Source organism: Bordetella genomosp. 5, from assembly GCF_002261315.1.
Classification (GTDB): domain Bacteria; phylum Pseudomonadota; class Gammaproteobacteria; order Burkholderiales; family Burkholderiaceae_B; genus Bordetella.
On record NZ_NEVP01000006.1, the window covers coordinates 279,040 to 336,710 of the forward strand.

45 protein-coding genes (2 of these 45 only partly in view) are annotated in these 57,671 nt (G+C 68.6%); 22 read left to right on the forward strand and 23 right to left on the reverse strand.

Features of this window, described 5'->3' with window-relative positions:
* Together CAL25_RS10125 and CAL25_RS10130 are read right to left on the reverse strand one after the other, a co-directional pair.
* Positions 1-313, reverse strand: partial view of an extracellular catalytic domain type 1 short-chain-length polyhydroxyalkanoate depolymerase gene (locus tag CAL25_RS10125; RefSeq protein WP_094799838.1) — the start only. 827 nt of this gene lie to the left of the window's left edge; the window shows 313 of its 1,140 coding nt (coding positions 1-313); its start codon is at positions 311-313; its stop codon lies off the left edge, out of view.
* Positions 314-339: 26 nt separating this feature from the next.
* Positions 340-762: a CopG family transcriptional regulator gene (locus tag CAL25_RS10130; RefSeq protein WP_094799839.1), complete on the reverse strand. Its 423-nt coding sequence runs from the start codon at positions 760-762 to the stop codon at positions 340-342.
* A gap of 258 nt (positions 763-1,020) precedes the next feature.
* On the opposite strand from CAL25_RS10130, the gene CAL25_RS10135 reads away from it, so the two are divergent.
* Complete coding sequence (locus CAL25_RS10135; protein WP_094799840.1) at positions 1,021-2,001, forward strand: Bug family tripartite tricarboxylate transporter substrate binding protein; 981 nt, start codon at positions 1,021-1,023, stop codon at positions 1,999-2,001.
* 23 nt (positions 2,002-2,024) lie between these two features.
* Positions 2,025-3,215 (forward strand): M24 family metallopeptidase, encoded by a 1,191-nt coding sequence (locus CAL25_RS10140; protein WP_094799841.1) that lies wholly within the window; start codon positions 2,025-2,027, stop codon positions 3,213-3,215.
* On the opposite strand, the gene CAL25_RS10145 is transcribed toward CAL25_RS10140, so the two are convergent.
* Positions 3,208-4,173, reverse strand: coding sequence for a LysR substrate-binding domain-containing protein (locus CAL25_RS10145; RefSeq protein ID WP_094799842.1), 966 nt, complete (start codon positions 4,171-4,173; stop codon positions 3,208-3,210). The genes CAL25_RS10140 and CAL25_RS10145 overlap by 8 nt on opposite strands.
* A 112-nt stretch (positions 4,174-4,285) precedes the next feature.
* Between CAL25_RS10145 and CAL25_RS10150 the strand changes: the two genes are divergently transcribed.
* The 4 genes from CAL25_RS10150 (at position 4,286) to CAL25_RS10165 (ending at position 7,023) form a co-directional block, all read left to right on the forward strand.
* The gene (locus CAL25_RS10150; RefSeq protein WP_170948457.1) at positions 4,286-4,801 is read left to right on the forward strand and encodes a GAF domain-containing protein; all 516 of its coding nucleotides are present in this window, start codon (positions 4,286-4,288) and stop codon (positions 4,799-4,801) included.
* Positions 4,798-5,766 carry a Bug family tripartite tricarboxylate transporter substrate binding protein gene (locus CAL25_RS10155; RefSeq protein WP_094799843.1) on the forward strand — a complete coding sequence of 323 codons (969 nt, stop codon included), beginning with the start codon at positions 4,798-4,800 and terminating at the stop codon, positions 5,764-5,766. The genes CAL25_RS10150 and CAL25_RS10155 overlap by 4 nt, the downstream gene beginning before the upstream one ends.
* 76 nt (positions 5,767-5,842) lie before the next feature.
* Complete coding sequence (locus CAL25_RS10160; protein ID WP_094799844.1) at positions 5,843-6,454, forward strand: GNAT family N-acetyltransferase; 612 nt, start codon at positions 5,843-5,845, stop codon at positions 6,452-6,454.
* Positions 6,451-7,023: a M23 family metallopeptidase gene (locus tag CAL25_RS10165; protein ID WP_094799845.1), complete on the forward strand. Its 573-nt coding sequence runs from the start codon at positions 6,451-6,453 to the stop codon at positions 7,021-7,023. The genes CAL25_RS10160 and CAL25_RS10165 overlap by 4 nt, the downstream gene beginning before the upstream one ends.
* 104 nt (positions 7,024-7,127) lie before the next feature.
* Here the strand turns inward: CAL25_RS10165 and CAL25_RS10170 are convergent, their stop codons facing one another.
* A complete protein-coding gene (locus CAL25_RS10170; protein WP_094799846.1) occupies positions 7,128-7,676 on the reverse strand; it encodes a hypothetical protein in 549 nt (182 codons plus the stop codon).
* Positions 7,677-8,050: 374 nt separating this feature from the next.
* Here CAL25_RS10170 and CAL25_RS10175 point away from each other — a divergent pair, with 374 nt between their 5' ends.
* Both CAL25_RS10175 and CAL25_RS10180 read left to right on the forward strand, forming a co-directional pair.
* Complete coding sequence (locus CAL25_RS10175) at positions 8,051-8,899, forward strand: hypothetical protein (protein WP_212590891.1); 849 nt, start codon at positions 8,051-8,053, stop codon at positions 8,897-8,899.
* Between the two features lie 209 nt (positions 8,900-9,108).
* Positions 9,109-10,287 (forward strand): AI-2E family transporter, encoded by a 1,179-nt coding sequence (locus tag CAL25_RS10180; protein ID WP_094799848.1) that lies wholly within the window; start codon positions 9,109-9,111, stop codon positions 10,285-10,287.
* A gap of 19 nt (positions 10,288-10,306) precedes the next feature.
* Here the strand turns inward: CAL25_RS10180 and CAL25_RS24205 are convergent, their stop codons facing one another.
* The 4 genes from CAL25_RS24205 to CAL25_RS10200 all read right to left on the reverse strand — a co-directional run bounded on the left by CAL25_RS24205 (position 10,307) and on the right by CAL25_RS10200 (position 13,732).
* Positions 10,307-10,462 carry a hypothetical protein gene (locus CAL25_RS24205; protein WP_170948443.1) on the reverse strand — a complete coding sequence of 52 codons (156 nt, stop codon included), beginning with the start codon at positions 10,460-10,462 and terminating at the stop codon, positions 10,307-10,309.
* Positions 10,463-10,589: 127 nt separating this feature from the next.
* Complete coding sequence (gene tam, locus CAL25_RS10190) at positions 10,590-11,360, reverse strand: trans-aconitate 2-methyltransferase (RefSeq protein WP_094799850.1); 771 nt, start codon at positions 11,358-11,360, stop codon at positions 10,590-10,592.
* Positions 11,361-11,437: 77 nt separating this feature from the next.
* A complete protein-coding gene (locus CAL25_RS10195; RefSeq protein ID WP_094799851.1) occupies positions 11,438-12,793 on the reverse strand; it encodes an NTP/NDP exchange transporter in 1,356 nt (451 codons plus the stop codon).
* A gap of 9 nt (positions 12,794-12,802) precedes the next feature.
* Positions 12,803-13,732, reverse strand: coding sequence for an aldo/keto reductase (locus CAL25_RS10200; RefSeq protein ID WP_094799852.1), 930 nt, complete (start codon positions 13,730-13,732; stop codon positions 12,803-12,805).
* A 274-nt stretch (positions 13,733-14,006) separates the two neighbouring features.
* Here CAL25_RS10200 and CAL25_RS10205 point away from each other — a divergent pair, with 274 nt between their 5' ends.
* The 8 genes from CAL25_RS10205 to CAL25_RS10240 all read left to right on the forward strand — a co-directional run bounded on the left by CAL25_RS10205 (position 14,007) and on the right by CAL25_RS10240 (position 25,133).
* Positions 14,007-16,055: a TonB-dependent receptor gene (locus tag CAL25_RS10205; protein ID WP_170948458.1), complete on the forward strand. Its 2,049-nt coding sequence runs from the start codon at positions 14,007-14,009 to the stop codon at positions 16,053-16,055.
* Complete coding sequence (locus tag CAL25_RS10210; RefSeq protein WP_094799854.1) at positions 16,055-16,618, forward strand: MotA/TolQ/ExbB proton channel family protein; 564 nt, start codon at positions 16,055-16,057, stop codon at positions 16,616-16,618. The genes CAL25_RS10205 and CAL25_RS10210 overlap by 1 nt, the downstream gene beginning before the upstream one ends.
* 38 nt (positions 16,619-16,656) lie before the next feature.
* A complete protein-coding gene (locus CAL25_RS10215; protein WP_249279016.1) occupies positions 16,657-16,971 on the forward strand; it encodes a DUF2149 domain-containing protein in 315 nt (104 codons plus the stop codon).
* Positions 16,971-20,999 (forward strand): cobaltochelatase subunit CobN, encoded by a 4,029-nt coding sequence (locus CAL25_RS10220; protein ID WP_141217912.1) that lies wholly within the window; start codon positions 16,971-16,973, stop codon positions 20,997-20,999. The genes CAL25_RS10215 and CAL25_RS10220 overlap by 1 nt, the downstream gene beginning before the upstream one ends.
* 111 nt (positions 21,000-21,110) lie before the next feature.
* On the forward strand, positions 21,111-21,290 hold the full coding sequence (locus CAL25_RS10225; RefSeq protein WP_094799857.1) for a hypothetical protein: 180 nt from the start codon (positions 21,111-21,113) through the stop codon (positions 21,288-21,290).
* A gap of 134 nt (positions 21,291-21,424) precedes the next feature.
* Positions 21,425-22,036, forward strand: coding sequence for a glutathione S-transferase family protein (locus tag CAL25_RS10230; protein ID WP_094799858.1), 612 nt, complete (start codon positions 21,425-21,427; stop codon positions 22,034-22,036).
* Between the two features lie 65 nt (positions 22,037-22,101).
* Complete coding sequence (locus CAL25_RS10235) at positions 22,102-24,168, forward strand: pyridoxamine 5'-phosphate oxidase family protein (protein ID WP_094800225.1); 2,067 nt, start codon at positions 22,102-22,104, stop codon at positions 24,166-24,168.
* A gap of 89 nt (positions 24,169-24,257) precedes the next feature.
* Positions 24,258-25,133, forward strand: coding sequence for a LysR family transcriptional regulator (locus CAL25_RS10240; RefSeq protein ID WP_349290546.1), 876 nt, complete (start codon positions 24,258-24,260; stop codon positions 25,131-25,133).
* A gap of 13 nt (positions 25,134-25,146) precedes the next feature.
* Here CAL25_RS10240 and CAL25_RS10245 read toward each other — a convergent pair whose 3' ends face one another.
* The 5 genes from CAL25_RS10245 to CAL25_RS10265 all read right to left on the reverse strand — a co-directional run bounded on the left by CAL25_RS10245 (position 25,147) and on the right by CAL25_RS10265 (position 36,023).
* Positions 25,147-28,287: an efflux RND transporter permease subunit gene (locus CAL25_RS10245; RefSeq protein ID WP_094799860.1), complete on the reverse strand. Its 3,141-nt coding sequence runs from the start codon at positions 28,285-28,287 to the stop codon at positions 25,147-25,149.
* The gene (locus CAL25_RS10250) at positions 28,284-31,361 is read right to left on the reverse strand and encodes an efflux RND transporter permease subunit (RefSeq protein WP_094799861.1); all 3,078 of its coding nucleotides are present in this window, start codon (positions 31,359-31,361) and stop codon (positions 28,284-28,286) included. Before CAL25_RS10250 ends, CAL25_RS10245 begins: the two co-directional genes overlap by 4 nt.
* Before the next feature lie 5 nt (positions 31,362-31,366).
* Entirely contained in the window at positions 31,367-32,524 is a 1,158-nt protein-coding gene (locus CAL25_RS10255) for an efflux RND transporter periplasmic adaptor subunit (protein WP_094799862.1), read from the reverse strand.
* Positions 32,525-32,649: 125 nt separating this feature from the next.
* The gene (locus tag CAL25_RS10260; protein ID WP_094799863.1) at positions 32,650-33,861 is read right to left on the reverse strand and encodes a PepSY-associated TM helix domain-containing protein; all 1,212 of its coding nucleotides are present in this window, start codon (positions 33,859-33,861) and stop codon (positions 32,650-32,652) included.
* A complete protein-coding gene (locus CAL25_RS10265) occupies positions 33,861-36,023 on the reverse strand; it encodes a TonB-dependent receptor (RefSeq protein WP_094799864.1) in 2,163 nt (720 codons plus the stop codon). Before CAL25_RS10265 ends, CAL25_RS10260 begins: the two co-directional genes overlap by 1 nt.
* Positions 36,024-36,552: 529 nt before the next feature.
* Here CAL25_RS10265 and CAL25_RS10270 point away from each other — a divergent pair.
* From CAL25_RS10270 to CAL25_RS10280, 3 genes are all read left to right on the forward strand, one after another.
* A complete protein-coding gene (locus tag CAL25_RS10270; protein WP_212590892.1) occupies positions 36,553-38,916 on the forward strand; it encodes a penicillin acylase family protein in 2,364 nt (787 codons plus the stop codon).
* A 109-nt stretch (positions 38,917-39,025) separates the two neighbouring features.
* Positions 39,026-40,414, forward strand: coding sequence for an ATP-dependent RNA helicase DbpA (gene dbpA, locus CAL25_RS10275; protein ID WP_094799865.1), 1,389 nt, complete (start codon positions 39,026-39,028; stop codon positions 40,412-40,414).
* A 14-nt stretch (positions 40,415-40,428) separates the two neighbouring features.
* A complete protein-coding gene (locus tag CAL25_RS10280; protein ID WP_094799866.1) occupies positions 40,429-41,244 on the forward strand; it encodes a hypothetical protein in 816 nt (271 codons plus the stop codon).
* A gap of 8 nt (positions 41,245-41,252) precedes the next feature.
* Here the strand turns inward: CAL25_RS10280 and CAL25_RS10285 are convergent, their stop codons facing one another.
* The 7 genes from CAL25_RS10285 to CAL25_RS10315 form a co-directional block, all read right to left on the reverse strand.
* Positions 41,253-41,585 (reverse strand): hypothetical protein, encoded by a 333-nt coding sequence (locus CAL25_RS10285; RefSeq protein ID WP_094799867.1) that lies wholly within the window; start codon positions 41,583-41,585, stop codon positions 41,253-41,255.
* Between the two features lie 164 nt (positions 41,586-41,749).
* Complete coding sequence (locus CAL25_RS10290) at positions 41,750-42,715, reverse strand: ABC transporter substrate-binding protein (RefSeq protein ID WP_094799868.1); 966 nt, start codon at positions 42,713-42,715, stop codon at positions 41,750-41,752.
* 8 nt (positions 42,716-42,723) lie between these two features.
* On the reverse strand, positions 42,724-43,575 hold the full coding sequence (locus tag CAL25_RS10295) for an ABC transporter permease (protein WP_094799869.1): 852 nt from the start codon (positions 43,573-43,575) through the stop codon (positions 42,724-42,726).
* On the reverse strand, positions 43,572-44,360 hold the full coding sequence (locus CAL25_RS10300; protein ID WP_094799870.1) for an ABC transporter ATP-binding protein: 789 nt from the start codon (positions 44,358-44,360) through the stop codon (positions 43,572-43,574). Before CAL25_RS10300 ends, CAL25_RS10295 begins: the two co-directional genes overlap by 4 nt.
* Positions 44,361-44,370: 10 nt before the next feature.
* Positions 44,371-44,928: a carboxymuconolactone decarboxylase family protein gene (locus tag CAL25_RS10305; RefSeq protein WP_094799871.1), complete on the reverse strand. Its 558-nt coding sequence runs from the start codon at positions 44,926-44,928 to the stop codon at positions 44,371-44,373.
* Between the two features lie 125 nt (positions 44,929-45,053).
* Positions 45,054-46,091, reverse strand: coding sequence for a Bug family tripartite tricarboxylate transporter substrate binding protein (locus CAL25_RS10310; protein WP_094799872.1), 1,038 nt, complete (start codon positions 46,089-46,091; stop codon positions 45,054-45,056).
* Between the two features lie 114 nt (positions 46,092-46,205).
* Positions 46,206-47,303, reverse strand: a complete 1,098-nt coding sequence (locus CAL25_RS10315; RefSeq protein WP_094799873.1) for a mandelate racemase/muconate lactonizing enzyme family protein — start codon at positions 47,301-47,303, stop codon at positions 46,206-46,208.
* A gap of 94 nt (positions 47,304-47,397) precedes the next feature.
* Between CAL25_RS10315 and CAL25_RS10320 the strand changes: the two genes are divergently transcribed.
* Positions 47,398-48,291, forward strand: coding sequence for a LysR family transcriptional regulator (locus CAL25_RS10320; protein WP_094799874.1), 894 nt, complete (start codon positions 47,398-47,400; stop codon positions 48,289-48,291).
* A 75-nt stretch (positions 48,292-48,366) separates the two neighbouring features.
* Here the strand turns inward: CAL25_RS10320 and CAL25_RS10325 are convergent, their stop codons facing one another.
* Positions 48,367-48,564 (reverse strand): hypothetical protein, encoded by a 198-nt coding sequence (locus tag CAL25_RS10325; RefSeq protein WP_094799875.1) that lies wholly within the window; start codon positions 48,562-48,564, stop codon positions 48,367-48,369.
* An 87-nt stretch (positions 48,565-48,651) separates the two neighbouring features.
* On the opposite strand from CAL25_RS10325, the gene CAL25_RS10330 reads away from it, so the two are divergent.
* Positions 48,652-49,740: a Ku protein gene (locus CAL25_RS10330; RefSeq protein ID WP_094799876.1), complete on the forward strand. Its 1,089-nt coding sequence runs from the start codon at positions 48,652-48,654 to the stop codon at positions 49,738-49,740.
* A gap of 2 nt (positions 49,741-49,742) precedes the next feature.
* A complete protein-coding gene (gene ligD, locus CAL25_RS10335) occupies positions 49,743-52,547 on the forward strand; it encodes a DNA ligase D (RefSeq protein WP_094799877.1) in 2,805 nt (934 codons plus the stop codon).
* A 104-nt stretch (positions 52,548-52,651) separates the two neighbouring features.
* Here ligD and CAL25_RS10340 read toward each other — a convergent pair whose 3' ends face one another.
* Together CAL25_RS10340 and CAL25_RS10345 are read right to left on the reverse strand one after the other, a co-directional pair.
* Positions 52,652-57,427, reverse strand: a complete 4,776-nt coding sequence (locus tag CAL25_RS10340) for a response regulator (RefSeq protein ID WP_249279017.1) — start codon at positions 57,425-57,427, stop codon at positions 52,652-52,654.
* A 137-nt stretch (positions 57,428-57,564) separates the two neighbouring features.
* Positions 57,565-57,671, reverse strand: the 3' end of a protein-coding gene (locus CAL25_RS10345) for a c-type cytochrome (RefSeq protein ID WP_094799879.1). Its footprint extends 733 nt past the window's final position; the window shows 107 of its 840 coding nt (coding positions 734-840); the start codon falls outside the window, past its right edge; its stop codon occupies positions 57,565-57,567.

Sequence of the window (57,671 nt, forward strand, 5' to 3'; positions counted from 1 at the left end):
AGGTGCCGGTGATCACGGTGTCTGCCGCGGTGGCCTGATCTCGGGCTGCGGCTGCGTTGGCGGCGGCGGGCGCGGCCGCCTGGGTGGCGCGCGCGCCGCTGCGCGCGCCGCTGCGCGCGCCGCTGTCCGGCACTTCGCGCGCCTCGACTTCGATGACATCGCCATCCGCCGGACGCACGGATGCGGCGGCCATCGGCGCTTGTGCGCCGACACCGCGCAGCGCCGACTGGATCGCGGCGGTGGCCGCGCCCAGATCGCCGGCCTGGGTGAGGCGGGTGGCGTGATTCATGAACTGCAGGAACTCGGGGTGCATGGCATTCCCTTTACGGCAAGAAGGCGTCAGCCGATACGCTGACGCAAGGCGGTTTTGACGGCGGGGCTCGCATGTAGCGCGCCCAGGACGGTCAAGGATTCGATGGTGGCGAGGGCCAGCTCGGGCGTCACGTCGGGCGCGATCGTGGCCAGGCCCAGCACGCGGATCTGCAACATCTCGCCGGCGGCCTGCACCGCGAGGAGGTCCTGCGCGGTGTAGTGCTGGATACCGAGCACGAGCGTCTTGCGGGTGACGACCTGGCGCACCGCTTCGCTGTGCAGCGCCAGCTGATTGCGGATGGCCGTACGTATCAAATCAGTGCGGTTGGCATAGAAGCCCTCCTGGACGAGCAGATCGATCTGACCGAGGTCGACATAACCCAGGTTGATCGTGACCTTCTCATCGGGAGGCTTGGGTGCGGCGGCGAGGGCGGGGGTGCGGGGAGGCATGTGCGCATATTAGTACCATCCAAGTGGATGGTCTATGGCTGTTTCATTTGCGCACGCCGTGGTGTAACGCGGCGCCGGCGGGTGCGCGCCTGACAGGGGGCGTGCTCGTTCCTGGCGGCACATAACCATGCAGAAACGCTAATGGCTCCCTCAGCTTTATTCATTGGTCGCTCATGCCCCGTCTCCCCATAATCCTCGGACAGCCATACAGGCGCCGCCGTCGGCCGACGGCGTATTCGACGATTCAAGGGGAACGACATGCTGAAGACGCTATCGCTGCGCGCGGGCCGTGCCGCGGGACTCGCATTGCTCATTCTGGGCGGACCCGCCGGCGCGGCGGGCTACCCGGACAAGCCCATCAAACTGGTCGTGCCGCAGGCGGCGGGCGGCGGCACCGATGTGATCGGGCGGTTGTGGGCGGACTATCTGTCGCGCCAGCTCAAGACGCCGGTGGTCGTCGAGAACCGGCCCGGCGCGAACGGCATCCTGGCCTCGAGCTACGTGGCCAAGCAGCCGGCCGATGGCTACACGGTGCTGGTGAGCGGCATCTCGTATCTGGCCTTCAATCCGCACATGTACAAGGACCTGGCCTATCGGCCGTCGCGCGATTTCGACGGGGTCAGCCTGCTGGTCAACACGCCGTTCCTGCTGATCACCAGCACCAACACCGGCATCCGCAATCTCGATGAGCTCGTCGCCCGCGCCCAGGCGCAGCCGGAGTCGCTGAACTTCGCCTCGGCGGGCAAGGGCAACTCCACGCATCTGGTGGTGGAGATGCTGGCGCAGCGCAAGAACATGAAGCTCACCCATGTGCCGTACAACGGCGCGGCGGCGGGCCTGACCAGCGTGGTCGCGGGGCAGACCGAGGTGATGGCCGACGTGCTGAACACCGCCGCGGCGCAGGCCCGGGCCGGCAAGGTCGTGCCGCTGGCCGTGGTGGGCACGCAGCGCGCGGCGAGCGTGCCGGATGTGCCCACGCTGGCCGAGCTGGGCCTGAAGGATTTTCCGTTGCCGGGCTGGTATGCGCTGGTGGCGCCCAAGGGCACGCCGCGCGTGGCGATCGACCGGCTCAACGCCGAGACGCGCCGCTTCTTCGACGACCCCGCGATCAAGGCCCGCCTGCAGGAGCTGCAGCTCGAGCCGCTGCCGTCCGCACCCGAGGCCGTGGCCGAGTGGACCGAACGCGACAGCGCGACCTGGGGCCCGCTCATTCGCCAACTCGGCCTGAGCAACGACTGACCTCCCACCTACAAGGATATGTAATGCCCAAACTCACCAAGGCCGTCTGGCAGTATCGATTCGACAAGATGACCGCGATGATGGACGAGCTGGCCGTCGATGCGATCATCTTCACGTCGGCCGATTTCTTCCAGTTCGCGACCAACTTCCATACCGACGTGCTGCCCTGGGAGCGGCCCATCTTCGCAGTGGTGCCGCGCAACGGCACGCCGTTCCTGGTGATGAACGAGCTCTCCACGCACCATATGCGGTTCTCGCAGGAGCAGGGCAAGGTCTGGATCACCGACATCAGCTACTACGCCGAACATCCGCGCGTGACGAATCGTCTGCCCCTGATCACGCAGTTGCCGGAGGTGCTGGCGGCCCGGCTGAAGTCGGCCGGCCTGGCGCGGTCGCGCGTCGCGGTCGAAGGCGGCAGCCCGGTGCTGGCGCAGGTGGGCCGGCTCCTGCCCGAGCTCGTGTTGCGCAGCGCCACGCCGGAGTGCCGTTCGCTGCGTTGGCAGAAGCACGAGGAAGAGCTGGGCGTGATGGCGGCGGTGGCCTCGATCTCCGACTGGATTCAGGATCGCTATCGCGAGAACATCCGTCCGGGCCGCCTGGTGCAGGAGCTGGACTTCGCGATGGCCTCGCTCTTCGTGCAGGAGGCCGCGGAGCGCTTTCCCGGCGAGCACTTCGAGGTGATCCGCTGCTGGACGCTGAGCGGGCCGGCGTCGGCGTCGCCGCACGGCGATGGCGCCTCCTGCGGCGCGCGCATCAAGGAAGGCGACGTGCTGGTCAACATCGTGATCCCCCGCTTGAACGGGCTCACGATCGAGAACGAACGCACGTGGTTCTGCGGCACGCCGTCGGCCGAGCAGACGCGGCTGTGGTCGGCGGCCAAGGCCGCCAACGAGGCCGCCATCGCCGCGGCGCGCACGGGCAACCCGGTCTGCGCGATCGACGCGGCGGCCCAGGCCGAAATCGAAAAGGCCGGCTACGCCGACTTCATCCGCCATCGCACCGGACACGCGGTCGGCATCATCCACCACGAGTATCCGGAAGACATGGCCTTCAGCCAGCGGCCGTTGCTCGACAACGAGGTGTACTCGGCCGAGCCCGGCATCTATGCCTACGGCATCGGCGGCTTCCGTCTCGATGACACGGTGGTCGTGGGCGACACCCCGCGCGTGCTGACGAACACGCCCAAGACGCTCGAGTACGCGACCGTCAAGTAGAAGAGGGATCGGCCATGCCGGGCGCGAAGAGGCTGCGTGCCTCTTCGCGCAGGGTCTCGCGCAGGGCCGGCAACACGATGCTGGGCGAGTCGGCCGCCCACAGCATGCCGATCGGGCCGAACTCCAGCCTCGACGGCACGCGCACGATGCGGATCAGATTGAGCTGCTCGTACATGTGCGCGACCGAGCTCGCGAGCGTGGCGATGTAGTCGCGATCCTGCAGCATCGACAGCAGCGCCACCAGCGAACTGGTTTCGACGGCGGGCTTGGGCGGCGGCATGCCCGCATCCACGATGGCCTGGTCGAGCCGCACGCGCGACAGCGTGCCCGGCGGCGGCAGAATCCACGGATAGCCCTGCGAATCTTCCCAGCGCGGCGCGGCGAGCTCGGCCAGCGGATGGCCGCGCCGCGCCACCACGCTGAAGGTGTCCGTCATCAGCCACTCGGTGCACAGCCCGGAGCGGCTGGCGCGCACGTCGAGCGGGCCGATGATCAGGTCGATCTCGCGCCGCTCCACGCGCTCGATGAGCGCATCGAGCAGACCCTCGACCAGCTCGATCTGCACATTGGGCGAGCGCTGATGCAGCGCGGCAATGGCACGCGGCAAGAGCACGGGCGCGGCCGACAGAATGGTGCCGATGTGCAGATGACCCGCCACGCCGCCTTTGACCGCCTCGATCTCTTCGCCGGTGCGCGCCGTGTCGCCGAGCACGCGGCACGCGTAGCGCCACAGAGCGCGGCCCGCCTCGGTGAGCTCGAGCGTGCGGCCGCGCACGAACAGCGGCGTGCCGACCAGGTCTTCCATGTCGCTCAGCCAATGCGATAGCGCGGGCTGCGTCATGTGCATGCCCTTGGCCGCGGCCGTCACGCTGCCCGCGCTTTCGAGGGCAGTGAGCACCTGCAGATGGCGCAGCTTGAGGCGGCGGGTCCAGGCCAGATCGGTGGGGGCGGCATCCATGCAGAAATGGTAATGGATATCTCAGGTTTATTCATTAGCGCCTATGGGGCTTGCCGGTCAGAATGCGTTTCGACCAGAACGAGGACAGGCCGTGACGCATACAGGTGAGGGGATGCCGCAGACGCTGCTGTTGAGCGACGTCGCGCAGGCGCTGGCACGGGGCGATCAGCCCGAACACGGCCTGCGCGCGGTGGCCGCCGCGCTGTCGGCGCGCATCGGTTACCGCCTCTTTACGGTGCTGGTGCTCGACCGCGAAGCGGGTCTCAGCCGGCGCTATTTTTCGAGCCAGCCCGAGGCCTATCCCACCGGGGGCGCCAAGCCGATCGACACGGGCAGCGCGTTTTACGCGAGCGTCGTCGAGCGCGGCGAGGCCCGGATCTGCGCGGATCGCGCCGCCTGCGAGCGTGCCTTCTTCGATCACGCGCTCATCACGTCGCTGGGTTGCGAGAGCGCGGTCAACGTACCGGTGCGCTGGGACGGCCAGACCATCGCGTCGCTCAATCTGTTGCACCAGGCGGGCTGGTATCGGGACGAGATGTTGCCCGAGTTGAGCTGGTACGCCGCGCTCTGCATTCCGGTCATTCAAAAAATCATTCACAACAGCCGTACACAGGGGGAACCATCATGAATCGCATCCATACCGGCGTGCTTGCGCTGGGCATCTGGGCGGCGTGCGCGCCGGCCCACGCCGCCGACGCGTATCCGTCCAAGGCCATCACCATCGTGTATCCGTATGCGCCGGGTTCGGCTTCGGACACCTTGACCCGCCTGCTCGCGGACGCGATGTCCAAGCGTCTGGGACAAGCCGTGATCGTGGACAGCAAGCCGGGCGCGGGCGGGTCGATCGCCACCGAACACGTCGTGCGCGCCGCGCCCGATGGCTACACGCTGCTGCTCAGCGCGAGCGGTACCATCGCGGTCAATCCGCACATTTACAAGCTGCGCTACAACCCGGTCGAAGACCTCGCGCAGGTCTCGATCGCGGTGGAGGTGCCGTTTGTCTTCGTGGTGGGCAAGGACTACCCCGCGCAGGACTACGCCGCCTTCAAGGCGCGCAGCGCCAGGACGCCCGGCGGCCTGAGCTCGGCGAACGCGGGGCTGGGCACGCAGGCACACCTGACGCAGGCGGCGTTCGCCAAGGCGGCCGATGTGAACCTGAGCATCGTGGGCTACAAGGGCGCCGCGCCCGCGGTCAACGATATCCTGGGCGGTCACGTGGATTCGATGATGGACAACGCCGCGTCGCAGATTCCGTACGTGACCACCGGCAAGACCACGGCCCTGTTCGTGACCAGCGACTATCGTTTCGAGGGCTATCCGCAGGTGCCGACCGCCAGAGAGCTCGGCATCGAAGGGCTGGTGCCGGCCGGCTGGTTCGGCCTGGCCGCGCCCAAGGGCACGCCGCCCGCCGTGGTCGACAAGGTGCAGGCCGCGCTGGCGGCCAGCCTGAAAGAGCCGGACACGCAGCGCAAGCTCAAGGAGCTGGGCTGGGTGATCGTGGGCAACACGCCGGCCGAGGCGCTCGAGCGTGCGCGCACCGACTACGCGCGGCTGGGTCAGGTGGTGAGCGCGATCGGGCTCAAGCCGAACTGAGGGCAGGGCGGCGAGACGCGGCGCGGCGATGGTGGCATAGTGCTACCCGTCGCCGTCCCCGCACCGCTCCCGCACCATGACAGAAGGCCCGATCTCCATTCCGCTTGGCTACACCGACGTCCCGCGTGGCCATATCGCCAGCATCGTCACCGACCTCGAAATGCGTACGCCGCCGCCCGCGGGCGACACGGCGTTGCCCGCCGGTTATCGCCTCGCGCCGGTGGAGCAGCTCGGGATCGACGCTTACCGGGCCTTGTTCCGCAAGGTCGGCGCCGACTGGTTGTGGTTTTCGCGGCTCTTCATGAGCGATGCGGTGCTGGCGGGCATTCTGGCCCATCCCGATGTGCAGATTCACATCGTGCGCGCGGCCGACGAGGATGTCGGCATCCTCGAACTCGACTTCCGCCAGGCCGGCGAATGCGAGCTGACGTTTCTCGGGCTGACGCCGTCGTGCACCGGCCTGGGCCTGGGGCGTGCGCTGATGCAGCGTGCCATCGCGCTGGCGTGGGCGCGGCCCATCGAGCGCATGTGGGTGCACACCTGCACCTACGACCATCCTTCGGCCCTGCGTTTCTACACGAAGGCCGGCTTCACGCCGTATGCCACGCGCATCGAGCTGCAGGTCGATCCGCGCCTGACCGGACATCTGCCGCGCCACGCGGCCGCCCATGTGCCGATCATCGAATGACGACCTCATCGCGTGACCGACTGCTGCGCGTATTGCCCTGGCTGCGCCGGCTGGCCGGCCCGGTGCTGTTCATCGCCATCGCGCTATGGATGGGCCAGAAGGCGTTTTTCGTGCTCGAAGGTCCGGTCAAGCGTCAGAGCCTGCGGGCGGACGCGACGCCGGATTCGCTGCCGATGCCGGTCGAAGGCGTGGGCATGCGGCGCGTGATCGTGGCAAAGGATTCCGGCAACCCCGCCGACCGGAGCGCGCACGGGGTCAACATCTATGCGGGCCGCGGCGCGCCGGTGCGGGCGGTGACCGATGGCGTGCTGAGTTTCGTGATGTTCAACGAGAAGCTCGGCAATGCGCTGATGCTCAGCGGGCCGGGCGGCATGTCGATTCACTACTCGCGCATGGACGGCTTCGCCGACATCCGCAACAACCAGGTGGTCAAGGCCGGCGACCTGCTCGGTTATGTCGGCAATACCGGTCTCAACGCCGGCGACGACGAGCCGCACCTGCATCTGCAGGTCTACGTGGACGCGCAGCCCGTCGATCCCTATCCGCTGCTGCGCAGCGGCGGCGGCTGACGCGCGCGTCGTCGCAAGCCTGCGGGCGGCATGCGGCGCTGAGCGCAGCGCAGGCGCTGATCGGCCGCCAGGCCGCGGCCGCGCGTGGCGGTATCCCGCCCGCGCTACTTGCGCGCGCGCTTTTCCTGCAGGGCTTTCATGTCGGCAAGGCGCTCGAGCAGGGCGTTGATCTCGCGCTGATACAGCGCGCGGAACGAGGGCGCCTCGTCCGGCTCGAGGTCGTAGCCGTCGAAGACGGCGAGCGTCTGGTCGGGCCGGTAGCCATACAGACTGGAATCGCCCTCGACCTTCAGCACCGGCGCGAAATCGGGGATGTCCTGTTCGCGCACCTGGTCGAGCATCACCTCGAGATCGAGCCACTCGGGGACGTCCGGCGCGAGTCCGAACACCATCACGCCGCGCCAGAAAGTCCAGGCCGGGCCGACGTCATACAGCTTGGCCTCGGGCCAGAGCTCGTCGCGCGCGGTCACGTAGACGCCGCCAAGCTTGGACAGCGACAAGGCACGAAACTCGTCGGGCAGCGCGAAGCCGACGCGGGCTTCGTAGGCGTCGAAGCGGTCGGCCTCGGCCGCGCCGGCGACGACTTCGAACTCCTTGATATCGACCGGTCCCAGGATGGACCACATGGCTTCGAGGATGGGCGTATCGGACATGGAGACAGTAAAAGAGAAGCCGACCGCTCGCGCAGATCGCAGGACGCGCGCGGCGGGCGCGTTATCGGGGACGCAAGCTTACCGCAGGCCGGGCGTGCGGCGCGGTTCGCCGGATGTTCGTTCGAACGCGTCTGCAACGCAACGCAAAACCGGGCGTCGCCGCGCATGAACTGGGCTGCACAGGTCTTAAGCAATGCCGCGTGTCACGCGCGTTCGCGCATGCCCGTAACAACTGCTCCCGGTGCGCAACAATCCCTCACGCTTGATCTGTCCCTTCGTATTGTCAGCCCCGGTGGGGCTGGCCTATTCTCGCGGCACCCTGGTACACGGCCCGGGCCGACAGGCTTCGACGGGCACACTTGATGACACTCACCATGAAAGCCGCTACGCGCGCATCGACGCGCTGGTCCCAATCGTTAGCCGGCTGGGCACTGGCCGCCGCCGCGCTCGCTCCCGGATTCGCGCCGCTCGCCGCGCAGGCTCAGAAGCTGCCGCCGGGCGCGATCTTCACCGCCATCCACAACATTCCCGAAAAGAACGTCGACGCGGACTCGGTCGAGCTCGAGAACGGCGTCATCTCCACCTATTGGTACGGTCACGAGTTCGACGTGGCGGGCCGGCATTTCTTCACGGGCTTCGTGTGGAACACGCGAGACGCCGAAGCGCGCAAGGGCGAGGATGTCGCCGCGCCGGATGTGCAGGTCAAGATCGCCCAGGCCACCTTCGAGCGTACCCATCCGGGCAAGACGCCTGCCTATTCGTTCTATGCCGTGGAGCGCAAGACCGGTCAGTTCGGCGGGCGCGAAAAGCCGCCGGAAGTCGACCCCTCGCGCAAGCCGCTGGAGTTTCATACCCAGGACAACCGCATGGTGCTGGCGGTGCCGACGCGCACGTTCGATAACGGCGTCGCCCTCGACGGTTATGCCACCTTCCTGTTCACGCTGAAGAAGGAATTCGAGCTGCACGAATGGCTCTGGGCCTACACCGGCTCCGTCCAGACGGGCGAGGACAACGCCGCGGCCTGCGACGGCGGGGCCGTCATGCCGTGCGCCAGCAGCACGGGCACACTGAGCTTCGTGGCCGGCGCCGGCGGCCTGCCGCAGATCCGCGTGGTACCGGCTGGCACGACCATCGCCGGTCCGGGCAAGACCCGCGCGCTCGGGGCGGCCGACGCGCAGACGTACCGCTTCGACGAAAAGACGAGGAAGTATGTGAGCGAGTGAGGGCGGGGCGGGACGGTTGCGCCATTGTCCGTGCCTCGGGCACGCCGGTTGCTCATGGCATCCCCAGCAATCAAAGGGGAGACATGAACATCGCGACGAAAACGGCTGTCCCGCGGGGCCGGCGAGCGGCGGCGGGAGCGGCCAGGGGTCATTTCAGTGGACGTATTGCCGGGGCAGCCCGGTCAGCGGCCGTCGTGCCGTAGCCAGCCATGCATACCACCTTGGATACCGAAAAGCCCGGCCCGAAGTCCACGCCGGAAGACGAAGAAGATAAGAAGGTAACGGTGCAGGAGGCGGGGCTCATCCCGGAGCCCGAACCGCCCGTGCCGCACGTCTGGGCGCGCGGCGCCTGTCTGACCACGCTGACCGTGCTCGCGGTGCTGTTCAGCCTCAAGGCGGCACAGGAGTTCATCGTGCCGGTCGTGATGGCGATCGTGATCGCCTACGCGCTGGACCCCGCGGTGACTTTGCTCGTGCGGGCACGCATGACCCGGGTGCTCGCGGTGGTTCTGGTCATGACGGCCATCACGATGGCGCTGATCGGCGTGATCTACGCCACCAGCGACCAGGTCGCCGACATCGTGCATGCGCTGCCCGAGATATCGCGCAAGATCTCCCGCACCTTCGGCAGCTTCGCCAGCGGCGAAGGCTCGGTGTTCGAACGCCTCAAAACGGCCTTGAGCCTGCTCGAGGATACCGGCGGGGGCGGAGGCAAGCCGGTGGTCGTTGCCAAGGCGGATCCCGCCATCAATCAGGTGCTGCTGTGGGGCTCCAAGGGGCTGGCGGCGTTCGTGGGCCAGGCGACCATGGGCTTCTTCCTGGTGTTCTTCCTGCTGCTCTCCGGCAACGCCTTCAAACGCAAATTCGTGAAGGTGGCCGGCAAGACGCTGTCGGAGAAGAAGATCAGCGTGCACATGCTGGATCAGATCAACAGCTCGATCCACATGTACATGTTCATGATGCTCGTGACCAACGTGGCGCTGGCGTTGCTGTCATGGATCGCGTTCCGGCTGCTGGGCCTGGAAAACGCCGCGACCTGGGCGGTTGCGGCGGGGGCCCTGCACATCATTCCGTATTTCGGTCCGCTGGTCACGGCCCTGGGCACCGGGGTGGCGGCCTTGCTGCAATTCGGCGAGATCGGTCCGGCGCTGGCCGTCGCGGGTGCCTCGGTGGCGATCGCCGTGCTGATCGGCATCGTGGTCACGACCTGGATGTCCGGCCGCATCGCGCGCATGAACGCCGTGGCGGTCTTCATGCTGCTGTTGCTGTTCACCTGGCTCTGGGGCGTGTGGGGCACCTTGCTGTCGGTGCCCATGGCGTTCATCGCCAAGGTGGTCGCCGATCACATCGAAGGCCTGGAGGCGGTCTCGGAGTTTCTGGGCGAATAGGGCTCGGCGGAGGTGGGCCTCAGCGCGGCAGCGGAGGCGCCAATCCCGCCTGCTCCAGACGCCATCGCGGGATCTCGTAGTCGTACCACGCGTCTTGCAGGCTGGCGTATTGGCCAAGCCACGGCGCGAGGTGCGCCTCGATGTCCGCCGGCAGGGTGGGCAGCCAAGCGTGCAACGCGTCGGGATCGGTGAAGGTAAGAATGTGGCCGCTATCCCCGCGCGGATGCGGCAAAACATGACGATTGCTACCGGAGATGGCCGCGGCGCCCGGCTCCGTTTGGGAGGCGGCCGCCGTGCCGCGGTCAGCGCGTGGCCACCACGAACAGACGCGGGAAGGGCAGCAGCACGGTGCCGTCGCTCAGCGTGGTGTACGCGCCGTCGATGGCGTCGTGATAGTCCTGGAGAAACGCGCTGCGGCCCGCGTCGTCGAGTGGCGCGAGGAACGGGCGCAGCGCGGACGCGGTGAACCAGTCGACCACGGCCTGCGTGCCGCCCGCGAGCGCATGCGTGTAGGTCGTGCGCCAGACATCCACCCGCGCGCACTGGCGATAAAGCAGTTCGTAGTACCACTCGCCGGCATGACGATCCGGATGCGTCGCCTGGCCGACCCGGTCGGCCCAGCGGCCGCTGGCCGCCAGCTCGCGCGCCACGCGGTGCGCGGGCTCGTCGAGGTTGTCGGGCGTCTGCACGGCCAGCGCGCCGCCGGGCGTGAGCGATTGCAGCAGGCGAGGGTAGAGCGTGGCGTGGTCCGGTACCCACTGCAGCGAGGCGTTGGCCAGAATCACGTCGTAGGGGGCATCGGCCTGCCAGGTTTCGATGTCGGCCAGCGCGAAGGCCGTGCCGGGCAGCCGCTTGCGCGCGGCGTCGATCATGTCCTGCGAGCTATCCATGCCGGTGACCTCGGCCTGCGGATAGTGCTCGGCCAGCACCTCGGTGGAATTGCCGGGGCCGCAGCCGAGATCGACGGCGCGGCGAACCTGCGCCTCGGGCGTGGGAATCGCCGCGACGAGGTCGCGCACCGGCCGGGTGCGCTCGGCTTCGAAGGCGGAGTATTTCTGGGCTGACCAACTCATGAGGTGTCTCCTGGTGCGCGGGCGTCCCGTGGCGGGGTCGTGACCCGGCGCGTGTGCGGGGTGTCGATGCAAAGAGTCTAGCGCGAGGCGCCGCGGATCGGCGCGTCCTTGTCCAGCGGGGCGGCGGCGTCGGCCGCTTCGTCGGCGGCCTCGCGGTGCCGCTGCGCGCGGCCCAGCGCGAGCCCGGTGGCGGCCCAGCCCAAGGCCAGCGCGGCGCCGATGAACATGGCGAGCGAAGGGTGATCGCCGAGCAGGTCCAGCCCGCGCTTGACCCAGCCGCTGACCGCGTCGCCACCCCGGTACACCGCCGTATCGATGAAGTTCTTGGCCTTGTACTTCTGCTCGGGCGAGATCACGGTGAACAGCATTTCCCGTCCGGGCCGCACCAGCGCGTATTCGCCCGCGCGGCGCACCACCATCACCACGGCGAACACCGCGAACACCGGCGAGAACGCCAGCGCCAGGAAGCCGAGCGCCACCACCACGGGCACGGCGCCCAGCAGGATGCCCACGCCCATCTTCTGGGCAATGCGACCGGTCAGGAACACCTGCGTCAGGATGGCGAGCGCCTGGACCAGCGTATCGAGCATGCCGAAGATCTGCGTCTGGCGCGTGCGATCCGGGAAGTGCTCGGCCACGATGCGGGCCTGCTCGAAATACAGAAAGGTATTGGCGCTGGCGAGCAGGATCACGAATAGCGCGATGCCCATCAGGTACGGCGAGCGGAATACCGCGGTCGCGCCCGCCAGCGGATTGCCGCCCAGCGGCTTGGCGCGTTGCGCGGCATCGCCGGGCGCGAGCGGATGGCGCGCCCGCCAGCGCAACAGGCCCATTGCCGCCAGCATGCTGCCCGCCAGCATCAGCGCCGACAGCACCAGCAGGCCGGCGTGCCCGAGCGGGGCGACCAGCAGCGTGCCCAGCAGCGGGCCGGTCAGGCCGCCGAGGCTCGCGCCGCCGGCCATCAGCGCGAACAGGCGTTTGGCCTGACGGCTGGTGAAGACGTCGGCGAGCACGCTCCATGCGAGCGAGATGCTGAGCAGATTAAAGACCGACAGCCAGACATAGAAGACGCGCCCGGTCCACAGGTCCTCCGGATCGGCGGAGAGCGCCACCGCGAAGCCCAGCAGGTTCAGCACGAAAAAGCCGTACACCCACGGCACGATGCGCTGGCGCCCGATGCGCGAGGCGAGCCATCCGAACAGCGGGAGGACCAGCAACGTGGCCACGAAGGTGGCGGTGAACAGCCACTGCAGATTGTTCACGCCGCCCGCGATCCCCATGACCTCGCGCACGGGCCGCAGCATGAAGTAGCCGGTGAACAGCAGATAGAACATCGCGAGCCCGCCCGCGACCACGCCTGCTTCGCCGGGCCGCAGATTGAACAGGCGGCGCAGGCGCTGCGGCAGCGATGCGGGCGCGGGGGGCGGCGGCATCGTGCTGCCTCAGCCGATCAGGTCGATCAACGACTGACGTTGCTGCGCCGTGAGCGGCTCGCCGTAACCGGCGCGCAGATTGTCCGACTGGCGATCCGGACGGCTGGTGGCGGGGATGACGGCCGTGACCGCGGGATGGCTGAGCGAGAAGCGCAGGAACGCCTGTGCCCAGGATGTGATGCCGGCCTGCGCTGCCCAGGGCGGCAAGGCCTTGTCCTTGACGCGTCCGAACAGACGGCCGTCGTCGAAGGACCGGTTCACCAGCACCGCCACGCCCAGCTCCTGGGCCAGCGGAAATAGCGTCTTCTCAGCGCCGCGTGCGTTGACGGCGTAATTCACCTGCAGGAAATCAGGCCTGACCTGCCGCACCACCTCGGCCAACTCCTCGTGGCCACTCTCGAGGTAGTGCGTCACGCCGGTATAGCGGGTCTTGCCTTGCGCCTTGATCTCTTTGAGCAGCGCCGTCTGCGTCTTCCAGTCGCGCAGGTTGTGCACCTGCAATAGCTCGACCTGATCCGTCTTGAGCAGCGACAGCGAGCGTTGAAACTGCTGCAGGCCGGCGTCGCGGCCGGAGGTGCCGATCTTGGTCGCGAGAAAGGCCTGCTTGCGCAAACCCAGCTCGGCGAGCAGGTCGCCCAGCACGGCCTCCGCCTGGCCGTAGCTCGGCGCGGTGTCGATCAGGGTGGCGCCGGCGGCGAAGAAGCGGCGCAGCACCTCGCGCAGCGGATCGCGGTCTTTGGCGTCGTTGCCCACATCGAAACTGTCCGCCGTGCCCATGCCGATCACCGGCACCTGCTGGCCGCTCGACGGGATGGTGCGCCGCTGCAGCGGCTGGCCGGCCGGTTGCGCGGCCAGGGCGGCGCGCAAGGGCAGGCCGGATAGTACGAGACCGGCGCTCAGGGCGGTCAGCCCGGCAAGGACGTGGCGGCGGGTTGGCATCCAGGGACTCCTTTTGACAAGGCGGGATCGGAGTCCAGTGTAGGGCATGCATAGCCATTCCTATTCCCGGCATGTCTGCCCTTGCAAAACAATATGTTATATCATTACAAAACTACAACAGGGGAAAGAGAGCAGCAACATGAAAGAGCAGGTTCGAAACACGCACCGCGAGGCGACCGGGCGGCGTGACGCCGCAGGCATGTCTGGCGCCGGAGCGGAAAGGCGCGGGGAACGCGTCTCGCGGGGGCTACGTGCGTGCGGCACGGTAGGAGCGATGAGCACGGCGCTTTGCGTCGCGCTCGGCGCGCAGGCGCAGCCCGTCGTGGTGGGCAGCGGCGCAGGCGCCGATGCACAGTCGGCCACCGTCGAGCTGAATCCGGTGGTCGTGACGGCCACGCGCAATGCGCAGCGGCTCGATGAGGTGCCCTCGTCCATGGAAGTCGCGGACGGCAAGGTGCTCCAGGAGACCGTGGCCACCAGTTTCATCGATCAGCTGAAGAAGAACGCCAGCGTCGATGTGATCCAGTACCCGAACGGCCTGGCCGGCATCGGCCTGCGCGGCATGCGGCCGAACTTCGAATTCACGATCAACCCGCGCACGCTTGTGCTCATCGATGGACGTCCGTCGGGCTCGACCAGCTTCACCACGCTGTCGCCGGAGAGCATCGAGCGCGTCGAAGTGCTGAAAGGGCCCGCGTCCTCGCTCTATGGTGCTTCGGCCATGGGCGGTGTGGTGAACATCATCACTAAGCGCTCCACGGGCCCCATCGGCGGATCCATCGGCGTGGGCTACGGTTCGTTCGACACCCGCATGACCGATGTCGCGCTGGGCGGATCACTGGGCGAGCGCAGCGACTTCGATCTGGCACTGGGCTATGTGAACCAGAACGGCGATTTCAAGACGGGCGCGGGCGACAGGCGGCCCAATAGCGACTTCCGCCGCACCTCGGGCAAGCTGCGCGTCGGCTCGGACCTGACCGAGGTCGTGCGCGTCGACGCGACGTTGGACTGGGCGGACCTGCGCAACAACGCACCGGGACCGCTCAGCTTCGATCCGCCCAACGCCTCTGCCAACGAGACGGACCGGGTGGGCGGCGACCTGCGCTTCACGCTCACGCCGCAGGATCACCTGATCACCGCCGTCGCCTATGCGTCGCGAGAGAACTACAACTACATCACCGTGCCCGCCACGGCGGATCGCTACCGGTCCAGCCGTACGGAATCGCGCTACCTGGGCTTCCAGCTTCAGGACGTGTGGGCCTTCAACGACACCATGACCCTGACCTACGGCGCCGACTGGCAGCGGGTCGAGGCCGACCGGTTTTCGTACAGCGCGCAAGGCGCGCGCCTCGCACCGTTCAGTCCCAACGAGCGGCGCGACAGCAATGGCATCTTCGCCGAATGGGGCAGCCGCTGGCTCGAGGACAGGCTGATCGTGACGCTGGGCAGTCGATACGACTGGATTCGCTCCAGCACCCTCAATACGCCTTACAAGTCCTCGTATACGCCCGGCGGCTCGGACTTTACGAGCTTCAACCCGCGCGGCGGCGTGGTCTACAAGCTGACCGAGCATTGGCGCCTGCATGGCTCGGCCGGCACCGCGTTCGCGCCGCCGCAGGGCAGCGAGCTGGCAGGGGAGAACGTGGAGTATGCCGGGTCGCAGCGCCGCATCACCACCGGCAATCCGGGCCTCAAGCCGGAGCGCAATCGAAGCTGGGATCTGGGCGTGGGCTATGCCGATGCGCGCGTCGACGCCGACCTGACGTACTTCGACTCCCGCATCCGCGACCGGATTCGTTCGGTGATCGTGAGCAATACGGCCACCGAGCGCGTCAGCAGCTACGAAAACGCCAATAAGTCGCGCATGCGCGGGATCGAGGCGCGGCTCGCCTATGACGCCGGGCACTGGTTCGGCCTGCCGTCCGGCCGAATTGGATTGTCGGGCAGCCTGACACGCCTGCTGCAAGCCGAAGACTTCGACGCGGCGGGCGCCACGCCGATCCGCAACGTGGCGAAGTGGAAGGGCAATCTGTCGCTCACGGTCAGTGACGGCCACGCGCTGTCGGCCACCTTGACGGCGCGGCACGTCGACACCCGCTACGACACCGACAACAGTCAGCGCAGCGTTTACACGGGCGGGCGCGGCGGCCTGTTCGAGAACGAGCCGTTCACGGTGGTCGACCTGAGCGCGCGCTGGAAGGTGACGCCCAAGGACACGCTGCGCTTCGATGTATCCAACGTGTTCGACCGCGACTATTACGAGAAGGCCGACTACATCATGGCCGGTCGCGCCTACTACCTGCGCTACACGCGAGCCCTGTGATGATCGACGCCAAACTCATTCTGGAGCAGATCGCCCAGCTTTTGTTTCTGCCGGTGCTGGGCCTGCTCGTGGCGCTGGTCGTCTGGGCGCTGGTGGCATTGGGGATGTTCGCACGCAGCGCCTGGGGGCGCTGGCGCGGACAGCGTCCGGCCCTGCTGCGCTACGCCGGGCGCATCGACGCGGCTGCGAGCAGCCCGCACGCCGATGCGGACCTGCGCATCGAGCAGGTGCTGGCGCAGGCCGAGCACGCGGGGCTGCGCAGCCTGAACGCCGTGCGATTCGCGGTGCGGGCGGGACCGTCGCTCGGGCTGATGGGCACGCTGATCCCGATGGCGGCAGCGCTCAATGGCCTGGCGCGCGGCGATTTGCCGGCCCTGGCCGACCAGATGGTCGTGGCATTCTCGGCCACCATCGTCGGCATCGCGATCGGGGTGGTGGCCCACGTGATGGCGATGGTGCGCGAGGGGTGGCAGCGGGCCGATCTCGATGCGTTGCGCCTGCATGCCGAGCGCGCGCTGCGTGCGCTCGAGTCGGGCGGCCCGGTGGCGGGAGGCAAGGCGTGAGGCGGCGGCTGCGCTACGCGCGCTCCCGGCTGGAGGGTGTGCACCACGACGATCCGCTGGCCGGTGTCGCCAACCTCTTCGACGCCAGCCTGGCCTTCATCGTGGCGATGGCGCTGGCGCTCTTTTCGGTGTTGGGATCAACCGATCTGCTGAGCGAGGAGGCGTCGTGGACGCTGATGCGGCGCTCGGCGAGCGGCGAGCTCGAGATCGTGAGCAGGGAACAGCAGCAGGTGAAGGTCGAGCGGGTCAGCGATCGTCAGCTGTCGGGCGAGGGCGAGCGGCTGGGTACAGCCTATCGCCTGCCCGATGGCCAGGTGGTGTACGTCCCGGAACAGGAAGGCAAGGCGCGGTAATGAGCAAGCAGAGGGAGCGGGAGACGTCGGCGCGGGCGCCGTTGACACAGGGGCTGGCGCCGCGACGCCGGCGGCGGGCGGCGATTGTGCTGGCGCTGGCGGCGTGGTGGCTGGGCGCGGCCTGGGCCGGGTTGCCCGCGGCGACGCAGGCCAGGGATGCCGCGGCAGCGGGCGTGGCGGCAGCCGGGCCTGTCGCGGCCAGCCGTCCGCGCGTTGCCATCATTTCCATCGAGCTGGCCCAGCAGCCCACCGCCATGCGGGCCGCCGTGGCGCGTCAGGCGGGCGCGTTCGACATCGATCTGTTCGGGCTCGGCGGTGGACTCTTGCCCGGCATCGACGATGTCGATCTGACGGCTTACGATCTGGTGCTCATCGAGGGTGTGGGTCCGCGGCTCGCGCAGTATCGCGGCCGCATCGAGGCGGCCGCGCGCCGTACCCGCGTGCTGGTGCTCAACGGCGCGCAATGGGCTCGGGGCAACGTGCCCGAGACGGCCGTGCCCCAGGCGATGGACTACTGGCGTAACGGCACCGTCGACAACTACGCCCGGCTTTTCGATTACCTCGGTGCGCGTCTGCTGGGCCTGACGCGGCCGGTGCAGGCGCCGGTTCACTACGCCGACCGCGCCTTCTACCACCCCGATCATCCGCAAGGCTTCGACACCGTGGAGCGCTATCTCGCGTGGGCGGGGCAACGTTTTCCGGATGCGGCCACGCGTCCGCGGGTCGGGATCGTGTTCTACCGCAGCCTCGTGCTCACGCAGAATGCCGCCGTGATCGATGCACTGATCAGCGAGACCGAGCGGCAGGGCGGCTTGCCCGTGCCCCTGTGGCGCAGCGATAGCCACGACACGTTGCGGCATCTGCGCGGGGCCGACGGCAAGGCGCGGGTGGATGTCTTGATCCTGTGCGCGAGCCAGATCGATTACACCGACCATCGCGCCGGCGTCGCCGACGCCCGCGCGCTGGGTGTGGCCGTGCTGGGGTGCACCACGGACTACACCCGGAACGCAGCGCAATGGCGCGCCGATGCGGGCGGTTTCGCGCCCGATCGCAGCGGTCAGCTCGCGCTGAGCGAGGCCAACGGGATGATCGAACCCCTGATGGTGGGCGCGCGGCACATACAGGCCGGCGGCGCGGTGGCGCACGAACCGATCGTCGAACAAGTGCAATGGCGCGTCGCCCGCGCGCTGGCCTGGACCCGGTTGCATCGTTTGCCCAATGCCGAGAAGCGACTGGTCATCGCCTATCACAGCGAGGCCGCCGACCAGGCGGACGTGGGCAGCGATCCCGACAGCTACCTCGACGCCCAGGCCAGCCTGGCGGCGCTGCTGCCGAGACTGCGGCGTGAGGGCTACGATCTCGGCCCGGACCCCTTGCCCGACGCGAAAGCGCTGGCCGAGCGGATGGCGCGCGATGGCGGCAACGTGAGCGCAGGCAGCGCACGCGACGCCCGCGATGAGCAGTCCCCGCGCGCTCAGGCCGAACTTGCGCGCCGCATCGCGGCGGGCAGCGCGGTGACCGTGCCGCTGCCGCAGTACCTGGCCTGGTACCAGGACTTGCCCGAGACGCTGCGCCGCGCCACCGAGGCGCGCTGGGGGCCGCCTCCCGGACGCTTGATGGTGCACCGGAACCCCACCGGAGAGCCCGAGATCGTGATCCCGGTGCTGCGCTTCGGCAAGGTGGTGCTGGCGCCCCATCCCGTGTGGGGCTATCTGCAGGACGCCGGCGCGCTGGCGTCCACCGGTGCGCTGCCCCCGCACCATCAGTACATCGCGTTCTATCTGTGGATGGCGCATGGCGAGCATGCCGATGCCTACGTACCGTTGTTCACGCAACTATCGCTCATGCCCGGAAAGCAGCAGGGGCCCTGGCGCGATGACGCGGTCGGACGGCTGATGGGCACGTTGCCGCACATCCAGCCCACACCGCTGCAGTCCAATGGGGGCGTGGGTAACAAGCGCCGTGCCAGCGCCACGACGACCGGCTTCATGCCGGCCATGGCGCAGGGCGAGCTGCCACCGGACCTGGTGGCGCTGCGTGACCGCCTCGAGGCGGCGGGAAACCGCGAGCTCGAGACGGAGCGGCAGGCCGTGCGGACACTGGCCACGCCGCACGCCCGTGCGTTGGGGCTCGACCCGGCGCAGGCGCCGTGGCATGACGTGGACGCGGCATTGCGGCGTTACCTCGAGGAGGTGGCGACGGCGGTGATTCCACTGGGCGGCCACGTGCTGGGTCAGGCCCCCGACGCCGACACGACGGCCCGCATGGTGCACGCCATGCTGGCCGGCGAGTTCGACCACCCCCCGAGTTTGCCCACGGTGCGCGCGGCGCTGTCCGGCGCGTCGACGGACATGCCCCCCGACGCCGCCGCGCGGACCCATGACTTCGCCGCGCGCATCGTGGCGGCGGGGCGGGAGACGGACGCGCTGCTGGCAGCGCTCTCGGGTGGGTACGTCGAGCCGGGCCCGATGGCCGATGCGGTACGCAACCCGGATGCCTTGCCAGCTGGCCGCAACCCATACACCTTTGCCACCCGCACCTTGCCCACGCGCGAGGCCTGGGACACAGGCGCGCGGCTGGCCGACGATCTTGTGTCGGACTACCGGCGCGGCCACGATGGTGCAACGCCTCGCAAGGTGGCCTTCGTGCTCTGGTCGGTGGAGACCGCGCAGAACCACGGTGCCATCGAAGCGCAGATCCTGCGCCTGCTGGGCGCGCGTCCGGTGTGGAATCCGCGTGGCGAAGTGGTCGACGTCGTGCTGGATAGCCGTGCGGCGCTGGGACGCCCGCGTGTGGATGTGCTGGTGACCACGTCGGGCACGTATCGCGACCACTTCGGCGACAAGATCGCCATGCTGTCCAAGGCAGTGCGCCTCGCCGCCGCGGCCGATGAGGCGGACAACGCCGTGCGCGCCAGCAGCCTCGACGTCATGGCGCGGCTCATGAATGCGGGTGTGGCGCGCGACGAGGCCCGTGCGCGCGCCGACCGCCGGATCTATGCGACCGCCCCTGGCGCCTATTCCCCGTCGACGCAGTTCGCCATCAAGGCCGGGTGGGACGAAGCCCGGCTGACGCAGCTCTACACGGACAGGCTGGGACATGCGTATGGCGAGAACGACGCCGGCACCGCCGACGCGGAGGGCTTCGTCGCGCAGATGGAGGGCGTGCAGGCCGCCGTCTTCAGCCGCAGCTCCAACGCCTACGGCCTGCTGGACACCAGCATGCCGGCGGCGTATCTGGGCGGTATCGGCATGGCGGTGCGCACCCACACAGGCGTCGAGGTGAGCCAGTACGTGGCCGATCTGAAAGACACGCGCGCGGGCGCTGCCCGTCTGGAGCCGCTTGCGCGCACCTTTGGCCGTGAGCTGCAGTCCCGCTATTTCAATCCGGCCTGGATACGCGCGATGCAGCAGAGTGGCTATAACGGCGCGCGCTATATGGCCGACCTGCCTGCACATCTGCTGCTTTGGGACGTGTCGACGCCCGAGCTCGTGAGCGATGCCGATTGGGCCGAGGTGAAAGCGGTGTATGTGGACGACAGGCTGGGCCTGGGTATGGACGACTATTTCGAGCAGCACAATCCCCATGCGCGCCAGCATCTGATCGAGAGCCTGATCGACGCGATGGATCGGGGCGCATGGCAGGCCGGCGCGGCCGAACGGCTGCAACTCGAGACGGCATTGGCCGACAGCCGGGCCCGGCACGGGGCCGACTGCGTCCTGCCCGGATGCGCCGGACAGCCGGTGGCCGGGACGGCGCCCGCGCCATCGGCCGCCGCGGCACCGGCAGCCGCGGCACCGGCAGCCGCGGCACCGGCAGCCGCGGCACCGGCCGCCGCGGCATCGGCCGCCGCAGCGCCGGCTGCCGCGCAAGCCGCGCCCGAGGCGCGGACGCTGACGCCGGTGGCGGGCTACGCGCTCGAGCCGCGTTCCGCCGCTCCCGCGCCGCCCCGACCCACGGTCTGGCCATGGCTGTTGGCAGCCCTGTTCCTGTGCGGGGCGGGCGCGGCGTGGCGCCCACGCTGGTGAGGGCGGCGGCATCGGTTATGGCGTTATTTCGGATCGATCGTTCGTGTATGGGGTCTGCGCGCGTATTCTGCATTCCAGACATTGCACGCTTAACCGCCCGGGAGGGCCATCATGTTCGATACGTCTTATGCCTTGTCGGTCCGCGCCATCGCCGCGCTGGGCCGCTACCAACCGCCGGCGACGCCGGTCGATGCCAGCCGCGCCGACGATAGCCGCGCGGCGTCCGCGCGCGCCGTCGAGCGCATGCTGGCCGTGTCCGCCGCGTATTTCCAGGTTCCCACCGCCCACTGACACGCCGCCACGGCGAGATTATTTCTCTGAACGTAATTAAGAGATGTGAAATAGGCGGATTCTGCTTCTGAGGATACTTAATTAATCTGACGTGACGGTACAGCACACGGTTGTACCCCCACCGGAGATTCCTCATGAAGCTGTATCACTTCGCACTGTCCGGCCACGCCCATCGTGCCCGCCTTCTGCTCTCGCTGCTCGGCGTTTCGCACGAGCTGGTCGAGGTCGACATGGCCGCCGGCGGCCACAAGACGCCCGAGTTCCTGAAACTCAATCCCTTCGGCCAGGTGCCCGTGCTGGAAGACGACGGCGTGGTCGTCGCCGACTCGAACGCCATCCTCGTCTATGTCGCGAAAAAGGCCGGCCGCACCGACTGGCTGCCCGAAGACGCGCAAGGCGCTGCGGCCGTTCAGCGCTGGCTCTCCGTCGCCGCGGGCGAAATCGCGTACGGCCCCGCCGCTGCGCGCCTCGTGACCGTATTCGGCGCCAAGTTCAATCCCGAAGAAGTGATCGCCCGCGCGCACCTCATTCTCGGCCGCCTCGAAAGCCACCTGGCCGGGCGCGAATGGCTGGTGGGCAACGCGCCCACCATCGCCGATGTCGCCATCTACAGCTACGTGGCGCGCGCACCCGAAGGCAATGTCGACATCTCGGGCTATCCCAAGGTGAATGCGTTGCTGCGCCGGATCGAGGCGCTGCCCGGCTTCGTGGGCATTCCCGAGACCGCGGCCGGCCTGAACGCCTGAGCCCCTGTGCCGCGCCCGTGCCGCGCGGGCACATGCCGCGGCTCACGACTGTCGAGGACACCGAAATGGCCCAGAATCCGGCGCCGCAGCCCACGTGGCATGCGGGCGAGCTCTTCATCCAGGAACAGGTTGGCGTGGTGGACCGCATGCGGGCCGTGGGCCAGCGCGTGGTGCGCGACCACATGCCCGACCAGCATCGTGCGTTCTACGAGCAGCTGCCGTTCATCGTGCTGGGCAGCGTGGACGACCAGCACGACGCCTGGGCCACCGTCCTGGCGGGTCAGCCCGGCTTCATGCGCTCGCCGAGCCCCACGGTCCTGGACATCGGCGCCCGCGCCGACGCCTACGATCCGGCGGGCGCGGGGCTGCGCGACGGCGCCCCGGTCGGCTTGCTGGGCATCGAGATGCACACCCGGCGGCGCAACCGCATGAATGGCATCGTGACGCACGCGGCGTCGGGGCTGCGCGTGACGGTGGACCAGAGCTTCGGCAACTGCCCGCGCTACATCCAGCTGCGTGATTTCAGTTTCGCGCGCGACCCGGCCGAGCCGCATGTCGCGCCGCGGGAAGACCTGCCCGCGCTGGATGACGCGGCGCGCGCGATGATCTCCGGCGCGGACGCGTTTCATGTGGCCTCGTATGCGGACCGCGAGGGCGGCCGTCAGGTCGACGTGTCGCATCGCGGCGGCAAGGCCGGCTTCGTGCGCGTCGATGCGGACGGCACGCTGACCATACCGGACTTCGACGGTAATCTGTTTTTCTCGACGCTGGGCAACTTCATTCTCAACGGCAAGGCCGGCCTGCTGTTCGTGGACTACGAGCGCGGCGACGTGCTCCAGATGACGGGCGACGCGGAGGTGATTCTCGAGTCACCCGAGATCGCCGCGTTCCAGGGCGCGGAGCGTCTGTGGACCTTCCGGCCGCGCCGCATCGTGCGCCGCAGGGCCGCGCTCGCGCTGCGCTGGACGTTTCAGGCGGAGGGCTGGTCGCCCAACGTCCTGATGACCGGCGACTGGTCGCAGGCGGCGAGCCGGCTGCAGGCGAGCGAGCTGGCCACGCGCTGGCGTGCGCTCACGGTCACGCGCATCGTGGACGAAAGCGCCTCGATCCGCTCGTTCTACCTGGCGCCGGCGGATGGGCTCGCGCTGCTGCCGCACGAAGCGGGTCAGCATCTGCCGATCCGGGTAACGCCGGCCGATGCCACGGCGCCGCTCATCCGCACCTACACCTTGTCGCTGGCGCCGTCGGACGGCGCGTATCGAATCAGCGTAAAACGCGAAGGCGTGGTGTCGCGGCACCTGCACGACCATGTGCGCGTGGGCGACGTGATCGAAGCGCGGGCGCCCGCCGGCGCCTTTACCGTCGACGCGCGGGAGCCTCGGCCGCTGGTATTGCTGGCCGGCGGCGTCGGCATCACGCCGATGCTGGCCATGCTGCGGCATATCGTCTACGAAGGGCTGCGCAAGCAGCGCGTGCGTCCGACCGTGCTGATCCAGGCGGCGCGCTCGCTCGCGGAGCGCCCCTTCGATGCCGAGGTAAGCGAGCTCGTGGCGGCGGCGAAGGGCGCGGTCAAACTGGTGCGCGTGTTGAGCGACACGAGCGGCGCCGAGGCGGGCCGCGACTACGACGCCGCGGGCCGTGTCGACACCGGCTTGCTGACGCGATTCCTGGCCTTCAACGACTACGACTTTTATCTGTGCGGACCGGCCGGCTTCACGCAGTCGCTCTACGACGGACTGCGCGGGTTCGGCATCGCCGACGGACGCATCCACGCGGAAGCGTTCGGCCCGTCGGGGCTGGTGCGCCGCCTCGACGCCGGCGCGCAGGCCGCGCCGGTGCGCGCGGCACCGGCCACCGAGCCGGTGCCGGTGGCCTTTCTCGAGTCCTTGAAAGAGGCGCGCTGGACGCCCGACTCGGGCACCTTGCTGGAACTGGCGGAGGCGCGCGGGCTGGCGCCGGAGTTCAGCTGCCGCTCCGGCAGTTGCGGCACCTGCCGCACCCGGCTGATCGAAGGCGAGGTGACCTACATCAAGGAGCCCACCGCCCCGGTTGCCGACGGCGAAGTGCTGATCTGCTGTGCGGTGCCGGCGCGGCAGGAGGGCGGCACGCAACGTGTGCACCTCGCGCTGTGAGCGGGGGCGTGATGCCGGCCGCCGACCTTGCCCGTATCATGGAGCCTCATTCGGAACGCGGGAGGCGCACGGTGGATCGCTGGCAGGCAATGCGGATCTTCGTCAAGGTGGCGGAAACGGAAAGCTTCGCGGCGGCCGCGCGGCAGTTGCACATGAGTGCGCCGGCCGTGACGCGCGCGATCGCCGCGCTCGAAGACCTGATCGGTGCGCGGCTGTTCGTGCGCACCACGCGGTCGGTCAAGCTGACCGAGCCGGGCCGGCGCTATGTCGACGACTGCAAGCGCATCCTGGCCGACATCGACGAGGCCGAGGCGGCGGCCGCGGGGTCTTATGCCGCGCCGTCGGGCACGCTGTCGCTCACCGCGCCGGTGATGTTCGGCCACATGTATGTGCTGCCGCTGCTGCACGATTTCCTCAAGATGCACCCGACCGTGAACGGGCGCGTGCTGTTCGTGGACCGTCCGGTGAATCTGATCGAAGAGGGCATCGACGTGGCGATCCGCATCGGCCGGCTGCAGGACTCGGGCTTCTCGGCCATGCCGGTGGGCACGGTGCGGCGCGTGGTGTGCGGATCGCCGGCGTATTTTCGCGAGCGTGGCGTGCCGCTCACGCCGGCCGATCTGCGGCAGCATCGCGTGACGAGTTCGACCGGCGCCTGGGTGTCACCGGAGTGGCGCTTCGCCAACGAGCAGCGCGTCACGATCCAGAGCTGGCTGCAATCCAACACCAATGACGCGGCCATCGCCACGGCGATCGCCGGGCTCGCGCTCACGCGGGTGCTGCACTACCAGATCGAACCGGCCCTGGCCGAGGGCAAGCTCGAGATCGTGCTGGCCGAGCATGAAGAGCCGGCCCTGCCGATCCACGTGCTCTACACCGAAGGCCGGCAGGCGCCCGCCAAGGTGAGGGCGTTCGTGGACATGGCGGTCGAGCGGTTGCGCGCGCGCGGCGCGGCCGGCGCCTGATAGCGAGGCTCGTTCAGCGCGGCACGGGGTGTCGGCTGCGGCGGGCGCGCCAGCGCAGCCGCAGGCGGTCCAGCGCCAGATACACCACCGGCGTGCTGTAGAGCGTGATGACCTGGCCGACCAGCAGGCCGCCCACGATGACCACGCCCAGCGGACGGCGCATCTCGGAGCCTTCGCCCAGGCCCATGACCAGCGGCAGCGCGCCTACCAGCCCGGCCAGATTGGTCATGACGATCGGGCGCAGGCGCTGCAGCGCGGCCTGATGGATGGCGGCCATCGGCGGCAGGCCGGTGCGGCGTTCGAGCTGGATCGCCACGTCGATCATGAGGATCGCGTTCTTCATGATCACCCCCACCAGCAGAAACAGGCCCAGCAGCGCGATCAACGTGAACTCCAGCCCCGCCAGGCGCAGCGCGATCAGCGCGCCCAGGCTGGCCGAGGGCAGGGTGGACAGGATCGTGAGCGGGTGCAGCGGGCTTTCGTACAGCATGCCCAGCACCAGGTAGATCGCGAGCAGGACCGCGGCGATCAGCCAGGGCTGGTCCTGCAGCGATTTCTGGAAGGTGCGAGCGCCGCCGCCCAGGCGGGTCTGGACATCGGACGGCACCATCAGCTGCGCCACGCCGCGGTCGATCGCCGCCAGGCCTTGCTCCAGCGACACGCCCGGCGCCAGCGAAAAGCCGATGCCGGTGGCCGGAAAGAGGCCGTCGTGGAAGATCCAGTCCTTCACCATCCGGTAGTGGTAGGTGGTGAAGGCCGCCAGCGGCACCCGGCTGCCATCCTCGGCCAGCACCTGTACGCGGTCGAGCACCGCAGCATCCTGCGTGTAGCGCGGGTCGAGCTCCAGCACCACGCGATACTGGTTCATCGGATCGTAAAGCGTGGCCACCTGACGCTGCGAAAATGAGTTGCTCAGCACATTGGCGATCGTGTCCATGTCGACGCCGAGCCGGCGCGCGGCCTCGCGATCGATCTCCACCTGCACCTGCAGCGTGCCGGCTTCGCCGACCGTATCCACGCTGGCGAGCTCGGGCATGTCCTGCATGGCGTCGCCGATGCGCTTGGCCCAGACCTGCAGCGAATCCACATCGTTGGCAAGGATCGCCAGCTCGTGGTCGCCCGAGGTGTCGAAGCCGCCCGGCATGCGCAGGTCCTGGTCGGCCTCGATGAAGAACATGCCACCCGCCACCGGCGGCGCGTTCTGCCGCATCCAGTCGATGATGGCGGGCGCGCTCTCGGTGCGCTGCGCCGCGGGTTTCAGCCGGATCAGAAACAGCGAGTTGCTGATGCCCATCACGCCGCCGCTATACCCGATGACGTCCTGGATGTCGGGATGCTGCATGACCATCTGGCGGTAGGTCTCGATCTTGGGCTGCATGACCTGGAACGAGAAGCCGTCGTCGCCGCGCACGAATCCCCGCAACTGCCCGGTGTCCTGCTTGGGCAGAAAGTCCTTGGGCGCCTGCACATAGAGAAACACGTTGAGCGCGATCGCCAGCGCCAGCGCGGCCAGCACCAGGAAGGGATGCGCGAGCACGCGCGCCAGGCTGCGGTCGTAGCTGTGCACCAGCCAGGCGTTGAAGCCGCGGGCGGCGGGGGCAGGCGCGGCGGCGCCCGGCGCGGCGGCGCCCGGCGCAGCGGCGCCCGGCACAGCGGCGCCCGGCGCTCCGACCGGCTTCGGCGTGGGCCGCAACCAGCGCGCGCACAGGCCGGGAATGATCGCGACCGAGACCACCAGCGAGATCACGATGGCCGCGACCAGGGTGATGGAAAACTCGCGGAACAGCCGCTCGACCAGACCGCCCATGAACAGGATCGAGGCAAAGACGACGGTCAGCGCGAGCGTCATGGCGGCCAGGGTGAATCCCACCTCGCGCACGCCGCGCAACGCGGCACGCCGTGGCGTCAGCCCGCTATCGAGGTGGCGCTTGATGTTCTCGAGCACCACGATGGCGTCGTCGACCACCAGCCCGGTCGCCACGATCAGGGCCATCAGCGACAGGTTGTTGAGCGAGAAACCCAGCAGATGCATGACCGCGAACGTGGCGATCAGGCTGACGGGAATCGCCACGCTGGGAATCGCGGCGGCGCGCACATCGCGCAGGAACGCCCAGACCACGGCCACTACCAGCAGCGTGGCGAGGCCCAGCGTGAGATGCGCCTCGTGCAGCGTGGCGCGGATACCGGGCGAGCGGTCGAGCACCACGGTCAGCGACACATCGGCGGGCACCAGCGCGTGCAGGGTCGGCAGCAGCGCATTGATCGCGTCGATGGTCTCCAGCATGTTGGCGCCGATCTGCCGGCTGATCGTCATCACGACCGCGGGGTTCTCGTTGTGAAAGCCGCTGCTGTAGCGGTTTTCGATCGAGTCGCTCACCCGCGCGACCTGCGACAGCCGCGTGACCGCGCCGTCCTGATGGCGGATCACCAGCGACTCGAACTCGGGCACCGTGCGCGGCTGGGCCGCGCCGCCGATCGCCCAGCGCTGTGCGCCGGTGTCGATCTGGCCTTGCGGCAGCAGGGGGGCCGCGTCGACGATGGCGTCGCGCACGTCGTCGAGCGCCACGCCGTAATGCGCCAGCATGTTCGGATTGACCTGGACCCGCACGGCGGGCAGCGCGCTGCCGCCGAGCGTCACCTCGCCCACGCCGGACACCTGCGCGATACGCTGCGACAGCACGCTGGCCGCCATGTCGTAGAGCTCGCCCGGCTTGCGCGTGGGCGAGCTCAGCGCGATGGCCATGATCGGCGTCTGCGACGGGTTGAGCTTGCGATAGCTGGGAAGCGACGGCATGCCGGCCGGCAGCTCGCCGCTCGCGACGTTGATCGCCGCCTGCACATCGCGCGCGGCCGCGTCGATGTCGCGCTCCAGGTCGAACTGCAGCAGCACGCGCGACGATCCCGGGCTGCTGGACGAGGTCATGGTCGTGACGCCGGCGATGCTGCCGAGCGCGCGCTCGAGCGGGGCGGCCACCGTGGCCGCCATGCTTTCGGGGCTGGCGCCGGGGAGCTGCGCGCGCACCTCGATGGTCGGAAAATCCACCTGCGGCAGCGGCGCCACCGGCAGCAGACGCCAGGCGGCCAGGCCCACCAGCACCAGGGCCACCGCCAGCAGGATGCAGGCGATCGGACGCTGGACCAGCGCGCGGATCACGAGCGCGTCCCGTCGGCTTGCAGGGCGCGCGCCGGATCACCGCGCCGGCCCAGGCGGTGGAAGAACAAATACACGGCCGGCGTCGTGAACAGCGTCAGCACCTGACTCACGAGCAGGCCACCCACCATCACCCAACCGAGCGGCTGCCGCAGTTCGGCCCCCGACCCCGTGGCCAGCATCAGCGGCACGGCGCCGAACAGCGCCGCGAGCGTGGTCATCAGAATCGGGCGCAGGCGCAGCAGCGCGGCCTCGCGGATGGCGGCCAGCGGCGCGAGCCCGCGCGTGCGCTCGGCCTCGAGCGCGAAGTCGACCATCATGATGCCGTTCTTCTTGACCAGCCCGATCAGCAGGATGATCCCGATGACGGCGATCAGGTCCAGCGGCCGCCCGGTGAGCATCAGGGCCAGCAAGGCACCCACGGCCGCCGAGGGCAGGGTGGAAAGAATGGTGATCGGATGGATGGCGCTCTCGTACAGGATGCCGAGCACCAGGTACATGGTGACGATGGCGGCCAGCATCAGCCAGAGCGTGTTGGACAACGACGCCTCGAAAGCCGCTGCCGCGCCCTGCAGCCGCAGCTCGACCGAGGCCGGCATGCCGATCTCGGCGCGCGCCGCCTCGATGGCGGCCACGGCGGCGCCCAGCGAACCTCCCGGCGGCAGATTGAACGAGAGGTTCGCGGCCGGGAACTGCCCCACGTGATTGATGAGGGTGGGCGCGGTGCGCTCGCTCACGGTGACGAGCGAGGACAGCGGGACCGGCTGATCGGCGTCACTGCGCAGATAGATGCGTTCGAGTGCCCGGGGGCCGTCGGCCAGCCCGTTGTCCACCTCGATCACCACGCGATACTGATTGGATTGCGTGAAGAGGGTCGTGATCTGGCGCTGGCCGAACGCGCTGTAGAGCGCCTGCGCCACATCGGCCATCGTGAGGCCGTAACGCGCGGCGGTGTCGCGCGAGATGTCGAGATAGGCCTGACGGGCATGCTGGCCCAGGTCGGTCACCACGTCGGCGATGGCCGGCGAATCGGCCAGGCGGTCCGCGAGCGCGCGGGCATTCGTGGCCAGCAGAGCGGCGTCGGGCGAGGTCAGGATGAACTGATACTGGCCGCCGCCGACCCGATCTTCGAGATTGAGCTCCTGGACGGGCTGCAGAAACAGCGAGAGCCCGCCGGCGGTGCGGGCGCGTTCTTCGAGGCGCGCGGTGATCTCGGCGAGCGGCGCGCTGCGTTCGCTCCACGGTGCGAGGTTGATCAGCAGACGGCCGGTGTTCAGGCTGGTGTTGGTGCCGTCCACCCCGATGAACGACGACAGGCTCACCACATCGGGATCCTGCAGCAGCGTGTCGGCGAGCGCCTGCTGGCGCCGGGCCATGTCGCCGTAGGACACGCTCTGCGGCGCCTGCGTCACGCCCTGCAGCACGCCGTTGTCCTGCGCCGGAAAGAAGCCCTTGGGAATCAGCGCGTACAGCACACCGGTGAGGCACACCGTGATCAGCATCACGGCCAGGGTGGTGCGCTGATGCCGCAGCGTCACGTCGAGCCAGCGCGCATAGCGCGCCTGCAGACGCACCATGAGCTGGGAGGGCGCCTGCTCATGGGCCGGCAGCAGCCGCGCGCACATCATCGGCGTGAGGGTGAGCGAGACCCCCAACGAGATGAGGATGGCGACCGCGAGCGTCACGGCGAACTCGCGGAACAGACGCCCGATCACGTCTTCCATGAACAGCAGCGGAATCAGCACCGCGATCAGCGAGAGCGTGAGCGACACCAGTGTGAAGCCGATCTGGCGCGCACCCTTGAGCGCCGCCGCCATGCGGCCCAGGCCCTGTTCGCGATAGCGGGCGATGTTTTCCAGCATGACGATGGCGTCGTCCACCACGAAGCCGGCGCCCACGGTCAGCGCCATGAGCGTGAGGTTGTTGGACGAGAAGCCCGCCAGATGCATGACGCCGAAGGTGCCGATCAGCGACAGCGGCACGGCCAGGCTCGGAATGAGCGTGGCCGGCAGATTGCGCAGGAACAGAAAGGTAACCAGCACGACCAGCCCGACCGCGAACACCAGCTCGCGCTGCACCCCGCGCACCGAGGCGCGAATGCTTTCGGTGCGGTCGGTGAGCAGACGCACCTCGACCGACGCCGGCATGCCGGCCGTGAGCTGCGGCAGCAGCGCCTTGACCTGATCGGCGACGGCAATGACATTGGCGCCCGGCTGGCGCTGGATATTGACCAGCACGGCGGGCTGGCGGTCGACCCAGGCGGCGAGGTAGCGATTTTCCGCGCCTTGCTGCACCGTGGCGACCTCGCCGAGCCGCACCGGCGCTTCGTTGCGCCAGGCCACGATCAGTTGCCGATACTCCTCGGCGCTCTGCAGTTGATCGTTCACATCCATGATGACGGAGCGCACCGGACCGTCGAAGCTGCCTTTGGGCTGATTCGAGTTGGCGTTGCCGATGGCCTCCTGCACGTCGTTCAGCGACAGCCCGCGCGCGGCCAGCGCCATGGGGTTGACCTGCACGCGCACGGCCGGTCGCTGGCCGCCGGCCAGACTGACCATGCCGACGCCGGACAGCTGCGCCAGGCGCTGCGCCATCCGCGTGTCGACCAGATCGTGCACCTGCGGCAGCGGCAGGGTGGCCGAGGTGATCGCCAGCGTGAGAATGGGCGTGTCGCCCGGATTGACCTTGCGATAGACCGGCGGGGCGGGCAGATCGTTGGGCAGCAGGCTGCCGCTCGCGCTGATGGCCGCCTGCACCTCCTGTTCGGCCACGCCCAGCGGCACGTCGAGCGCGAATTGCAGCGTGATCACGGACACCGACGCGCCGCTGGACGACGACATCTGGCGCAGCCCCGGTATCTGGCCGAACCGGCGCTCGAGCGGCGCGGTCACCGCGCGCGCCATGACCTGCGGGCTCGCGCCGGGATAGTGGGTGGTGACCTGAATCACCGGGTAATCCACCTGCGGCAGCGCGGCCACCGGCAACATGCGCCAGGCCAGAATGCCGGAGAGCAGCAGCGCGATCATCAGAAAGCTGGTCGCGACCGGGCGCAGCACGAAGGGTTTGGAGATATCCACGGTCTTTATCCTTGCGCGGGCACGATGGTCACTTCACGATCCACGCGCACACGGTCGACGCCCTCGACCACGATGCGTTCGCCCTGGCTCAGGCCCTCGCGCACCGCGACCTCACCGGGCCGCGATTCGCCGAGCACGAGCGCGCGGCGTTCTGCCCGGTCGCCTTCGCCGATCACATAGACGTAGGGGCCGTCGGCGGCATACTGCACGGCGGCGGCGGGCACCATCAAGGCCTCGGCGTCGCGCAGCAGCACCAGCCGCACATTGACGAATTGATTGGGGTAGAGCGCCACGTTGGCGTTGCCGAACAGCGCCCGCAGCTTGAGGCTGCCGCGGCCGGTCTCGATGCGATTGTCCTGCGCGTGCAGCTCGCCCTCGGCAAGCAGCACGCGGTCGTCGGCGTCCCAGGCCTGCACGCGCATCGGGCCGGACCGCGCGGCCAGCGCCTCGCTCAGCACCGGCAGCGTGGCCGCCGGCACGGAAAACACCACCGAGATCGGATGCGTCTGCACCAGCGTGACGAGCCCGGTGGTATCCGCCGCGCGGACATGGTTGCCGGCGTCGATCGCGCGCAGGCCCAGCCGGCCGGCCGAGGGCGCCACGATGCGGGTCAGCGCCAGCTGGCGGCGCGCCTCGGCCACGCGCGCGCTGTCGCGCTGATGTTGGGCGGCCAGGCCGCGCTCCAGCGCGCGGGCGGCGTCGAGCTGGCTGGCGGCGACCGATTCGGCCCGGCCCAGGCGCTCGTAGCGCGCCAGATCGGCCTGCGCATTGCGCCAGATCGCCTCGGTGCGCGCGAGCTCACCGAGCGCGCCGGCCAGCGCCAGCTCGAACGGGCGCGCATCGATCTGCGCCAGCAGTTGTCCTGCCTCGACCTGCTGGCCTTCGGCGAAGTGCACGCGCTCGAGATGGCCATCGACCTGCGGGCGAATGAGGACGCGGGTGAGCGGGGTCACGGTGCCGAGCGCGTGGACGTCCTGGTGCAGGGCATCCAGGCGCGCGGTGGCCACGGTCACGGCGGGGGGCTTGCTGTTGCGGTCCTGCACGGGCGCGCGGGGCGCGGGCGCATAGGCGCGCCACACTACCCAGGCGCCGATGAGCGCGAGAAGCAGGCCGAGCCAGCGATACCTGTGCAGCAGCTGTCGGCCCGTGGACGACCGGGACATGAATGACTCCTGAACAGTTGCTGAGTCGGGCATTCTAGCTGAATGCAAATCATTTTTATCGAAGGCGTGCGCGACCGCGCCGAATCTTTGCGCGCGCGGCGGGCGAGCGTGACGGAAGGGAGGTGTCAGGGGCGCGCGGCGCGCCTGTCGGCTAGCCTGCGGGACTGGTGCTTTTGCCACCAGATTACTACGCCCGTGATACTGAGCAGCGCGACAACCAGGCCCAGAATGCAGACCACGATACGGCCCGCGAGTCCGCCGATCTGACCGCTGTGCAGCGGAAACTGCAACTGCGTGAAGACATCGGCTGCCGTGCCTGCGCCAGGGAGCGTGGCACCGACAAGCGCGCCGCTGTAAGCGTCGTAGTAAAGCATCGGCGTGCCCAGGCCCATGCCGCGGTCGTGGTGCGACGGCCAGAGCAGCGCCAGATACAGCCCCATCTCGCCGAAGTGGCTGATGCCGCTGACCCGCTCGGGCCAGCCTTCGCGCGCGGCATGCGCGTTGGCCCGCGCACGAATCACGTCGAAGCCCACGGGGAGGGCGCCCTCGCGGGCCGCGGGGGGCGTGGTCGCCTCCGGAATGGGCGTAAGCGTGGAGACCACGGCCAGCACCGGCCGAAACAGTTCCTGGCGCAGATTCAGGTAGGCGCTGCTCAAGGCGAGCAGGATGAGTGCGATCCAGAGCCACAGACCGAAGGCGCGGTGCAGGTCAAGATTGAGCCGATAAGCGCCGCCACCGCGCTTGATCAACCACGAAGGCTTCCATTTGGACACGCGCGGCGCGCTGCGCGGCAGCGTCAGATAAAACCCGACGAAGCTGTCGAGCAGCCAGATGAGTGCGATGCCGCCCATGAACCACCAGCCCCACAGACCTGGCAGATAGAGGCTGTGGTGAATCTGGAGCATGAAGGGCACGAAGGTTTCGGCCTGCAGGCAACAGCCCTGGCGCGAACGCTTGCCCTGCACCTCGCCGGTACCGGGGTCCACGAAGATGTGGTCATAGCCGAGCGGCGGGTGACCGGGTCGTGCATACACATAGGCCTGCGCCGTGTGGCCGGGCACGCCGTCGTAACTGAGATACTCGATCTGCAAGGCATGATCGGACGCCTCGATGCGCGCGGCCAGCGCGTCGTAGCCCAGCGCCGGCTGGGTGGAGCGCGCCTGGTAGAACTCGGGATTGAGCCACGCATCGATATCGTGGCCGAAGGCAAGAATGCTGCCGGTCAGCCCGGCCACCGTCAGGAAGACGGCGGTGAGCAGACCGGCGTAGCGGTGCACCCAGACCCACGTCTGGCGCTCGGCGAGGCGCCGAAGCCGAGTGGGACCAGCCTGGGTCATCAGAAGTCGATGCTGGCCGACAACATGTAGGTACGCGGCGCGGCGCTGTTCAGATACTGATAGCCGGGCGACGAATCCCAGTAGCGGCGGTTGAACACGTTCTCGACGGTGGCGCGGAACACGACCGGGTGACTGGCGATCTTGGTGGCGTAGCGCGCGCCCACGTCGAAGCGGGTCCAGGACGGGACAGTCGCCGTATTCGCGGCATCGAATGGGATCGACGAGGTGTAGATCATGCGCGCCGTGGCGGTCAGGCCGGGCACCTGCGCGATGTCGTACTCGGCGCCCAACTTGACCGACCATTTCGGCACGACGCCGGCGCGGTTGCCGTCGAACTCGCCGTTCGCGGTTTTGGTCAGGATGGCCTGTGTCCACGATACACCGCCCAGGATACGCAGGCCGCGGGCCGCTTCGCCGAAGGTCGAGAGCTCCACACCGCGATTGCGTTGCTCGCCCGCCAGACGGTAGTAGTTGTCGCTATCCACATAGCCGCTCGGGCGCTTGATCTCGAACGTGCTCAGCGTGTTGGAGAAAGTGCCCCAATCCATCTTCGCGCCCAATTCCCACTGCTTGGACACGAAGGGATCGAACACCTCGCCGGCGTTCACGGCGCGATCGGGTGCCACCTGGCCCTGTTGCAGCGCTTCGACGTAATTTGCGTAGAGCGACAGGTTTTCGATGGGCTTGACCACCAGACCCACGGCCGGCGTGTTCTTGCTGCGCTGGTAACTCGACTGCCACGCGCCCGACGTGCGGTTGTAGGCGTTCGTGTCGATCTTCTGGTGCCGCAGGCCCAGGGTCAGCAACACGCGCTCGTCCATCATGGACAAGGTATCGGTGATGGCATAGCTGCGCAGCGTCATGTCCGAGTTGCGCACCCGCGTGCCATCCAGATCGGGGTCGTGCGGGTTGGGTAAATGCACCGGATCGTACAGGTTGCTCTGCGCGGTCCACGAAGAGGAGGGCACATAGCCCGTGGTCTTCAAGTTGTAGTCCGTGACGGCCAGCACGGTCGTGTGCTTGATCGGACCGGTGTCAAAGCGCAGGCGCGTGTTGAGCTCGCCGCTGCGGGTCTTGTTGCGCTCGTTCAGGCCGAAGGCGTAGTAATCGATATCGCCGTTCAGATCGCCGATCTCGCCCCACGGGCTGTTGGCCTTGCGGGTGGTCTCGGCCATGCCGAAGGCGCCGCCGATGCTCCAGAAACTGGTGAGATCGTATTCGGCGCGCACCATGCCAAAGGCATAGTCGCGATCCTGATACGACCACGAGGGGTAGGGGTTGATGTCGCCCCGCGGCGCTTCCGGCACGTACGGCGTGTACACGAAGTAGTTGTTGCGCGCGCCGTTGATCTTCTGGTTGCTGGCGCCGAAGTCGGCGCTGGCGCGCAGGCGCTCGGCACGGTAATCCAGGCCCAGCGTCACGTTGGACGCCTTCACCTTCTCGTGATCGACCGAGGTGTCACCATCGCGGTGGGAGGCATTGAGGCGGATGCCGAAGGCATTGTCCTGGCCGAACCGGCGCGAAATGTCGACGCTCGCGCCGAGGTTGCCATCGCTGACGAAACCGGTGCTCAGACGCGTGAGCGGCGTGTCTTCGGCGCGCTTGGGCGTGAGGTTGATCGCGCCGCCGGCCGTACCGCGCGGCGAACTGCCATTGAGCAGGGTGCTCGGGCCCTTGAGGACCTCGACCCGCTCGATGCCTTCAAGCTGCACGCCTTCGGAATTGGCGATGCCGTACAGGCCATTGAAGCCGATGTCGGCGCGGTTGACTTCAAAGCCGCGGATGAAGAAGTTGTCGAAGAACCACGGGCCGCCGCTTGCCACCCCCGGATCATTGTCCAGCACGTCGGCCAGGCTGGTGGCCTGCTGGTTCTGGATAAGTTCGGAGGTGTACGAGGTCACGCTGAAAGGCGTGCTCATCATGTCGACGTTACCCAGCATGCCAAGACGAGCGCCGCGGGCCACCTGACCGCCCGCATAGACCGGCGGCGTGTCGTCCGGCTTGGCGACGCTGGTGCCCGTCACCGTGACGGACGGGAGCTGCTGCACCGAGGCGTTGCCGCCGGCATTCTGTGCCAGCGCGGCAGGCGCCCAGGCGGCGGGCACGCCGAGGGCGGCGGACAAGGCAAGCACGAGCTTGCGTTGGCGAAGGGGGAATGACATGAAGTGCTCCGTTGTTATGCAGGGAAAACCGACTGTTTGGAGAAAAATCTCGAGAAAACCGTCAATCGCACTCGCTGGCAGGACCGTCCGAAAGCCCGGTCTGTGATCCCCCAGGCAAGCGCGACCCCGAGACCGCGACGTACGCGGAACAGGGGATCTCCATGCATAAACGAGCAACCTTGTTTGTTTTTCTGTCCGGCGGCGCGCAAGGCGCGAAGGCGGGCCGGGCGCCTGGTTGACAGGACGCAGCGGCAGCACGGCCGGCGGATGGCATGCACTCGCAACACAACGCAATTCGTATTGCGACGCAGTATCAACTAAGAATGAATATCAATCAATAGGGGTGAATTCGGCGTTGGCGAGCGTCGATATTCGATTTTTGGAGGTAAGGGTGCTCGCCATCGGCGCCCGCAAAGGTCTGTTCAGTCTCGATGTCACGATGGCATGATGCAATCCCTGACCTCCGTGCGGCTCGTGCGCCTCGAGCGCATGCCCTCCGTTCTCTCCCGTTGATCGACGCAGGATTCCAATGAAGCTTTCGAACTGGCGCGCCGCCGCGACGCCGATGGTGCTCGCCGGGCTCGCGGCACTCGCCGCGGCCCCGGCCTGGGCCGACGGCCCCGTGACCCTGCGGCGGCTGGCCGATGGCACGCCGCATATCCAGGCCACCGACATGCACGGCGCCGGGCTGGGCGTGGGCTACGCGCAGGCAGAAGACGCGCTGTGCACGCTGGCCGACGCTTATCTGACCTTTGCCGGTGGCCGCTCCCTGGCCTTCGGGCCGCAAGGCAAGCCCGATTACAACGCCACCTATACCGGCGGCAACAACCTCGAGCTCGACGTCTTCTTCCGCGCCTTTCTGGATGACACCGCGCTCGCACGCTTCAAGGCCGCGCAGGTGGTCGAGCTCAAGGCCATGGCCGAGGGCTTCGCGGCGGGCTACAACCGCTACCTTGCCGAAGCGCGGGCGCGTCCGGCCACGGCGGGGGAGCCCACGTGTCTGCGGCAGCCGTGGGTGCGGCCGATCACCGTCGACGACGTCATGCGCCGCATTCAGGCGCCCGCGCTGGCCGGAGGCTACGCGCGTTTCATTCCGGAGATCGTGCGTGCCGCGCCGCCGGGGCCGAAGCGGACGGCGCAGACGACAAGCCCGCTATCGCCGATCGCCGATGCCTGGCATGTGGGCGGCGCGGCGGGCCTGGGCAGCAATGTGCTTGCCTTCGGCGCGGGCGATGGTGGCGCCCGGGCGCCGGTGCTGTTCGGCAATCCGCACTGGTTCTGGGGTGGCCCCGACCGCTTTTATCAGATGCACCTCACCGTGGACGGCCAGATCGATGTGGCGGGCGTGGCTTTCGTGGGCGTGCCGCTGCCGATGATCGGCTATACGGATCGGGTGGCGTGGTCGCACACCGTATCGGCCGCGCGCCGCTTTGGGCTCTTCGCCCTCCAGCTGGATCCCGCGGATCCGCTGCGCTATGTGGTCGATAGCGAGGCGCGTTCCATTCGGGCGCAGGTGATCGAGGTGCCGGTGCGTGGCGCCGATGGGAAGACCGGCTCGGTGCGGCGCACGGTCTATCGCAGCGAGTATGGCCCGATCGTGGACCTGAGCGCCCGCGCGCAGCCGCTGGGCTGGACGGCCAAGGGTGCCGTCGCACTGCGCGACATCAACGAGACCAACGATCGCATCTTCTCCACCTATCTCTCCTGGGCGCATGCGCGCACGCTGGACGATTTCGTGGCGATCGCGCGGCGCGAGCTCGCGATGCCGTGGGTCAATACGGCGGCCATCGGTCGCGACGATGCGCGCGCGTGGTACGGCGACATGGGCGCCGTGCCGAATGCGCCCGATGCCTTGCGGCGCCTTTGCGCGACGCCCTTCACGCCACTCGTCGCCCGTTGGGATCCGGCAATACCGATGCTCGATGGCAGCCGGTCGGCGTGCAACTGGACGGTGGATCGCAACACCCTGATTCCGGGGCAGATGCCCGCGTCGCGCCTGCCGGAGCGCTTTCGCACCGATTATGTCGCCAACATGAACGACAGCTATTGGCTCGCGAGTCCGGCGCAGCCGCTCGAGGGCTACGACGCCGTGCTCGGCGGCGAACGTCAGCGGCTCTCGCTGCGGGCCCGGCATGGTCACGCCATCGCGCGCGACGCGCTGGCGCAGGCGGGCGGCGACACCGCGCGCCTGATCACGTTCCTCGAGCGCGAGACCCTGTCCGCGCGAGACTACGCCGCACAGAGCTTCAAGCCCGCGCTGCTGCATGCCGCGTGCGGGCCGCCGGACGCCAGCGTGAAACAGGCCTGCGCCGTGCTGGCGCGCTGGGCGGGCTCGGCCGGGGCCGACGACCGCGGCGCCTGGCTCTGGAGCGCGTTCTGGCAGGCGATGCAGGACAGCCCGGCGGCCAAGAGCGGCAAACTGTACGGAAAAGCGTTCGATCCGGCCCGGCCGCTGGACACGCCGAACGCGATCCGGCCGCTGCCGGCACAGGCGCGCGCAGCCTTGATGGCGGCCACGACGCGGCTCGCGTCGCAGGGCGTGGCGCTCGACGCGACCGTGGGCGAGCGGCTGCGGGTCAACGCGGCCGGTGGGCCGATCGCGCTGTATGGCGGCTGCGGCAGCGGCTATTTCACGATCGCGTGTCCGGCGGTGCCGGGCGGCGTGATGGACGGCCGCGCGCACGCCAACACCTATCTGCAGCTGGTGAGCTTCGGCAAGGATGGCGTCCAGGCGCGCACGCTGCTGGCGAGCGGCGAGCGCGAGACGGCCTGGCGGGGCGGCCCGGGTGCCGAGCCGATCCGGCGCTACGCCGAAAAGCAGTGGCTGCGCGCGCCCTGGACGCCCGCGGAACGCGAGGCGGCCCAGGTGTCGGTGCGCACGCTGGCGCCTTGACGATGCGGGCGGCGGCGCCCGCAGCGCGCCGCCGCCCGCATCGCTACCCACAAACGCATACACTGTCGGTCAACTCAGCCTTTTTCGCGCTTTTTGCGACCGCCTTGCCGTGACCACCACCTCTTTTTCTTCGCTTCCTCTTCAGTCCGCGCTGCTCGACAACCTGCAGGGGCTGGGCTTCGAACAGATGACGCCGATCCAGGCGCAGAGCCTGCCGCTCATTCTCGAAGGCTGCGATCTCATTGCGCAGGCCAAGACGGGCAGCGGCAAGACGGCGGCCTTCGGGCTGGGCGTGCTGCAGAAGCTCGACGTCAATCGCCTGACGCCGCAGGCGCTGCTGGTCTGTCCCACGCGTGAGCTGGCCGACCAGGTCGCCCAGGAGCTGCGCCGGCTGGCCCGCCTGATTCCGAACGTGAAGATTCTCACGCTGGTGGGGGGTGCGGCCGCGCGCCCGCAGGCCGAGTCGCTCGCGCGCGGCGCGCATCTGGTGGTGGGCACGCCCGGCCGCATCCAGGATCACCTCGAACGCGGCAGCCTCGATCTGGCCGGTATCACCACGCTGGTGCTGGACGAGGCCGACCGCATGGTGGACATGGGCTTTTACGACGATATCGTCGCCATCGCCTCGCATTGCCCGGTCAAGCGCCAGACGCTGCTGTTCTCGGCCACCTATCCCGACAACATCCGCAAGCTGAGCGCGCGCTTTCTGCGCAACCCGGCCGAGGTCAAGGTCGAGGCGCAGCACGATGCCAGCCGCATCGAGCAATATTTCTACGAGATCGCCGAAGACGAGCGGCTTGGCGCGGTGGTCAAGCTGCTGGCGCATTTCCGCCCGGTTTCGACGCTCGCGTTCTGCAATACCAAGATCCGCAGCCACGACCTGGTCGAGCGTCTGCAGGCCGAGGGCATCAGCGCCCAGGCGCTCAACGGCGACCTGGAACAGCGCGAGCGCGACGAGATCCTGATCCAGTTCGCCAACCAGAGCTGCGCCGTGCTCGTGGCCACCGACGTGGCGGCGCGCGGCCTCGACATTCAAAACCTCGGTGCCGTGATCAACGTCGACGTCACCAAGGACACCGAGGTCCATGTGCATCGCATCGGCCGCAGCGGCCGCGGCGACCAGAAGGGTCTGGCGCTCAGCCTGTGCTCGCCCGAGGAAATGCGCTGGGCCAATCTGATCGAGCAGTATCAGGGCGCGCCGCTCACGTGGGCCGACATCAACGCGCTGCGTCCCAAGTCCGACCGCCCGCTGCGCGCGCCGATGATCACGCTGTGCATCCAGGGCGGCAAGAAAGACAAGCTGCGTCCGGGCGATCTGCTGGGCGCGCTGACGGGTGACGGCGGTCTGGTGTTCGAACAGGTGGGCAAGATCAATATCACCGAATACAACGCCTACGTCGCGCTCGATCGCAAGATCGCCAAGCAGGCCTTTTCGCGCATCTCCAACGCCAGCATCAAGGGCAAGCGCTTCCGCATGCGCTTCCTCGAAGAGTTCTGAGCGCGCGCCGTCCCATGGGCCTTCGCACCGCTCGCTGGCTGGTCCTGTGCTGCGCGGCCCTTGCCGGTGGCGCGGCGGTGGCCGCCTCGAGCGTGTTCAACGCGCCGGCGGGGGGCGGGCAGGGCGTGTGGCAACAGAGCGTGGGCGGCAGGCAGTGGTTGCTGGACCAGGCCCTCAAGCGCGAGCCGCCCGACGCGGCCGTGGTCACGCAGGCCTATGTGGACCTGGGCATGGCCCAGCGCCATGCCGGCGACACCGACGCGGCGATCGCGTCGTTCGAATCGGCGCTCGCCTATCCGGCCGGCGCGATGGCGGAAGCAAGCTACCACGCTGCCCACAGTCAGTTGCTGGCGCTCTACGAGGGCGCCGCACGCTACGACGAGGCGCTCGCACTGATCGAGCAGTACCAGCCGCCGGCGGATGGCCGGACGCGGCTGAACACCGTGTCATTGACCGACCGCATCCTGTGGCAGCGGATCGAGGCCGATCGGGCGCAGGGCGTGGCGACGCCGCCCGACTGGCTCGCCAGGCGCTGGGCATTCCTGCAGAAAAGCGCGGCGTCGGGGCGCGCCCGTGCGCTTGGCGGCGCGGATGTCGGCGTGCACTGCATCCTGCCGATGGACCGCCGCGTGCCGCGCGCCGACAACGGCGGCACGGCCATCGTGCAGCTGACGCTGAACCCGGGGCTGCTCGAGGCGCGGCCCAAGATCGCGCGCTCGTCGGGCGATGCCGCGATCGACCGCTATGCCGTCGCGCTGCACGACCGCATACAGTGCGCGCCGGATCAGAAGCGCATGCAGGTGCAGCAGCCCGTGCGGGTCGAAAACTGAGCGCCTGATCAGGGCACCGTCACATGCCGCACCCAGACGGGTGCGAGCCAGCCGATCAGGATGCCGAGCACCAGCGCCAGGCCGAAGCCCTCGGCGCCCGCGCCCAGCAGCGCGGCCACGAGCAGGCAGCCCAGCGTCGCGAAACCCACCTGCCACCAGGCCGCGCGGCGGAAACTGCGCGGGGCGATCTCCGGCGCGGCAATCCCGCCGAACAGCGCGCCAGCCAGCGCCATCGCGGCGACGAACAGCGGCGCGTCGGTGCCGGTCATGTAAAAGCCGCTGATGGCGAAGACGACGGCGAAGGCCGCCATGACGGCCGCGGCGAGCTTGAGTGCAGACATACGATGCGTGGCAACGAGGTTGAGAATCGGCAGGCGCGCGAGCGTCTTTCCGGGCGGTGTCGAATCGGTGCGTATGGTAGCCAAGGGCCCGGCCGTGACCTGCAAGAAAAAGAAACAGGCAGTTTGCTCGCGCAAACTGCCTGCTGCATGGCTCGGCGCAACGATCAGTAGGTCTTGCCGGCGATCTCGTTGGACCAGCCCAGATCCAGCCATTTCGCGTCCTGCGGAATCTGCTTCAGGTTGCCCAGGTCGATCTGCGTTTGCAGCGCGTCGGTGAGCGATTGCGGCGGCAGGGCGACCGACTCGGCGAACACGCCGTCGTTGATGAGACGCTGCACCGACGCACGCACCACGGCGGGGTCGAGGTTCGGGAACAGCTTCAGGCCGCTCTTGACCGCTTCGTCGGGATTCTTGTGAATGGCCTTGAGCGCACGGTCGATACCGGAGACGAACTTGCGCGAGATGGCGGGATCGATGTCCTGGCGGGTGGAGATGGCCGAGAAGGTGTAGGGGCCGATCTCGCGCGAGAACGCCGACACGACCTTGTAGCCTTGCGCCTCGGCCTGCGACGCGCCCGGCTCGTACAGCACGGCGCAGTCCGCCTGGCCGGAGCTCAGCGGGCCGACTTCATTGCCCAGCGGCACTTCGAGCAGGTCCACATCGCGCTTCGGGTCCAGGCCGGCGCCCTTGAGCAGCTTGATGAACGCGGAGGTGCTGGTGGTGGGCATGGCGCCCGTGGAAATCTTGGCGCCCTTCAGGCTCTTGAAGCCATCGAAGGCGAAGCCCGACTTGCAGGTCAGCCACACGCCCAGGCGGTTGAGCGTGCCGCCCACGACCTTGACCGGTGCGCCGCGGCCGAATGAGATTGCGGTCCACTCGGGGCCGTGCAGCGAGAAGTCGGCGCTTTTGGAGATCACGGCAGCCAGCGCATTGGTCGAGCTCGAGGCCACGTCGATCCGCACGTCCAGACCTTCGTCCTTGAAGTAGCCATGCTCTTCGGCAAAGTACACGGGCAGATAGAACACCGACTTGAAGGCGGCGGAGACGACCGCTTTGTCGTTGGCCCAGGCGGAGGCGCTGAGCAGGCACGCGGCGGCGGCGGCCAGGCGCAGGGTGGTTTTACGAGTCATGATGCGTGTCAGAGTTTGAAGTTGGTAGCGTAGGTCTGATCCTTCCAGCGCAGCAGCCGCTTTTCGGCGATGTCCACGCCGGCGTAGAGCACGAAGCCCAGCGCCATCAGAGAGAAGATGCCGACCCAGACCGTATTGAGGTCATAGAGCGACGAGGCCACGAAGATCACGTGGCCGAGGCCGTATTTGGAGGAGATGAACTCACCGACCACGGTGCCCACCAGCGCGAAGCCGATGTTGATGCGGAACGTGCTGATGATGTAGGGCGTGGCCGATGGCACCACCACCTTGGTGAAGATCTGGCGCTTGGTCGCACCCAGCGACACCAGCATGCGCTGGATATCGGGATCGGCGTCTTTCGCTGCCTGGAACGCGGCCAGCAGCGCCACGATGGCGGTGAGCGAGATCGAGAGCGCCACCTTGGAAATCACGCCGGTGCCGAACCACAGGATGACGAGCGGCGCGAACGCGATCTTGGGCACGCTGTTGATCGCGACCAGAAAGGGTTCGACGACCTTCGCGCCATAGGGCGAATACCAGAGGGCCAGGCCCGGAATCGTGCCGACGATGGTGCCGATCACGAAGCCGGCCGCCGAGGCCCACAGGGTGTAGTTGGCGTGCACCCAGAGTTCGCCCGACTGGATCATGCGCCAGCCCGCCTCGAACGTGCCGGCCGGCGAGCCGAACAGGAAGCCCGACACCGCGCCCTGGCGCACGGCGAGCTCCCAGGCCGAGAAGATCAGGACCACGATGAACAGTTGGGCGAACCACACCGGCGGCAGGCGCCGGGGGCGGGAGGCGGCGCGCGCGGCGGATGCCGGCGCGGCCGCGGCGAGGGCGGTAGAGGAAGACTGGGTCATGCGTGAGCGGTCTGGATGTCGAGTTCCTGGCAGAGCAGGTCGAAATAGGCGGAGAAGCGGCTGTCGTGGCGCGCTTCCAGCGGCGACCGGGTATCGAGCTCGATCCGGTGTTCGCTCTTGAGGCGGCCGGGGCGCGCGCTCAGCACGAAGATACGTTCGGACAGCGCGATGGCCTCGTCGATGTCGTGCGTGACGAGGATCACCGTCTTGCCCTTCTGCGACACGGTGTCGGCGAGCATGCCTTCGAGAAACAGCCGGGTCTGGTAATCGAGCGCCGAGAACGGCTCGTCCAGCAGCAGGATGTCTGGGTCGGGAAGCAGCGTGCGGGCCAGTGCGGCGCGCTGGCGCATGCCGCCCGACAGAGCCTTCGGATAGCTGTCCTGGAAAGGCAGCAGGCCGAAGGTGTGCAGGTATTCGCGCGCCAGCTCGACCGATTCGGCGCGCGGCGTGCCGCGCAGCTCCAGTCCGACCAGCACGTTGTCGAGCACCGTGCGCCAGGGCATCAGCAGGTCGCGCTGCAGCATGTAGCCGACGCGACCGCGCAGGTTCGGCATGGGCTGGCCGTCGAGCAGAATGCTGCCGCTGTCGTGTTCCAGCAGGCCCGTCAGGATGTTGAACAGCGTCGACTTGCCGCAGCCCGACGGGCCGATGATGCTGACGAACTCGCCGGCGGCCGCATTCAGGCTGATGTCGTCGAGCACGTTGACCGTGCCCTTGTCGGTATGAAATTGCTTGGAGAGATGGCGGATCTCGAGCTTGGGCGCCGGGGAAGCAGCAGCGGACATCTCGATTCGCTCAGTGCTCACCGTGCGCGAGCTCGAGCGCCACCACATCTTCCGCGGCCACGCCGAGCGCTTCATTGAAGCGCTTGAAGAAGCTGCACAGCGCGATGCGGATGGTCAGCTCGACGATCTGCTCTTCGCTGTAAAAGCGCTGCAGCCGCGCGTAGAACGCATCCGTGACGTGATTCGGAGTGAGCGTGACCAGCACCGCGTAGTCGCGCACGACGAGGTCGTGCTCGTCGAGACCCGGCACTTCGGGATCGAGCAGATGGTCGATGGCTTCCTGCGAGATGCCGTGCGAGGCCAGCTTGGGCTCGTGCAGCGCCACGCAGTAATGGCAGGCATGCGCCTTGGAAGCGGTGAGCAGCGCGATCTCGAGGTGCCGCGGCGTGATCAGGCCATCCTTGCGCGACTCCACCAGATACGAGAACAGGTGCTTCAGGGCCGGCGGGCGCGGCGCGAATGCGTTGAGCATGTTCGCGTACGGGCCGTAGTCGGTGAGCAGTTGATCGAGCAGGGCGGCGGTGGCGGGATCCAGCTTGGCGGGATCGTGGGGAGAGAGGCGGGACAAGACGGTTTCCACAACGAGTGAAGCAGGCGCCTATCCTAGGCCTGTCCCGCGCTGGAACGAACGACCGATCCCTTGTATCTATATGCGTTGCGGTGATGAAGCGGGGGCGGAACCCCCGCTTTCACTCATTCGGCCTTGATGCCGCCGCGCTGGATCACGTCGCGCCACTTGGCCACATCGGCGCGGATGCGGGCCTCGAACTCCGCCGGCGTGCTGCCCACCGGGGCGAAGCCCAGGCCGGCAAGCTTGTCGCGCAGCGCGCCTTCGCGTACCGACCTGGCCAGCGTCGTGGACAGCCGCTCGATCACAGGCGCGGGCACGCCCGCGGGCGCGATCAGCCCGAACAACGGAGAGATGTCCACGCCGGCCAGGCCCGCTTGCGCGAACGTGGGTACGTCGGGCAGCTGTCTGGCGCGCTGCGCGCCGGTGACCGCCAGCGCGCGCAGCTTGCCGCCCTTGATGTGCTCGGCCAGCGTCGGCACGGTGCCGAAGGCGAACTGCACCTGACCGCCGAGCAGGTCGGTGAAGACCGTGCCGCCGCCGCGGTAGGGCACGTGCAGCACGTTGATGCCGGCCTGCTGGCGCAGCTGTTCGCCGGCAAGATGCGGCGCGCTGCCCACCCCCGCCGACCCGAAGGACAGCGAGCCGGGCTGCGCGCGGGCGAGCGCGATGAACTCGGCGAGGGTGTTGGCCTTGACCGAAGGATGCACCACCATCACGAAGGGCGCGGTGGCCATCAGCGAAATCGGCGCGAAGTCCTTGAGCGTGTCGTAAGGCAGCTTGTCGCCGAGCAGGCCGGGATTGATCGTGAACGTGGAGTCCACGATGCCGAGGGTGTAGCCATCCGGCGCGGCCGTGCCGACGGCGCGGGTGCCGATCGTGGTGCCGCCGCCGCCGCGATTCTCGACCACGAAGGTCTGGCCCAGCGCTTCCGCCCAGGCCTGGCCGGCCATGCGCCCGAGCGTATCGGTGGCCGCGCCAGGCGGGTACGGCACGATCAGTCGCACGGTCTTGTCCGGGTAGCCGGCCGCCGGACGGCCGGCCCCCGGATCGCCGGCCGCCGGATGGCCGGCCCCCCGGGCCGGCAGGGCCCACGGCGAGACGACGGCGGCGGCGGCCAATGCGGTCGAACGGATCAGAAAGCGGCGGCGGTGCATGGTCATGGTTGTCTCCTGTGATTGTTCTGGGGGGCGGTGCGGCGGTGTCCGGCGTAGCGCTGGGGCCTGTGTGTCGTCGGATGCCGCTTCGACGTCGACCGTATCGACGCCCGTCGCGCGTCACTCGCTGTAGCGGCCTTCGGCCAGGGCGGTTTCGGGGTCGGCGCCCAGTCCCGGGGTGTCGGGAACGGCGAGGCGGCCGCGCCTGATGGGCACGGTGGCGCCATAGGGCACGTGGGCCAGCTCGACATACAGGCGTTCCAGTGAGACCTCATGCGCCTGCGCGGCGATCAGGTGCAGGCTGGCCAGAAAGCCCGGGCCGAAGAAGGCCACCTGCGGCGCGCACGCCACCGCGGTGCCTGCGCACGCACGCGAGATCTCCCACGCGGCCGTGAGCCCGAGCTTGATGACGCTGGGTTGCACGTAGTCGGTGGCCTCGGTGGCGATCATGCGATGCAGGGCATAGGCGCTGCTGGCGTTTTCGCCGACGGCCACGGGCACGCCGCAGACGGCTTTGAGTCGGGCCAGCGCCTCGGCGTCTTCGGGCGGCCACAGCGGCTCTTCGATCCAGAAAGGGTCGTGGGCACGCATCGCGGCGATCTCGTCCTCGGCCTGGCCGGGCAGCCAGGCGCAGTTGGTGTCGACCATGATGGGGATGCCGGGGCCGGTGGCGGCCCGCGTGGCGCCGACCGCGTCGGCCGTGCGCTCGTGCAGTTTGATCTCTTCGTACCCCTCGGCGAGCGCCTGCGTCGTGACAGCGTGCAGGCGCTCGGCGTTGCCGTAGTACTGCAACAGCGAGGCATACACGCGCACGCTGTCGCGTTGCTTGCCGCCGAGCAGGGCGTAGAGCGGCTGTCCGGCGCGCTTGGCGCGCAGATCCCACAGCGCGATATCCAGGCCGGCCAGCGCGTGCACGACCGGGCCGGAGCGGCCGAGGTTGTGCAGCACGCGTTGCATGGTGGGCAGGAGCGTGTCGTCGTCGGCGTTCTTGCCGCAGGCGAGCGGCGCGATCAGCGTCTCGAAGATGGCGGGAAGCGCGCGCGGCTCCACGCAATACGACTCGCCCCATGCGACGGTGCCGTCCTCGGTCTGCACCCGCACGAGCGCGCTGTCGAGCTTGTCGCGCGGGCGTCCGGCGAAGAGCGGCGCGGGGCTCCAGTGATGAAACGGCAGGCGCATCGGAATGCAGGTGACGGACGTGATGGTATTGGCGGACATCGTGGCGGCGATAGCGTAGGAACGGAATCGATTGTGGTGCGCGCGATTTCATATGGTCAAATAGATAAATAAACTGATTCCATACGGATTTCATATGATCAGCCGCCGCGAACTCACGCTGTTGCGCGCCATGTACCAACACGGAACCGTCACGGCCGCGTCGGCCGCGATCGGCATGACGCAGCCGGCCGCGAGCGCGCTGCTGCGCGATCTCGATACCCGGCTCGGCTTTGCCTTGTTCAGTCGGGAACACCGCCGGCTGCAGCTCACCAGCCAGGGTCGCGCGCTCATCCCGGAGGTGCTCAATGCCCTGGCCGGGATCGAGTCGGTGGACCGGCTGGCGAGCGACATCCGGTACGGGGCCCAGGCGCGTCTGGCGATCGGCGCCGTGGCGATTGCTGCGACCAGCCTGTTGCCGCCCGCGCTGGCGGCCATGCGGCGTGCGCACCCCGGCGTCGCGGTCACGGTGCGCGCCGGCACCGCGCTCGAGATCATCGACATGGCCGCCGATCATCGGATCGATCTGGGGATCATGGTCGGCAACCTGGCCGACGGCGATCGCGTCGCGGGTGAGCGCCTGGCCTCGCTCGCGCTGCATGCGGTGTTCCGCGCGGATCACCCCTACGCGGCACGGCGGCGCCTGACCCTCGCACAGGTGGCCGACGACGGGCCGATCGTGCTCGCCACGGCCTTGCCGGCCGGACGCGCCACGCGGCAGGCGCTGGAAGCGCGCGACCTGCCGTATCGGCCGCTCATCGAGGTGGGGCAGTCGTCGGCGGCCTGCGCGCTCGCCGCCGAGGGACTGGGCGCGGCCATCGTGGAGAGCCTCGGCGCGTTGCATGCGCAACGCCTGGGTCTGAGAACGCGCCTTCTGCTGGCGCTGGACGACCCCGCGCTCACGGTGGTCTGGCCGCGCGACCGCGCCATGAGCCCGGCGGGCGAGGCCTTGCGCGAGGCGTTCCGCGACGCGGCCGCGCGCGGAATCTGACGGCCGCGCCCTCTGACGCCGCCGCGCGCGGAATCCAAGCGTGCGCGCAGGGGCAGCGTCGCCTGGGCCGGGGTGTCAGCCGGGTGGTGCGCGCCGCGCCGTGTCGTCTTCGGGCGCGACCCGGTCCACCGAGACATCGGGGTAGGCGATACGGGCGGCGGCTTCGGCCTGGGCGGCATCGGGGTAGCGGCCGCGGTCTTCCTGGACGCCCAGCAGCGCGATGCTGCGGAACGACCATTGTCCATCGGGATGCTGAAAAACTTCGACGATCATGGCGATACTCCGTCGGGTATGAGGCTTGCTGCGCGATCGGGTCGAACCGGGCGTGAGGCACGCCCGACGCTCAGCGCAGGAGACATCATGGCATCCACTCGAACGATCTGGAAAGGGGCCATTTCCTTTGGCCTGGTGCATATTCCCGTGGGCTTGCACACCGCGACGACGGAGTCCGGCGTGGACTTCGACTGGCTCGACAAGCGCACCATGGACCCCGTGGGCTACAAGCGCATCAACAAGCGCACGGGCCGCGAGATCGATCGCGATTTCATCGTGAAGGGCGTGCAATACGAAGACGGCAAGTACGTGGTGATCTCGCCGGAAGAGATCAACCAGGCCTATCCGCGCACGACGCAGACCATCGAGATCGACCGCTTCGTCGACGCGGCGGACGTGCCCTTCCTGTATCTGGAGCGGCCCTACTACCTGGCGCCCATCAACAAGGGGCACAAGGTCTACGCCTTGCTGCGCGATACGCTGGCCAAGACCGGCAAGATCGGCATCGCGCGCGTGGTGATCCAGACTAAGCAGCATCTCGCCGCGCTGATTCCTTCCGGCGATGCGCTGGTGCTCGATCTCATGCGCTGGGGCGACGAGGTCAAGGCCGTGGATGAGCTGGATCTGCCCAGCGGCAAGTCCGCGACGCCCAGTGCCAGCGAGCTGAAGATGGCGAAGATGCTGGTCGAGGACATGAGCGCGCCCTGGAATCCGGACGATTTCAAGGACGAGTTCAAGGACGCGATCATGAGCCTGGTCGAGAAGAAGGCCAAGGCGGGCGAGGGCGAAACGGTATGGGAGCCCGAGGAAGAGGCGCCGAGCTCGAGCGATAACGTCATCGACCTGACCGAGCTGCTGCAGCGCAGTCTGAAGTCGCGTGGCGCGGGCGGCAAGAAGTCGGGCTCGGACAGCGCGACGGTGACGCCGGTGCGCAAGGAAGAGAAAAGCGCCGCCAAGACGACGAAGAAGACCGCTGCAAAATCCGCCTCGGCCAAGAAGGCCGCAACCAAAACGTCCGCCGGCAAGACCGCCTCCAGGAACAGCAAGTCGGCCGGCAAGAGCGCGACCAAGACCGCGTCCAAAGGATCGGCGAAATCGGCGTCCAAATCAGCCGGCAAATCAGCGAGCAAGACCTCGCGCGGCAATGGTGATGCGCGTACGCGCAAGGCGGCCTGACCATGGCCGATACGCTCAAGACCTATCGCGAGAAGCGCGACTTCAAGGTGACCTCGGAGCCAGCGGAGGGCGGCGATGCCAACCCCGACGCGCTCGCGTTCGTGGTGCAGAAGCATTGGGCGAGCCGCCTGCATTACGACTTCCGCCTTGAGCTGGACGGCGCCATGAAGAGCTGGGCGGTGCCCAAGGGGCCCACCTATGACCCGACGGTCAAGCGGATGGCGGTGCAGGTCGAGGATCATCCGATCGCGTACAACCAGTTCGAGGGCGAGATACCCAAGGGCCAGTACGGGGCGGGCAAGGTCATCATCTGGGACGAAGGGATATGGCAGCCGCTGTCCGATCCGCGCAAGGGCTACCGCGACGGTCATCTCAAATTCGAGCTGCACGGTTCCAAGCTGCACGGGCGCTGGGCCCTGGTGCGCATGAAAGGCAAGGGCGAGAAGCAGGTGCCGTGGCTGCTCATCAAGGAGAAGGATGCGCTGGCCAAGCCCGAGAGCGAATTCAGTCTGGTGGACGAGTATCCGGACAGCGTGGTGCCGCTGCGCGGCGAGCCGCGCAAGGCGCCGGCAGCCGATGCGGACGAAAAAACGGCCCGCGGTGCCGCGCCGAAGAAACGCGCCGCCAAGCAGGTGGGCCGGGCCTCCGCGCGGAAGGCGGCTGGCGCCGAGCCAGCCGATGCTGCGGCAGCCGATGCTGCGGCAGCCGATGCTGCGGCAGCCGACGCTGCGGCAGCCGGTGCTGCATCATCGAGCGCAGCCGGCGAGGTGGACCTGCCGGGACGCGCCGCGCCGTTGCCCGACACGCTGCGCCCGCAGCTGGCGACGCTGGTCGAACGCCCGCCGCATGCGCCCGGCGAGTGGATTCACGAACTGAAGTTCGATGGCTATCGCGTGATGGCGCGGCTCGACCGAGGCGAGGCCCGGCTCTACACCCGCAACGGCCACGACTGGACGGCGCGGATGCCGCAACTGGCCCGGGCAATCGCCGCGTTGCCGGTATTGAACGCCTGGATCGACGGCGAGATCGTCGTGATGGCCGATGACGGCAATCCCAGCTTTCAGGCGCTACAGAACGCCTTCGACGAGGAGCGTGCCGAACGCATTCTGTACTACGCTTTCGATCTGCCTTACGTGACCGGCCGGGATCTGCGCGAGGAGCCCTTGTGGCGCCGGCGCGAGATCCTCGAGCAGGTGATCGCGCGCGGCGAAGAGCCGCTGCGATTTAGCGCGGCCTTCGACAAACCCGTCTCGGACCTGGTGGCCTCGGCGTGCAAGCTGGGCCTGGAGGGCATCATCGCCAAGCGGCGCGATGCGCCGTATGTCACACGCCGCAGCGATACCTGGATCAAGCTCAAATGCGCCCGGCGCCAGGAGTTCGTGATCGCGGGCTACACCGAGCCTCAGGGCACGCGCGTGGGGCTGGGCGCGCTGGTGCTGGCCGTGCATGACCAGGAAGGCACGCTGCGTCACGCCGGCAACGTCGGCACCGGTTTCGATGATCGCATGCTCGCGGATCTGGTGGCGCGCCTGAGCAAGATCGAGCGCGCCGACAGTCCGCTCGCGCCGGGCGCCAAGCCCGGCCGCAAGGTGCACTGGGTCGAGCCGCGTCTGGTGGCCGAGGTGTCCTTCGGCGAATGGACCGGCGCGGGTCATGTGCGGCATGCCGTGTTTCGCGGACTGCGCGAAGACAAGCCGGCATCGGCGATCGTGCGCGAGACGCCCGAGCGCGGGGCTGGCGCCGCGGATACGCAGGCGGACGATGGCGGCAAAGCCGATCGGCGCACACAGGCAGCCGGAACGGCCAAATCTTCGAAGAAGGCCGGGTCCACGAAAAAGGCCGACGCCGCGGACAACGCGGCCGCCGGCGAGTCCGGCAAAAAAACAAAAGCCTCAAAGGCCGACGGCGCCGCTCGGGCGGGCCAGGACGACATCGGCGCCCGCGCCAAGCCGGGCCGGCTGACCAGCCCCGATCGGGTCATCGACGAGCAATCCGGTGCGACCAAGCTCGATCTTGCCCGCTATTACGCGCTGGTCGCGCCGCAGATCCTGCCGCATCTGGCCGGGCGGCCGACCTCGTTTCTGCGCGCGCCGGCGGGCATCGGCGCGGCGATGTTCTTCCAGAAGCACCTGGAACACGCCATGCCCGGCGTCCTCACCCTGCCGCAGGAACTCGACCCCGATCATCCTCCCTTGCTCGAGGTGCCGAGCGACACGGCGCTGATGTCGGCCGTCCAGATGAACGTGGTGGAGTTCCATACCTGGAACGCCCACAAGGACGCGATCGACAAGCCGGACCGCATGGTGTTCGACCTCGATCCGGGCGAGGGCGTGCAGTGGACCGCGGTGGTGGAGGGGGCGCAACTGGTGCGCACGCTGCTGCAGGAACTCGGCCTGACCGCCTGGCTCAAAACGAGCGGCGGCAAGGGGCTGCACGTGGTGGTGCCGCTACGGCGCCAACATGATTGGGACACCGTGAAGGGCTGCGCGCAAGCCATCGTGCGGCACCTCGCGCAGACCGTGCCGCAGCGTTTCGTGGCAAAGAGCGGTCCGCGCAACCGGGTGGGCAAGATCTTCGTCGACTACCTGCGCAATGGCTTCGGCGCCACCACGGTGGCCGCCTGGTCGGCCCGTGCCCGGCCCGGGCTGGGCGTGTCGGTGCCGCTGGCCTGGGACGAACTGAAGTCGCTCAAGCGCGGCGACCAATGGACGGTGCGCAACATTCATGATCGGCTCGACGTGGGCGATACGCCTTGGGACGACTACCGCCCGCAGTCGCTCGCGGCCGCGCTGGACGCGTTCAAGTAAGCAACTTCGGGTGCGACCCGGCCGCTGACGCCTCGGCCCGGCTTGGGGCGGCGGTGGCGGCGGCCGGGTCGTGCGCAGACGCACGCACAGGCGCAGGCGCGGGCTCAGACCTTGACGGTCGGCGTGGCCACCTGAGCCTGTAGCGCGTCCAGCAACTGGGCGGGCGTGTAGGGCTTGCGCAGCTGGCGGGCGCTGCGCAGCTGCGGGTAGACACTCAAGCGGTCGCGTTGATCTTCGTCGGAGGTCACCAGGACGACCAGCGCCGGATTCAGCATCCGGGCCGCGGCGGCCACCTCGAGCCCCGAGCCATCAGGCAGGGCCGGATCGGTGACCAGCGCCTGGAACGCATGCCGGTCGAGCAGCGCATAGGCCTCGGCCACGCCGCCAGCGCCATAGGCGTCGCCGTCGCGCCCCTGAATCAGGGTGCAGGCGTGCGAACGGGCGTCTTCGGCGGCGTCCAGGACCAGCACGCGGAGGTCGCGCAACGGGTTCGGCGCCGCATCCACGGCATCGACCGAAATGGCCGCGCCAGCCCGCGCCGCCGCCTGCACGACGCCGCGCGCATCCAGCACCTGCCGCACGCGCTGCGCCAGCGCCGCCGCGGTGTAGGGCTTGGACAGCAGATCGATGCCCTCATCGAGCCGGCCGCCATGCACGATCGCGTCGGCCGCGTAGCCCGAGGTGAAGAGCACCGCCAGATCGGGCTGCCTGGCGCGCGCCAGTCGCGCAAGCTCCGGGCTGCGCAGCGGCCCCGGCATGACCACATCGGTAAAGAGCAGGTCGACCGCGGTGCCGGCCTCGAAGATGCCATGCGCGCTCTGCGCATCGCGGGCTTCCAGCACGCGGTAGCCCAGGCCGGTGAAAAGATCGACCACCGTGGCGCGCACCGCGTCGTCGTCCTCGACCACCAGCACCGTCTCGTTGCCGCCCTGCGTGTCGGCGGGCAGCGGCGCATGAACGGGCGCTTCGGCCTGTTCGATACGCGGCAAATACAGTTTGACCGTGGTGCCGCGACCGGGTGCGCTGTCGAGCTGCACATGGCCGCCCGTCTGTTTGACGAAGCCATACACCATGCTCAGCCCCAGACCCGTGCCCTGGCCCTCGGGCTTGGTCGTGTAGAACGGCTCGAACACGCGCTCGAGCAGGGCTTTGTCGATGCCGCAGCCGGTGTCGGTCAGGGCGAGCGTGACGTACTGGCCCGGCCGCAGCGCGCCTTCATGATCGCGCGGCGGCAGCGTGACGTTGTCGGCCGCGACGATCAGCGAGCCGTGGCCTTCCATGGCATCGCGGGCGTTGATGGCAAGATTCAGCAGCGCGTTTTCCACCTGATGGGGATCGGCCAGGGTGTGCCAGAGATCGGCGGGGATGCGCAGATCCACCTCCACGCCGTCGCCCACGGCGCGGCGCAGCATGTCTTCGAAATCGCGCAGGAAACGCGCCAGGTTGATGACCTTCGGGGCGAGCGGCTGGCGCCGGCCGAACGCGAGCAGTTGCGAGGCCAGCTTGGCGCCGCGTTCGACGCCGGCCAGCGCGTTGCGCGCGCGCTGCTGGCCGCGGGGGTTGTCGGCCAGGTCGCGCTGCAACAGTTGCAGATTGCCGCCGATCACCTGCAGCAGGTTGTTGAAATCGTGCGCCACGCCGCCGGTCAGTTGGCCCACCGCCTCCATCTTCTGCGACACGCGCAGGGCTTCCTCGGCCTCGCGCAGCGCCTCGGCGGCGGCCTTGTCGGCAGTGATGTCGCGGCCGACGCCATGGATGCTGTTGGCCGCGGCGTCGAAGGACCAGGTCCAGGCCACCCAGCGCCACTCGCTGGTCGCGGTGCGCAGGCGGTGCTCGGCGTGCTGGCTGCCGGCCCCGGCGCGCAACGCGGCGAAGACGGCGCCCGCGCCCGCCTCGTCATCGGGATGCACGAGACTGCCGTAGCGCTGATCGGCCAGCGCGGTGTCGGGATAGCCGAGCCGCTGTGTCCAGGACGGGCTGAGACGCGCCAGATGCCCCTCGCCGTCGCAGATCACGAGCAGATCGTCGCTGTGCTCCCACAGGCGGTCGCGCTCGGCCACGGCGTCGGCGATGCGGCGTTCCAGGCTGTTGTTGAGTTCGCGCAGCGCCGTTTCGGCGCGGGCGCGCTCGGCGATCTCGCGTTGTGCGGCCTGATACAGCATCGCGTTGTCGATGCCGATGGCCGCCTGCGCCACGATCCCGATGACCAGTCGCTCGGCGCGCTCGTCGAAGGCCTGCGGCTCCGGATGCACCAGATAGAGATGGCCCATCAGGCTGCCGTCGCGCCCGCGCACCGGCGCGGAGAGGTAGCTGCGCGGGGTAAGCGCCAGACCGGGCAGCATCACGTGCGCCTCGGCCAGATCATCGTGGCGCAGGACACCGATTCCGGTCGGCCAGGCCGGCAGGCGCGCGGCGCAATGGTGCCCGAGTAGTCCGTGGTCGCCCGCGATGGCCAGGCGCGGCTGCGACGGCGCGGCGTCGGGCGCGCACGGGTAGGTGAGCAGCCCCAGGGCGGCGCCGGTGAGCTCGGTGGCCGCGCTGATCACCGCCTCGACCGCACGGGTCATGTCGAGCTCGGCCGCCACCACCGCGCCCACATGGTTCAGGACCTCGAGGGTGCGGGCTTCGTCGGCCAGCCGGCGCGCCGACTCCTGGCGCAGCCGGTTGAGCCGGAGATTGCCGCTCACGCGCGCCAGCAATTCGCGCGCGGAGAAGGGCTTGATCAGATAGTCGTCGGCGCCGGCGCGCAGGCCGTCGACCGAGGCTTCTTCGCCGGCGCGCGCCGACACGAGCAGGACCGGCACCGTGTTGAGCGTGGGATCGGCCCGCAAGGCGGCCAGCAGCCCGAAGCCATCGAGCCGCGGCATCATGACGTCCGACAGAATCAGGTCCGGGCGCTTGCGGCGCGCCTGCGCGAGCGCGGCCATGCCGTCGGGCGCGGTCTCCACGTCGTAGCCGGTGGCCAGCAGAATCCGGCTGATGTAGGCGCGCATGTCGTCGTTGTCGTCCACCACCAGCACGCTGCCGCTCTGTGCCGCGACGCCGGTGGCGTCCGGGCGCAGGTCGGAGACGGCGGGGCTGTCGAGATAGGCGGTCGCCAGCGCCGGCGCGCTGCGCGCGGGCGTGTCGCTGGCTGCATGCAGCGGTGGGCCGAGCGGCAGCCGCAACGCCATGGTGGTACCGACGCCGATCTCGCTGCTGGCGCTGACTTCGCCGCCGTTCAGGCGCACGAACTCCTGCACCAGGGCGAGGCCGATGCCGCTGCCTTCGATGCTGCGGCCCTGCGCTCCCGCCACCCGGTGGAAGCGGTCGAACACCCGGGGCAATTCTTCCGAGGCGATGCCCAGCCCGGTGTCGGCGATCTCGACCTCGGCGTGCTGGCCGTCGGCACTGGCGCGCACCGACACGCGCACGCCGCCGTCGTAGGTGAACTTGTAGGCGTTCGACAGCAGATTCAGGATCACCTTTTCCCACATTTCGCGGTCGAGCATCACGGCGCGCGGCAGCGGCGGGCAGTCGATGTCGAAGGCGAGCCCGGCTTTTTCCATGGTCGAGCGGAACAGCGCGGCGAGGTCCGCCGTGACCGTGGACAGATCGGTGGGCTGCAGATCGAGCTGGACGCGTCCGGCTTCGATGCGCGAGAAATCCAACAGCGCGTTGACGAGCTTGAGCAGGCGCAGACCGTTGCGGTGCGCGAGCTCGACCGGCGCGAGGCGGGTGGGATCGAGCGTGGCCTCGTTCAGCAGGTCTTCGAGCGGCGCGAGCATCAGCGTGAGCGGCGTGCGGAACTCGTGGCTGATGTTCGAGAAAAACTGCGTTTTGGCGCGGTCGATTTCGGCCAGGGCCTCGGAACGGCGGCGCTCCTGTTCGTAGGCGCGGGCATAGCGCAGCGAGGCCCCGATCTGCGCGGCGGCCAGATCCAGAAAGTGTGCGTATTCGTGGGTGTAGAGCCGCAGCGGGTTCAGTCCCACGACCAGCACGAAGGCGGGCTCGTCTTCGCTGGTGGCCCGAATCGGCAGCAGGGCCGCCTGCTTCGGCGGCCGCTCCCAGATGTTGGCGGGCAGGGCGCCGGGAAAGCGGGTGTCGAGCTGGTCCACCAGAATGGGTTCGCCGCGGCGCAGCGCCTCGGCGCAGGGCCAGACCGCTTCGGCCAGCGCGAGGCGGGCGGGGGCGAGCGCCGAGTCCGGTTGCGCACCGCACAGTGCCGTCAGCTCCGCCCCGTTGCTTTGGGGTTCGATGGCATAGATCAGGCCGAAGACGATATCCTGCGGATTGACGGCGAAGGCTTCGCCGCTCAGGCGGCAGGCATCGCGCCAGTCGGCGGCCTGCGGCATGACGGTGGCCAGCTCGCGCAGCAGCTTGAGCTGGCGGTCGCCCACCACGCGCCGGGTGTCGTCGCTATTGGCGCAGATGATGCCGCCGATCGAGCCATCGTCATTCGGCAGCGGCGTAAAGGAAAACGTGTAGTACGTTTCCTCGGGATAGCCGTTGCGCTCCATGATGAGGAGCTTCTCTTCTTCGTACGTGCCTTCGGCCCGCGTCACCGCCGTATGCAGCAGCGGCTCCATGTAGTGCCAGATTTCGTGCCAGACCTCGCGCGTGGGCTGCGCCATGGCGGCCGGATGCCGTGCGCCGAGAATCGACTGATAGGGATCGTTGTACAGAAAATGGAAGTCCTCGCCCCATGCGATATAGATGGGTTGCCGCGAGGTCAGCATGATGCGAACCGCGGTCTTGAGGCTTTGCGGCCAGCCCGCCGGATCGCCCAGCCGGGTGCCGCGCCAGTCGTGCGCGCGAAGCAGGGCACCGGCCTCGCCGCCCCCCGCAAGAAAGGCCCGCGGGTCCGCGCCAGCTGCGGCGACGGTGAGGGTATCGGGCACGTACGACTCCTTGATGCAACGGGATGGCTGAGGGGACGATGACAGCGGCGCAGCCGAATCATAGAACCCTACTGACATCCCTGACCAGATCACAGAAACCGCCGACGACATTAAGTATCCAGTCGTGTCGGCGGTGCTCACTCTTTGTCCAGCGTTCCCAGAAAGGCCGCCATGTCGCGCGCATCCTGTTCCGACACGTCCAGGTCGGGCATGGCGGTGCCCGGCGCGTGGCGGCCCGGATCGC

Excerpts from the sequence above, each read along its gene's own strand:
- CAL25_RS10255 (WP_094799862.1), bottom strand. The coding sequence starts at position 32,524 with ATGTCCCGGTCGTCCACGGGCCGACAGCTGCTGCACAGGTATCGCTGG.
- CAL25_RS10265 (WP_094799864.1), bottom strand. The coding sequence starts at position 36,023 with ATGTCATTCCCCCTTCGCCAACGCAAGCTCGTGCTTGCCTTGTCCGCC.
- CAL25_RS10130 (WP_094799839.1), bottom strand. The coding sequence starts at position 762 with ATGCCTCCCCGCACCCCCGCCCTCGCCGCCGCACCCAAGCCTCCCGAT.
- CAL25_RS10135 (WP_094799840.1), top strand. The coding sequence starts at position 1,021 with ATGCTGAAGACGCTATCGCTGCGCGCGGGCCGTGCCGCGGGACTCGCA.
- CAL25_RS10320 (WP_094799874.1), top strand. The coding sequence starts at position 47,398 with ATGATCAGCCGCCGCGAACTCACGCTGTTGCGCGCCATGTACCAACAC.
- CAL25_RS10140 (WP_094799841.1), top strand. The coding sequence starts at position 2,025 with ATGCCCAAACTCACCAAGGCCGTCTGGCAGTATCGATTCGACAAGATG.
- tam (WP_094799850.1), bottom strand. The coding sequence starts at position 11,360 with ATGAGTTGGTCAGCCCAGAAATACTCCGCCTTCGAAGCCGAGCGCACC.
- CAL25_RS10195 (WP_094799851.1), bottom strand. The coding sequence starts at position 12,793 with ATGCCGCCGCCCCCCGCGCCCGCATCGCTGCCGCAGCGCCTGCGCCGC.
- CAL25_RS10170 (WP_094799846.1), bottom strand. The coding sequence starts at position 7,676 with ATGTCCGATACGCCCATCCTCGAAGCCATGTGGTCCATCCTGGGACCG.
- ligD (WP_094799877.1), top strand. The coding sequence starts at position 49,743 with ATGGCCGATACGCTCAAGACCTATCGCGAGAAGCGCGACTTCAAGGTG.
- CAL25_RS10280 (WP_094799866.1), top strand. The coding sequence starts at position 40,429 with ATGGGCCTTCGCACCGCTCGCTGGCTGGTCCTGTGCTGCGCGGCCCTT.
- CAL25_RS10220 (WP_141217912.1), top strand. The coding sequence starts at position 16,971 with ATGAGCAAGCAGAGGGAGCGGGAGACGTCGGCGCGGGCGCCGTTGACA.
- CAL25_RS10240 (WP_349290546.1), top strand. The coding sequence starts at position 24,258 with ATGCGGATCTTCGTCAAGGTGGCGGAAACGGAAAGCTTCGCGGCGGCC.
- CAL25_RS10330 (WP_094799876.1), top strand. The coding sequence starts at position 48,652 with ATGGCATCCACTCGAACGATCTGGAAAGGGGCCATTTCCTTTGGCCTG.
- CAL25_RS10160 (WP_094799844.1), top strand. The coding sequence starts at position 5,843 with ATGACAGAAGGCCCGATCTCCATTCCGCTTGGCTACACCGACGTCCCG.
- CAL25_RS10175 (WP_212590891.1), top strand. The coding sequence starts at position 8,051 with ATGAAAGCCGCTACGCGCGCATCGACGCGCTGGTCCCAATCGTTAGCC.
- CAL25_RS10325 (WP_094799875.1), bottom strand. The coding sequence starts at position 48,564 with ATGATCGTCGAAGTTTTTCAGCATCCCGATGGACAATGGTCGTTCCGC.
- CAL25_RS10290 (WP_094799868.1), bottom strand. The coding sequence starts at position 42,715 with ATGACTCGTAAAACCACCCTGCGCCTGGCCGCCGCCGCCGCGTGCCTG.
- CAL25_RS10150 (WP_170948457.1), top strand. The coding sequence starts at position 4,286 with ATGCCGCAGACGCTGCTGTTGAGCGACGTCGCGCAGGCGCTGGCACGG.
- CAL25_RS10235 (WP_094800225.1), top strand. The coding sequence starts at position 22,102 with ATGGCCCAGAATCCGGCGCCGCAGCCCACGTGGCATGCGGGCGAGCTC.
- CAL25_RS10230 (WP_094799858.1), top strand. The coding sequence starts at position 21,425 with ATGAAGCTGTATCACTTCGCACTGTCCGGCCACGCCCATCGTGCCCGC.
- CAL25_RS10205 (WP_170948458.1), top strand. The coding sequence starts at position 14,007 with ATGAGCACGGCGCTTTGCGTCGCGCTCGGCGCGCAGGCGCAGCCCGTC.
- CAL25_RS10210 (WP_094799854.1), top strand. The coding sequence starts at position 16,055 with ATGATCGACGCCAAACTCATTCTGGAGCAGATCGCCCAGCTTTTGTTT.
- CAL25_RS10145 (WP_094799842.1), bottom strand. The coding sequence starts at position 4,173 with ATGGATGCCGCCCCCACCGATCTGGCCTGGACCCGCCGCCTCAAGCTG.
- CAL25_RS10165 (WP_094799845.1), top strand. The coding sequence starts at position 6,451 with ATGACGACCTCATCGCGTGACCGACTGCTGCGCGTATTGCCCTGGCTG.
- CAL25_RS10225 (WP_094799857.1), top strand. The coding sequence starts at position 21,111 with ATGTTCGATACGTCTTATGCCTTGTCGGTCCGCGCCATCGCCGCGCTG.
- CAL25_RS10270 (WP_212590892.1), top strand. The coding sequence starts at position 36,553 with ATGAAGCTTTCGAACTGGCGCGCCGCCGCGACGCCGATGGTGCTCGCC.
- CAL25_RS10180 (WP_094799848.1), top strand. The coding sequence starts at position 9,109 with ATGCATACCACCTTGGATACCGAAAAGCCCGGCCCGAAGTCCACGCCG.
- CAL25_RS10315 (WP_094799873.1), bottom strand. The coding sequence starts at position 47,303 with ATGTCCGCCAATACCATCACGTCCGTCACCTGCATTCCGATGCGCCTG.
- CAL25_RS10295 (WP_094799869.1), bottom strand. The coding sequence starts at position 43,575 with ATGACCCAGTCTTCCTCTACCGCCCTCGCCGCGGCCGCGCCGGCATCC.
- CAL25_RS10310 (WP_094799872.1), bottom strand. The coding sequence starts at position 46,091 with ATGACCATGCACCGCCGCCGCTTTCTGATCCGTTCGACCGCATTGGCC.
- CAL25_RS10300 (WP_094799870.1), bottom strand. The coding sequence starts at position 44,360 with ATGTCCGCTGCTGCTTCCCCGGCGCCCAAGCTCGAGATCCGCCATCTC.
- CAL25_RS10200 (WP_094799852.1), bottom strand. The coding sequence starts at position 13,732 with ATGCCAACCCGCCGCCACGTCCTTGCCGGGCTGACCGCCCTGAGCGCC.
- CAL25_RS10260 (WP_094799863.1), bottom strand. The coding sequence starts at position 33,861 with ATGACCCAGGCTGGTCCCACTCGGCTTCGGCGCCTCGCCGAGCGCCAG.
- CAL25_RS10155 (WP_094799843.1), top strand. The coding sequence starts at position 4,798 with ATGAATCGCATCCATACCGGCGTGCTTGCGCTGGGCATCTGGGCGGCG.
- CAL25_RS10285 (WP_094799867.1), bottom strand. The coding sequence starts at position 41,585 with ATGTCTGCACTCAAGCTCGCCGCGGCCGTCATGGCGGCCTTCGCCGTC.